This is a genomic window from Rhizobium sp. CFBP 13726 (assembly GCF_014841925.1).
Taxonomy (GTDB): domain Bacteria; phylum Pseudomonadota; class Alphaproteobacteria; order Rhizobiales; family Rhizobiaceae; genus Neorhizobium; species Neorhizobium soli.
In genome coordinates this window covers 1-57141 of the sequence record NZ_JACYUU010000001.1, presented here as the reverse complement: position 1 = coordinate 57141, position 57141 = coordinate 1, and the positions used below count along the sequence as shown (strand labels likewise).

Sequence of the window (57141 nt, the reverse complement as noted above, 5' to 3'; positions counted from 1 at the left end):
TGAGGAAGATGCGGCGGCGAAGATCCTCGCCGGCCATGTCGAGAAAGGGTGCTGCCGGCTGGATCACCGGCGTATCGATGCGGGCCGCACCGCGACCGGCAAATTCATCGAGCAGGCGGCCGGAGAATTCGGGCATGTTGATCAGCGGCATGGGACGGCTCCTGCGGTAGGGGAGAAAGTCCCCCTCTGGGCTGCCGCCCATCTCCCCCACGGGGGGGGAGAAGACCCGCGGCAATCGCCGATCTCACCAGCGAGGCGCAGCAGGAGATCCGACGCCGGCGTCACGCACCAACGCGCTCCCTCCCCCTTGTGGGGAGGGTTGGGGAGGGGAAAAGCCACCGGCACAGACATCATACGCCCTTCGCCCGCCTGCGATCTTCGGCCTGGGCTGCCAGGATTTCCTGCACCTTGGCGACGAGATCGGCTTCTGCGACCGTATCCTGCGCGACGCGGGCTTCGCGCCATTCGGCATTGTCAGTGATCTCGCCGGAGAGGCGCTTGCCCTCGAACAGGTCCTTCAGCTGCACGACACCCTCGGCGCGCTCGTCGCCGCCCTGGATGATGGCGATCGGGCAGCCTCTGCGGTCGGCATATTTCAGCTGGTTGCCGAATTTCTTCCAGTTGCCCTGGTACATTTCAGCGCGAATGCCGGCTTGGCGGAGATCCTGCGTGAATTTCTGGTAGCGTCCCATGCTCTCGACATCACCATCCATGACGGTGACGAGGACGGGTGCGACCACCTCATCCTGGCCGAGCTTGCCAAGGTTCTTCAGCGCCGTCAGCAGCCGCGAGACGCCGATGGAGAAACCGGTGGCCGGCACCGGCTGGCCCATGAAGCGCGACACGAGACCATCGTAACGACCACCGCCGCCGACCGAACCGAAGACGACTTTTTCGCCCTTTTCGTTGGTGACGTCGAAGGTGAGTTCGGCTTCGAAGACCGGGCCGGTGTAGTATTCGAGGCCGCGGACGACGGATGGGTCGATTTTGATGCGATCAACTACATAGCCCGAGGCGGCAAAGATGCCATTCATCATTCGCAACTCTTCGAGGCCTTGCTGGAACAGATTGCTTTCCGTGAAAAGACCTTGAAGCTTCTCGAGCGTCAGGCCATTGCCGACCCTGGGATGATAAGTCGCATCATCGAACTTAACCGTCAAAGTGACGTCATCCTCACGGAAAGTTCGATCCTCCTCTTGTGCAAGGCCTTGGGATGACATGACGTATCCGAGGATGCCATTCTGCTGCTCCTCGTTGAGACCCGCGCCCTTGGTGAAGTCGCCACTCTCATCCTTGCGGCCGGCGCCTAGAAGTAGCCGCACGCCTTCAACACCAAACTTGTCGAGCTTGTCGATTGCGCGCAGCACGTTCAGCCGCTGGCCGGCCTTGTCGTCGCCACCGAGGCCGATCGCCTCCATGACGCCATCCAGAACCTTGCGGTTGTTTACCCGGATCACGTAATCGCCGCGCTTGATGCCCAGCGCTTCCATCGTATCGGCCATCATCATGCACATTTCGGCATCGGCCTGGACGCCGGGTGCGCCGACCGTATCGGCGTCGAACTGCATGAACTGGCGGAAGCGGCCGGGGCCTGGCTTTTCGTTGCGGAACACGTAGCCGGCGCGGTAGGTGCGGAACGGCAGCTGGATCTCGTTGAAGTTTTCCGCGACGTGGCGGGCGAGCGGCGCGGTCAGATCGTAGCGCAGCGACATCCACTGTTCGTCGTCGTCCTGCAGCGAGAAGACGCCCTCGTTGGGGCGGTCGCTGTCGGGCAGGAACTTGCCGAGCGCATCGGTATATTCGAACAGCGGCGTCTCGAGCGGATCGAAGCCGTAGCGTTCGTAGACCTCGCGGATTTTTCCGACCATTTCGTTGGTGGCGTGGATATCGGCGCTCGAACGATCGACAAAGCCCCGCGGCAGGCGGGCCTTCAGTTTCTGGGGCTTTTTTTGTTTGTCGCTCATGATCGATATTCCATTGCCTTCGGGCCTTCGGGAAAGGCCGGATTAGTGTGCGGTTTCTTAGAGGATGACAGCCGGAGCGGCAAGGGCGGCGGCTGGCGATCAGGCCAGAGCAGTGGTATATATTGCGCCACCACAGGGGTTACGGCCATGGACAAGCGCGTCACGATCGAAATCCCGCAACCGATGCATCGCCTCTTGAGGCGCTATGCCGATCTGCATGGCTTTGATACCGACGCATATATTGCTCAGGTTCTCCACAAGCATCTCGAAGATCTCCACGATGCTGCCGTCGCTGAAGCGTATCTTGAAGAAGTCCGAAATGGCAAATCAGGCACGTATTCGATGGAACAACTCGAACGCGAGCTTGGCCTGAATGGTTGACAGAACTGGCAGCCAGGCCTCTATCGCTCACCCATGATCCTCGAAGCGCTTCATTACACCGCGACCCTGCCGGTCACGTCATCCGAATTTCGGCCATTCATCCGATCCTCGGTCAATCTCTGGTCGCGTGCCAGACGTTGCGCCGACGCCTGGGCACCGCATGAGGAGAATTGCAAGACGTTCATTCGCGAGACTATTGCGGACATGAAGCAGCGGCGGACCGTCGTCGTGCTTGGCTCCGGTCTGTTGCGCGACGTGCCGATCAATGATCTTGCGAAGGGTTTCGATACGGTCGTGCTGGTCGATCTGGTGCATCTCGCCTCCGTGCGGCTGCGGATGCTTGCGCGCAGATACCGGAATGTGCGGCTGATTTCGCGCAATCTCTCCGATCTCGACAAGGCACTTGCCGGCGACGTGCCGGAGCCTTTGGCGTTTCTGCGGCAGGTGCCGTATCTCGATCTGGTCGTCTCGGCCAACATCCTGTCTCAGATCGGCGTCGGTGCGAGGCGGCAGCTCGAGGAGATGAGGCACCCGGAGCCGGATGCCATCGTTGCCAAGCTTGTCAGCGCGCATCTGGACGGGATCTCCGCCCTGCCCTGCCGCCAGATCCTGTTGACCGATACCGCCTATAGAATTGTCGATCGGCAGGGAGAGGTTCTGGAGACAACGGATCTTCTGGCCGGCGTTACGCCGCCGCAGGCGGTCCGAGCCTGGTCCTGGCCGGTCGCGCCCTATGGCGAACTTGGCCGTGAGTATCAGGCTGTCCATGATGTGATCGCGCGGTAGCTTGATTTGCGCGAACCCGCGTTTTAGCTTCGGTGCATGATGACACGCACGCTCCCCATCGCCGCCGCCGTTCTTGCCCTTTCCTTCAGCCTGGCCGTTGCGCAGGACATGAAGGGGCATGACCATTCCTCGACAAAGCCGCAGGGACAGACGGACACAAGCCCGTCTACGAAGGCCTACAAGGATGCGGCTGCAAAAATGCACAGCGACATGTCGCTGAACTATTCCGGCGATGCAGATGTCGATTTCGCGCGCGGCATGATCGCTCACCACCAAGGCGCGATCGACATGGCCAAGGTCGAGCTGGAACACGGCAAGGCCCCTGACCTGCGCAAGCTGGCTGAAGAGATCATCAAGGCGCAGGAAAAGGAAATTGCCGAGATGCAGGCATGGCTGAAGGCGAAGGGACAGTAAGCTTCGAAGCTTGTCCAACGTCGCATCCTTCCGTATCTTGACGGTCTGGAGGCTAGTGACATGCGCCCGATTACCGCAATCGGTTTTGATGCCGACGACACGCTCTGGCAGAACGAACAATACTACCGCCTGACGGAACGGCACTTCCAAAAGCTGCTTGGCGATTTTGGCGATGGCGCGGATATTTCCGCGCGACTGCTGGAGGCCGAGAAGCGCAATCTCGGATATTATGGTTTCGGCATCAAGGGCTTTACCCTGTCGATGATCGAAACCGCGATCGAAGTGACGGACGGCAACGTACCATCCCGCACCATCGGCGAAATCCTCGATATCGGCCGGGAGCTGCTGCGCCACCCGGTCGAGGCGCTGCCGCATGTGGAAGAAACGCTAAGATCGCTGAACGGCCATTATCTGCTGGTGCTGATTACCAAGGGCGACCTGTTCGACCAGGAACGCAAGCTGGCACAATCGGGCCTCGGCGATTTCTTCGACGCGGTGGAGATCGTTTCGGACAAGACTGCCACCACCTATCGGCGCATTTTCCAAAAATTGGCCGACGGGCCTGAACGGGCGATGATGGTGGGCAACTCGCTCAAGTCGGATATCGTGCCGGCCATCGCCGCGGGATCCTGGGGCGTTTACGTGCCGCATGCCCTGACCTGGGTCCTGGAACATGTGGACGCGCCGACCGAAGCGCCGCGTTTCCGCAAGATCGAGAACCTTGGCGAGTTGCAGCGGGTCCTTACCGAAGTCATGGCCGTTTGAAATTCAGCCGTGCCTGCGCGACCTCCGGCTGGCAGAAACAGCCCTCGAAATGATCGTTGACGAGGCCCATGGCCTGCATGAAGGCATAGACGGTTGTCGGGCCAACGAAGGTCCAGCCGCGCTTCTTGAGCACCTTGGACAGTGTGACGGAGACTGGCGTCGTGGGGTTGGCGCACAGCGTGGCGAGATCCATGATCGCGGGTCGGTCTTCCTCGCGAGGTTCGAAACTCCAGAAGAATTTGGCGAGGGTGCCAAACTCATCGCGCATCTCGACGGCGCGCTTGGCATTGTTGATGGTGGACACGATCTTGCCGCGATGGCGGATGATGCCCGCATCGAGCACCAGTCGTTCGACATCGTCTGGACCGAACTGCGCCACGGTGTCGAAATCGAAGCCTGCGAAGGCTGCGCGGAAATTCTCGCGCTTGCGCAGGATCGTCAGCCACGAGAGACCGGACTGGAAGCCTTCGAGGCAGATCTTTTCGAACAGCCTGATATCGTCGGCCATCGGCCGGCCCCATTCCTCGTCATGATAGCGGCGGTAGTCTTCGAGACCGCCGTGCCAGAAGCAGCGGCCCTTCCCATCTTCGCTCGTGATGATGCCCGCCACTTGCTTCTCCCAAACCATGACAATCCAATCCTTAACGTCAGTCTGACAGGTCTTCAGCTTGCGGCAACCATGTTTACACACGGGCCGGTAACCCTGCCAAAAGCTTTATGCGAATTCCAGCGCCGAACACCCCACCCGTTTACCAAACGCTTTGACGTGCCATTCACCATGGCCGCCAGATCCGTAAACGAGTGGACGTGGAACCGATGACGACGAAGACCCTGCTTCTGGCCCTAGGCCTGACGACCGCGCTTTGCAACACAGCTTTGGCAAACGACCGCTACGGCGACCGCCCGCCGGTCATCGTCAGCCCGGATCTTGCCGCTCCGTGGGTGATGCAGCTTGCCGGACCGAATGGACGATCGGCAGCAACCATGCGCCAATATCGCCAGCCGCAGAACGACCGGCAGCAGACCGCACAGCCGCGGGTGATATACCGCGAGCAGGCCCAGCCGCGGCCGGTGCGCCGTGGCATATTCGATCGCGGTCAGCCGAGAGCGCAACAGGTCGCCATGAGGCCCAACGCGCCGGTCCGCAGCCGCATCGATCCGCAGTTCCTGCCGCAGATGGTGGCCTATGACACCAAGGAAAAGCCGGGCACGCTCGTCATCGATACGAACAGCCGCTTCCTCTATCTCGTGATGGCGGACGGCCAGGCCCGGCGCTACGGCGTCGGCGTCGGCAAGCCGGGCTTCGAATGGGCCGGCGAACACAAGGTGACCCGCAAGGCCGAATGGCCGAGCTGGATCCCGCCGCAGGAAATGATCAGCCGCGAGGCCGCCAAGGGCCACTACCTTCCCGCCCGCATGGATGGCGGACCGGAAAACCCGCTCGGCGCCCGCGCCATGTATCTCGGCTCGACGCTCTACCGTATCCACGGCACGAATGCGCCCTGGACGATCGGCAGCGCCGTCTCCTCCGGCTGTATCCGCATGCGCAACGAGGACGTGACAGACCTCTACGGTCGTGTTGATGTCGGCACCAAAGTCATCGTGATGTAAGCGCCATCGCGGCTGCTGTGGCCATATGGCCACGGTGGCTTCGGCGATCGTTGAGCGCCCGTGTATATTCACCTCGTCTCATCTTGCCGCGGGCGATGGGTCGGGACATGTTTTCCTGCAGTTCAAGACGAAAATACCAGGGGGTAAGGATGAAATCGGGTAAAATGCTGTTTGCCGTGGCCGGCATGATGGTTTCGATTCTGGCAGTGGATGCTTCGACCCACGCAGCCTCAGCGCAGAGCTCCAGTTCGGCGCGGCCGCAGACGACCGCCAGCGACGTGGCGCCTTCGGTGCGCAACCGCACGGTGCCGGAGAAATTCCAGCGCCGGAAGGTTCGGTTCGCCACCAATGAAGCGCCGGGCACGATCATCGTCGATACGAACAACAAGTTTCTCTACTACGTCGAGGGCAACAACCGCGCTACCCGCTACGGGATCGGCGTCGGTCGCGAAGGCTTCGGCTGGTCGGGCTTGGTTTCGATCGGCCGCAAGTCGGAATGGCCGACCTGGACGCCCCCTGCCGAAATGCGCGCCCGTGAGGCCCGCCGCGGCATCAAGCTGCCCGTCGTCATGCAGGGCGGCCCGGAAAACCCGCTCGGCGCCCGCGCCATGTATCTCTACAAGGGCGGCCGTGACACGATCTTCCGCATCCACGGCACCAACCAGCCCTGGACGATCGGCCTCAACCTCTCGTCCGGCTGCATCCGCATGATGAACAAGGATGTGGAGCATCTTTACGCGCGCGCTGCTGTCGGCTCCAAGGTGGTCGTCATCGGCCCCGGCAGCAAACCGGGCGACGTCGCCTTCGAAGACCGCGGCCTCGACATTTTCCGCACCATCTTCGGCGGCTGATTGTTAGGCATCTCTTCTCGCATTCCTGTGCGCGTCACAGGAATGCGGTCGGTCTAGGTTAACGGACAAAAAGACTCTTCCGCATCGCGGACGCGACGCTGCTCAATCCCTGTGACAAGCACAGGGATGAGGGTGGAGAGTGGGCGGTGCCGGCGGCAATCAGACGACCATGTCGCCTTTTAGGGTAAGATCGGCCAGCCTCGCCTAGACGAGTGCCTTTGCCTTTCTCGCGAGCTTTGCCGGTTCGGGCCCGCCATAGGCCCAGTCCAGCAGTTCCACCGTGTGGACGATCGGGATGGCTGTTCCAGACGCGATCTGGGTGATGCAGCCGATATTGCCGGTCGCGATCACATCCGGCTTCGTCGCCTCAATATTCCTGACCTTGCGCGCCTTCAACTGGCCTGAAATTTCCGGCTGCAAGATATTGTAGGTCCCGGCCGATCCGCAGCAGAGGTGGCCTTCTGCGGGATCGCGGACGGTAAAGCCTGCTGCCTTCAGAAGCTGCTTCGGGGCTGCGACGATCTTCTGGCCGTGCTGCATTGAACAGGCGGAATGATAGGTGACGGTGAGCTTTTTCGGCTCCAGCTTGGCAAGATCAAGCGTGAACAGGTATTCGGTGATGTCCTTTGCGAGCGCCGAGACTGTTGCTGCCTTCTCCGCATAGGCCTGGTCCAGCCGCAGCATGTGGCCGTAATCCTTGATCGTGGTGCCGCAGCCGGAGGTGGTGATGATGATCGCATCGAGACCGCCCTTCTCGATTTCGCGGGTCCAGACATCGACATTACCGCGGGCGAAATCCAGCGCCTGTTCCTCGCGCCCCATGTGATGCACAAGAGCGCCGCAGCAGCCTTCGCCTTGCGGGCTGACGACCTCGACGCCGAGGCGCGACAGCAGCCGGTGTGTCGCGGCATTGATGCCGGGATCGAGCACCGGCTGGGCGCAACCGGAGAGGATTGCGACACGCCCGCGGTGTTGCGCTTGCGGCATCTGCGATACCGCGGGGGCTGATCCGGCCGGTGGGGCGGCTCTCGGCGCAAGTTCCAGCATGGCTGCGAGGGGCCGAAGCGGCTTGATGCGTTTCAACAACGGCGCAAATGGCCGGCCGAGCCTTGCCAGCGCCAGTGCTGTCCTGAACCGTGCGGGATAGGGAAGGACCGCGGCCAGCAGGCTGCGGATCAGCCGATCGGCAAGCGGCCGGCGATAGGTGTTTTCGATATGGATGCGGGCGTGATCGACCAGATGCATATAGTCGACGCCGGAGGGACAGGTGGTGACGCAGGAGAGGCAGGACAGACAGCGATCGATATGGGTGACGACTTGCTCATCGGCTGCCCGATCGTTTTCCAGCATGTCCTTGATGAGATAGATCCGGCCGCGCGGGCTGTCGAGCTCATCGCCCAGCGTCACATAGGTGGGACAGGTGGCGGTGCAAAAGCCGCAATGAACGCAGCGGCGCAGGATCTTTTCGGACTCCGCCACATGCGGGTCGAGCAGTTGTTCGGGGGTGAAGGAGGTCTGCATCAGTGCGCTTCTTCCCTGTCAACTTGGCCCCGCCTGCCGCAGGCGGCGCAGGACCTCGATACCGATGATGGTCTCATGATCACCACCCCATCTTGCCCGGCGAGAAGATCCCGGCCGGGTCGAGTTTCTGTTTTACCCGCGCCGAGAGTGCAGCCACGGCATCGGGGACCGGCTCGAACGACGGGGTCGCGGCCCTTGTAGCGTTCGGAGCGCGGATGAGGGTCGCGTGGCCTCCCCCAAGAGCGCGGATGTAGCCGCGCAGGAAGTCGGCTTCGGGATCTGCCTCCATCTGTATCCAGACCAGCCCGCCCTGCCAGTCGTAATAGGCATCGACGGCTGCCTCCATGCGAAGGGCGGCCACCAGCTGACAGCCGGCCATCGGCGCCATCGAGACGCGCCAGAGGGGCCGACCGGCGCCGTCGGCATAGGGGTGGACGTCGCGGATCTCGCGCCAGAGCGGCAGGCTTTGTTCCATGCCGAGCCTTGTGACCGGACCGAAGGCCTGCATCACGGCGACCAGCTTTTCGGCGCGCACCGCGACGGAGGCCGCGAGACCTTCGAGACGCAGGACGGTTGCTTCGTTCTCGGGCAAGGCACCATCGATAAACCGGGCCCGCACGGTCTGCGGCAGATGCGCGGCGCCGGAGACCTCGACCGGCAGCGCCATGGCCGCCGCCATCGCCTTTGCGGCCGTCTCGTCGTCGAGGCCTGATATGACGATGGTTTCAACCGTCTGCGGCACCGGAAGCACGCGAAACGTCACTTCCGTCAGAAAGCCCAGCGTGCCGTGCGAACCGGCGAGAAGCTTGACCAGATCGAGGCCGGTGACGTTTTTCATCACCCGCCCGCCGGCGCGCAGCAGTTCGCCGTTGCCGTTGACGAACCGGATGCCGAGAAGACTGTCCCTCGCCGCCCCTGCCACGAAGCGGCGCGGACCTGAGGCGTTGGCGGCAAACACGCCGCCGATCGTCGGCTCTCCTGATGTACCCATGATGCCGCGGTGATCCATGGGCTCGAAGGCCATCATCTGGCGGTTTGCGGCAAGGGCCGCTTCCACCTCGGCGACCGGTGTGCCGGCTTTGACGGTCATCACCATTTCGGCCGGATCATAGTCGACGATGCCGGTCAGGCCGCGCGACGACAGGGGCTCGGCGCCCTCGGTGGCATTGCCGAAGCCCGAGCGGGTGTTGCCACCGCACAGGTTGAATTTCCGGCCGTCGGCCAGGGCGCTGCGGATGACATAGGCGGCATCGGTTTCGGAATGGGGTATCAGCAAGGGAAACCCACTTCACGCACGGTGTTGGAGATCATGACATTCACCTCCGCCCCTCGAGCGGAAACACCTTGGACGGGTTCAGTATCCATTGCTCGTCGAAGGCTGAGCGGATTGCCATCTGCTGGTCGAGTTCAGCTTGCGTGAACTGATGCCGCATCAGGTCGCGCTTTTCGATGCCGACACCATGTTCGCCGGTGAGGCAGCCGCCGGCATCGACGCAGAGTTTCAGGATCTCGTTGCCGGCTTCCTCCGCCTTCATCGCTTCATCAGGGTCGTTGGCATTGAACAGGATCAGCGGATGCATGTTGCCGTCGCCGGCATGAAACACGTTTGCCACGCGCAGGCCGAAGCGTTCGACGATTTCGGCGGTCTTTTCGAGCACATAGGAGAGTTTGCCGAGCGGCACCGTGCCATCCATGCAGATATAGTCGGCGATGCGGCCGGTTGCGCCGAAGGCCGATTTGCGGCCTTTCCAGATCAGCGCCGCCTCGGTGGCCGACTGGCATTCGCGCACGGTCTTGACCTGATGCCTTCGGGCGATCTCGACGATATCTTTGAGCGTCGCGTCCATCTCCGCTTCCGACCCCTCCACCTCGACGATCAGGAGCGCTGCGACATCCAGCGGATAGCCGGCCTTGGCGAACGCCTCGCAGATCTCGATCGCCGGTTTGTCCATGAACTCGATCGCCACCGGAATGATGCCGGAGCCGATGATATCGGCGACGCAGGCTCCCGCCTCTTCCGAGCTATCGAACCCGAACAGGACCGGGCGCGCGCCCTCCGGTTTGGCAATCAGGCGCACCGTCGCCTCGGTGACGATGCCGAGCTGGCCTTCCGAGCCGCAGACGAGGCCGAGAAGATCGTAACCTGCGGCATCCAGATGCTTGCCGCCAAGCTCGATCACCGTGCCATCGACAAGCACCATCCGGACGCCGAGCAGGTTGTTGGTGGTGACGCCGTATTTCAGGCAGTGGGCGCCGCCGGAATTCATGCCGATATTGCCGCCGATCGTGCAGGCGAGCTGCGAACTCGGGTCCGGCGCATAGAAAAACCCGTCGATGCCGACCGTCTCCGAAATGCTGAGATTGGTGACGCCGGCCTGCACGGTGGCGGTGCGATTGCTGTAGTCCACTTCCAGCACCCGCGACATCTTGGAAAGGCCTAGAACGACCGCATCCTCCTGCGGAATGGCCCCACCCGAAAGCGAGGTTCCCGCCCCCCTTGCAACGACCGGAATGGCGTGGCGATGGCAGTATTTCATCACAGCCGCAATCTGCGCCGTGGTGCGTGGAAGGACGACGGCAAGCGGGACGCGCCGATAGGAGATGAAGGCGTCGGTCTCGAACGGTGCGAGTTCGCGTTCTTCGTGGATGAGACAGTCCGCCGGTACGAGACGGGCAAGATCGGTCACGATGTTATCCCGCCGCGACAGGACGGACGCGCGTGGCGGCAGGAATGCGATTGCCTCGGCCATGGCCTCCTCCTCAGAACGCGTGGCTTTCTCTATCTCGTTACAGCGTATGCCATGACGGTGTCGCACATCAACTCGAATGCGGGTTGCCCACGCATAAACCACAGATCCGCTCTCGACATTATCAGCGTACAAAGCGCGGTCCGCGCAAAATAGACGTTGACGCAACAGTAGCCGGCTTCAGAATGGAGAATGCGCCTTTAGAGATGATTCTCCTAAAATAATCCTCTTTTGCTCGTTAAGCCCGGCGCAAGCATTATATTAGCAACATACATTTTTTGGAGGCGTTTCGAAATTGGGCTTGATGGACCGACTGACCGGCAATCTTCGTTTGATGCTGCAGCGCCCTGCGCGACAGCAGTATGCCGCGTTGTGCTATCGCCTGACGAAGAAGCGGACGCAGCTGGAAGTTCTGGTCGCCACAAGCCGCGATACGGGGCGTTGGGTCATTCCCAAGGGATGGCCGATGAAGGACAAGAAGGCGCATCAGGTAGCCGAACGCGAGGCTTACGAGGAAGTGGGCGTCAAGGGTAAGGTCGAGAAGGACGCGCTTGGCTTCTTCCACTACCGCAAGACCCTCGACAGCGGCCTGAAAGTGCTGGTGCGCGTGCAGGTTCACGCACTGGAAGTTGCCGATTGCCTGAAGAATTTTCCGGAAAAAGGATCCCGGAAGCTGGAATGGGTCTCCTGCGAGGAAGCGGCCAACCGCGTCAACGAGCCGGAACTGAAAATTCTCTTCCTGCGGTTTGCCGAAAAAATGGATCCGCTTCGTTCAACGGTGCCGATCAAGGCCGCAGGCTGACAGTCCGCTCGACCAACCAAAATCGTATACTGGAATAAATGATGGGCCAAACGCGGCCGCGTCTGGCCAAGCCGACGCTCGACAAGGATCTTGAAAAGCTCTCCTCGGTGGAAGATGCCGCGCGGCAGACGTCGCGCGGGCTTGCAGCACCCGGTGCAGCGCTGTTGTTCATCGTGCTGGTGGCGATCTTTGCCGCTTCCTATGTGACCGGACATCCGGGTGCTGTGGTGGTGATCGCGGCCTCTGCGCTTGCGGCCTACATGGCGATGAATATCGGCGCCAACGACGTTACCAACAATATCGGTGCCGCGGTCGGCGCGCGCGCGATGACGATGGCGTTCGGCCTGGCGTTGGCGGCAGTGTTCGAAATCGCCGGCGCGGTGATTGCCGGCGGCAGCGTTGCCGGTACGATCGCCAACAACATCATGCGTGCCGGCGTAATCACCGATCCGAACGTGATGATCTGGGCGATGATGGCGGCACTGCTTTCCGCCGCCGTGCTGATCAATATCGCCACATGGCTCGGTGCGCCGATCTCTACCACCCATTCGATCGTCGGCAGCGTGATGGGTGCAGGCATCGCGGCGGCTGGTTTCTCGGCCATCGACTGGGCGACCGTCGGCGGTATTACCGCAAGCTGGGTCCTGTCACCGCTGCTTGGCGCCACGATTGCCGCCGGCCTGCTGTTCCTGATCAAGGAAACCATCATCTACCGCGAGGACAAGATCGCCTCTGCGCGGACATGGGTGCCGATCCTGATCGGCCTGATGGCCGGTGCCTTCGCGGGTTATCTGTCGCTTGTCGGTCTCGGGCAGCTGATGGCTGTTTCGAAGTTAACCGCGACCGCCATCACGCTGGTCACGGGTCTTGCCGTCTGGCGACTGGTCATCCCTGTCATCGCCAGACAGTCGCGCGGACTGGAGAACCGCAACCAGTCGCTGCGCAAGCTGTTTCGCATTCCGCTGGTGTTCGCGGCGGCGCTGATGTCGTTCGCGCATGGTGCCAATGACGTGTCGAACGCGATCGGTCCGCTGGCGGCGATCGTCGCGGCAGCGCAGCGCGGCGGCGTGTCCGCACCTGTCGGCATACCGCTGTGGGAACTGGTGATCGGCGGCCTTGGTATCTCGCTCGGCCTTTTGCTCTACGGGCCGAAACTCGTGCGGCTGGTGGGTGCCGAGATCACCAAGCTCAATCCGATGCGCGCCTATTGCGTCTCGTCTTCGACGGCGCTGACGGTGATCGTCGCGTCCTGGGTCGGTCTGCCTGTGTCTTCCACGCATATTGCGGTCGGCGCCGTGTTCGGCGTCGGGTTTTTCCGCGAATGGTACACGCGCCATTCACGCCGCCGTTACGAGTATATGCGGGTCAGGGCCGGCAAGGATCCGGATGTCGGTCAGGAGTACGAGCACGACGAGAACGAGGTGAAACGCCGTTTTCTGGTGCGCCGCTCGCATTTCCTGTCGATCATCGCCGCCTGGATGATTACGCTGCCCGCATCGGCTGCGCTTTCCGCGCTGGTCGCGACGGTTATCTTCGCGCTGTTCGTCTGAGTTTTGAGAGTTTTCCATGCGTGCCAATTTCCGGATACAGCGCCTGTTCATCGACGCACCGCTTGCCAAGGCAGAGCACCAGGAGGTGGGAGCGGAGCATTTCAACTATCTCGCCAATGTGCTGCGCCTGACTGAGGGTGCCGAGATCCTGGCGTTCAACGGGCGCGACGGCGAATGGCTGGCGAAACTCATCTTTCCGAGCCGCAAGAAGATCGCGCTTGAGCCGATCGAGCAGGTGCGCCCGCAGCCGCCGGCACCGGACCTGCATTACCTGTTTGCGCCGCTGAAGGTGGGACGGCTGGACTATCTGGTGCAGAAGGCGGTCGAAATGGGCGCCGGCACGCTTCAGCCTGTCATGACGCAGCATGTGCAGGGCAAGATCACCAGCATGGAACGGCTGCAGGCGAACGTGATCGAAGCTGCCGAACAGTGCGGCATATTGTCAGTCCCGCAGGTGCTTCCGCCGAAGAAACTCGGCGATGTCCTCGACCACTGGCCCTCCGACCGGCGCATCATCTTTTGCGACGAGGGCGATGAGGGACAGAACCCGCTGATGATCCTGTCGAAGATCGAGGAGACCAAGCTGGCGCTGCTGGTTGGCCCGGAAGGCGGGTTTTCCGAAGAAGAACGGGCGCGTCTGCGGTCGCTGCCATTCGTCAGTGCCATTCCGCTCGGACCGCGTATCCTGAGGGCCGATACCGCAGCGGTTGCAGCACTTGCCGTGGTCCAGGCTTCGATCGGCGACTGGCGTTAGACACCCCTTCAACCGGCGCGACAGATTTGACACACAGCTGCCTGTTTTTCTAAACCAGCGTTGAAAGAAATTCACTTGCACCGCACATCATTCCGGTCCAATCAGCCGGACGTTCGCTCTCTAAATACGGCACTCCGAACAAGGTAGTTTTCATGGCCCGCGACACCACCGACCAGACCCCGCTTTCTTCGGTGGCCGAGCTTTCCAGCTACATGGCCGAGGGACCGCGTCCGAAGGAAAAATTCCGGATCGGGACCGAGCACGAAAAGTTCGTCTTCTTCAAAGCCGATCATTCGCCCGTGCCCTATGCGGGCGAGGCCAGCATTTCCGCGCTGCTGAATGGCATGCAGGAACGGCTTGGCTGGGAGCCGATCACCGATGGCGGCAACATCATCGGGCTTGGCGAACAATCTGGCATGGGCGCGATCTCGATCGAGCCCGGCGGCCAATTCGAGCTTTCGGGCGCGCCCCTTGAAACACTGCATGAGGTGGCGGAAGAGGCCGAGCAGCATATCGCGCTCGTCAAGGAAATTGCCGAGCCGATGGGCATCGGTTTTCTCGGCATCGGCGGCAGCCCCAAATGGACGCGCGAAGAAACGCCGCGCATGCCGAAATCCCGTTACGACATCATGACCCGCTTCATGCCGAAGGTCGGCAGCAAGGGTCTGGACATGATGTACCGCACCTGCACGATCCAGGTGAACCTCGACTTCTCGTCCGAGGAAGACATGGCCGCGAAGATGCGGGTGTCGATGAAGCTGCAGTCGATCGCGACCGCGCTGTTTGCGGCATCGCCGTTTACCGAGGGAAAGCCGAACGGACTATCCTCCTGGCGCGGCGACATCTGGCGTGACACCGACAACAGCCGCTCCGGCGTGCTGCCCTTCGTGTTCAACTCCGATTTCGGCTATGCCGATTATGCAGAGTGGGCACTCGATGTGCCGATGTATTTCATCGTGCGCAACGGCAAGTATCACGACTGTACCAACATCACCTTCCGGCAGTTCATGGACGGCGCGCTGAAGGGCATGGTCGACGACTGGCAGCCGACGATGGGCGACTGGATCAACCATCTCTCCACCCTCTTCCCAGACGTGCGGCTGAAGCGGTTCCTGGAAATGCGCGGCGCCGATGGCGGTCCGCTCGATCGTATTTCCGCCCTGCCCGCCTTCTGGGTGGGTCTGCTCTATGACGACACGGCGCTTGCGGATGCGCAGGAACTGACGAAGGACTGGACCTTCGAAGATGTCGTCCAGATGCGCGACACCGTTCCATCAAAGGGTCTTTCAGCCGAGATCCGTGGCGTGTCGGTTCTCGATATCGCCCGCGAGAGCGTGCTGATCTCCAAGGCCGGCCTCAAGGCCCGTGCCCGCAAGAACGCCGAGGGCGACGACGAGACGATCTATCTTCGTCCGCTCGAAGAAATCCTGGTGAAGAAGGCAACGCTTGCCGACGAAATGCTGGCGCTGTTCAATGGTCGCTGGGAAGGCTCGGTCGAGCCGGCGTTCAAGGACTACGCTTACTGAGACGAGCATCCGAGCGGCGCTATAATCCGCTTTGAGGCTCTGCCTTTCCGGCTATAATGGGTCAGTCACCCGTGCCGGAAGGGATGCCCATGCTGCCATTGTTCGACATGATGATGAAGGCCGGAGGGGGCCAGGGCGGCGGCGCATCCATGGAGGCCTTCGCCAAGCAGTTCAATCTTGCCCAGGAACAGGTTTCTGAAGCAATGGCGGCGTTGATGCCCGCCTTTTCCTCCGGCTTCAAGCGCAAGGCTGCAAACCCTTACGACCTCTCGGAGCTGATGAGCACCGTGTTTTCCGGCGCCTATGGCAAATATTTCGAGGATATGGGCAAGGCTTTCACGCCGCAGGGCACAGCCGACGGCAATGCCGTTCTGGAGAAGGTGTTCGGCTCAAAAGAGGTGTCCCGTGCAGTCGCCGCGCAGGTGGAGCAGTTTACCGGCATCGGCAAGGACATCATCGAGAAGATGATGCCTGGCATGGCCAATACGCTGATGGGCGGCTTCTTCAAACAGTTTACCGGGCAGATGGGCGCGCCTTTCGCGACCCAGTTTCCGGCCGGCGGCGATACGTTCGGCCCGGCGCTGGAGACGATGCAGAAGCAGTGGATGACCGCGATGGGTTTTGACAAGGCGGCACCGAATCCGGACGCGACGAGCAATCCCTTGGACAATCCCTTTGCACAGGCGATGCGGGCGATGTGGGGCCTGGAAAAGCCAGAGCAGCCGCAGCCTTCCGCCACCGCTCCGGGCGCTGCCCAAACCTATGCGGATCTCGTCAACCGGATGTTCGACAGCGGCGTCGAGGCGAATAAAGGCTACCAGAAGAGCCTGGAGACGATGTTCGACGGTTACTTCGGCACTGGAAAAGCGGCCAAGCGCTGAACGAAAAAGTCACTTGAACGAAAAAGTCACTTGAACGAAAAAGCCCGGCGCGGATAAACCGGCCGGGCAAAGGCAGGGCTATTGGCAATCGCCCTGCGGGGAAACTTGAGGCTCGCTAGAGCCGCTTGAAGCGGTTGCGCGCATGCTCGCGGGCGGCACGCGTCAGAAGCCGCGACGGGTCATCCAGAACGCCCGAACGATCGAGCGCCTTCACCACATCGTGGCGGGTAATACCGATATCTTCGAGCTGGTAATCATCGAGGTCGTGAAGGGAATTGGCCTCGAAGCGATTTCGAAGAGCGCGCCATACGGATTTCGTTCGAAGCATGATCTGCGCTGCAAAGCGGGTCTTCGCTGCTGCAGGGTAAAGCTTCAGTTCGGTTCCGTAGTTGGTCGTGCTCATCGGATCATCCTTTCGTAAGGCACGGAGAGGCTCACCCCTTCCACAACGGCTTTGCGGAAAGGTTGCCCTTTGTGAAGGCATCCGGGAGGAGGCCTTCGCTGGTTCTGATTTTGCATCGTGTTTATGCGGGAAAATCTATTGATCAGTCCAACGAATGTTTCTAATGATATGCATCAATCGCTCTTATGAATGACGTTCATCTGGAGGCCTGCATGTCCGCACCGCTCGACATCGATCAGCTACACACGTTCATCGCCATCATCGACACCGGCAGTTTCACCAAGGCGGCCGATCGGGTGTTCAAGACCCAGTCGGCGGTGTCCATGCAGATGCGCCGGCTGGAAGAACGGATCGGCAAGCAGCTGTTTGCCAAGGACGGGCGCGGCAACCGGGTGACGGCCGAGGGCGAGAAGCTGATGAATTACGCAAGGCGGATCATCAGGCTTAACAACGAGGCGATTGCCGCCTTCGACGACAACCGCCTGGAAGGCTCGATCCGGATCGGCACGCCGGACGACTATGCCGACCGCTACATGCCCGAAATCATCGGACGGTTTGCGAAGACGCATCCCAATGTGGAGCTCTACATCGTCTGCGAACCCTCGGTCAGCCTTGCCGAGAAGATGGCGCGCGGAGAGCTGGATATCGCGCTCGTGACGCACAACCCACGGCAGCGGATATCAGATGTCGTTCGCACCGAGCCTCTGTGCTGGGTGGGTTCGGCCAACCACACGCTGAAGGACGACGCGCCGGTGCCGCTTGCGGTCGGTCGGCGCGACTGCCTCTGGCGCCAGCTTTCCTGTTCGGCGCTGGATGCGTCAGGCCGCGAATATCAGGTCCTGTTTACGAGCTGGTCGTCGACCGTCGTTGCGGCGGCCGTGCTTGCCGGCATGGCTGTCTCCGTCCTGCCGGAATCGGCGCTGCGGCCCGGCATGAAGGTTCTGACGGCTGCCGACGGTTTTCCGCCGCTGCCACCCGTGCAGATCGGCCTGATGAAGCGGCCGGGGGTCTCACCGTCGCTGATGAACGCCATCACCGACCATATCACCGCCTGCCTCGACAATATCTCGCCGGCCGTGGTGCCTGACGATCTCGATGCCGACACCAAGGCGTTTCCGCGCATGGTGCGGTCGCGCGGTTCGGTGATGCCCGGCTGGTAATGCAGACAAGAACGTCGCCTGCCTTCAGTTGAGGGCAAGCCACACGGCCTGCCAGACCCAGAGCGCGACCAGCGTGAAGAAGCCGAGCATGAACAGCGGCCGGCGATAGCGCAGGCGATTGCTGGTCACATGCACATAGGCATGGGCATAGCGGGAGGCGACGAAGAGCCAGGAGAGCGCCACCGTGCCCCAATTGTCTGCGGTCGATGCATAAAGCACCAGGCAGACGACGTGAAACAGCACCGGCAGTTCAAACTGGTTCTTGATGTTGTTGTGAACCAGCAGGCTTTCCGCCGGTTCCTGCAGGTTCTCGCGAAACTGCGCTACCTCGACGCGGCCCGACCTGACGGCGGCAACGCGTTTCTTCGACAGCATCCAGTAGAGACAGAAGACGAGCGCGACATGCGCGATCATCGGCCAGAGCGTTGCATTGGTGGAAAGCATTGATCCTCCTGTCGTCATAAGAATGCATAGACGAAGCAAAGGCCGCCGACAACGGGCCGACGGCCCTCCTTACACAGACTTGGACTACCGCGGCGTCAGGGTTTCGGTGCCGGATCCGTCCTGGCCGGAAATCGTCCAGGCACCTTCCAGCACGCCATCATCGCGCACCTCATAGACGACGAGGCCAACTTCGCCATCCAGCACGTAGCCTGCGGCAAAAGCGTTCTCATAGAGCATGCAGATGCCGTTCGACGTGGCCTTCTTGCCCGAACCCGTCTTCCAGACGATGGCACAGGTCGTCTCGCTGGTCAGCTTGATGGTGGCGGTGCCGTCATAGGCGGATCCGTCGAGATTGGTGCCCTCAACCGTGTACGCGCCGGCCTTGACGGTCTGCGCCTGGGCAGGCGCAATGAAAGCGGCGCCCAGAAGCACCGCAGCAAGAACTGTTCTCTTCACGAAAGTCTCCCCTTAAGTCGATCTCTATCGACGACGAGAAGATATCAAAATTTGTGCTGGCGGATACTGGGGGCACGAAATAAAAAGGGCCGGGCTACTATGCCCGGCCCTGTTGTTTTGGACGTCGCTACGTTCAGGCGCCGGAGCCCGGATAGTTCGGGCTTTCGCGGGTGATCGTCACGTCATGCGGATGGCTTTCGCGCAGGCCAGCACCGGAGATGCGAACGAAGGTCGCCTTCTCCTGGAAGTCCTTGATGTCCTTGCCGCCGACATAGCCCATGGCAGCTTTCAGGCCGCCTGCGAGCTGATGGATGACGCCGGAAACCGGACCCTTGTAGGGCACCTGGCCTTCGATGCCTTCCGGCACCAGCTTCAGGGTGTCGCGGACTTCCGCCTGGAAGTAACGGTCGGCGGAACCGCGGGCCATGGCACCGACGGAACCCATGCCGCGATAGGCTTTGAACGAGCGGCCCTGGTAGAGATAGACTTCGCCGGGGCTTTCATCGGTGCCGGCGAGCAGCGAGCCGATCATCACGGCCGACGCGCCGGATGCGATCGCCTTGGCGACGTCTCCGGAGAACTTGATGCCGCCATCGGCAATGACCGGAATGTCCTGCGCCTGTGCTGCCTCGACCGCCGACATGATGGCGGCAAGCTGGGGGACGCCGACGCCGGCGACGATACGCGTGGTGCAGATCGAACCCGGGCCGATACCGACCTTGACGGCGTCTGCGCCCGCATCGATCAGCGCCTTGGTGCCGCTTGCGGTGGCAACGTTGCCGGCCATGACGCGGACGTGGTTGGACAGTTTCTTGACGCGGGTGACGGCTTCGAGAACGCGGGCCGAATGGCCATGCGCGGTATCGACGACGAGAAGGTCGACGCCGGCTTCGATCAGCCGCTCGGCACGCTCGAAACCATCGTCACCGACGCCGATCGCGGCAGCGGCGCGCAGGCGGCCCTGCATGTCCTTGGAGGCGTTCGGGTTGAGCTGCGACTTTTCGATGTCCTTGACGGTGATCAGACCAACGCAGCGGCCTTCGCCATCGATAACCAGCAGCTTTTCGATGCGGTTGGTATGCAGCAGGCGCTTGGCCTCCTGCTGATCGACGTTTTCCTTGACGGTGATGAGACCCTGATGGGTCATCAGCTCGTGGATCTTCTGGGCCGGATCCGAGGCAAAGCGCACATCGCGGTTGGTCAGGATGCCGACCAGACGGCCCGAGGCTTCGACAACAGGAATGCCGGAAATGTGAAACGTCTTCATCAGGGCCAGCGCATCGGCGAGCGTCGCGTCGGGGCCGATCGTGACCGGATTGACGACCATGCCGCTTTCGAACTTCTTGACCTGGCGGACCTGTTCAGCCTGCTCGACCGGGGTCAGGTTCTTGTGGATGACGCCAAGACCACCGGCCTGCGCCATCGCGATGGCGAGACGGCTTTCGGTGACGGTGTCCATCGCCGACGAGATGATCGGAATGTTCAGCTCGAAATCAGTGGCAATGCGCGTGGCGACGCTGGTCTGGCCCGGCAGGACTTCGGAATGCCCCGGCTGCAGCAGGACGTCATCGAATGTGAGGGCGTCGAGACCGGTCGGCGTTTCTATAATACGAGCCATTGCCAATTCCTTCGATCTTAAAAATGCGGGACCGCTCAGGACCGTGAATACGTCCCGACGTTCCGGCAACAATTGCTTGGAAGTTGGCGAGGGCTGGTAACACGATAATGACAGGAAGGGAACATTTAAAACCCGGAGGCAGGCCCTCCGGGTTTGCATAGCTGTGAATTTCCCGCGTCAATATTCGTCAGATATCGAACTGGTAGCTCTTCGGCACGAAGCGGTAGCCGGTTTCCTGCTTTTCGGCGTAGCCGACGGCGGGGAACGGCATGTGGTAGCCGAGGAAGGCGACCTTGTCGGTGGCGATCATGTCGAACACGCGCTTGCGGGTTGCGGCCGCCTTTGCCTTGTCCATGTCGAACTTGACCTCCCAGTCCGGGCGCTGCAGCGACAGGACGAAGTGGTTGGCGGTATCGGCCGTGAGGATCAGGCGCTTGCCCTGCGATTCCACGTTGAAGATCATCATGCCGGGCGTGTGGCCGGCTGCGAGCATGCCGGTGATGCCGGGTGCGACTTCGCCGCCCTCTCCGATAAAGGTCATCTTGTCCGCCAGAGGCTTCACATTGGCGAGCACTGCCTTCTGATTGCCTTCAGCGGGCGTTCCGGCGCGGGCGCCGTCGACCCAGAAATCATATTCCGTCTGACCGGTGATATAGGTCGCCTTGGGGAAAGCCGGCTTGCCGTCTTCCATCAGGCCGCCGATATGGTCGCCGTGAAGATGGGTCAGGACCACTTTCGTGACATCGCCCGGCATATAGCCGGCAGACGCCATGCCTTCGACCAGACGGCCGGCACCCATGGCATGACCCGACTGGCCGAAGCCCGTATCGAACAGGATGACGTCGCTGCCGGTATCAATGAGCGTCGGGGAAAAGCCGTTGACGAACTGATCGGTCGGCAGAAAGTTGTCTGCGAGAAGCGCGCTGACGGTCTCGGCCGACTGGTTGGTTCCAAACGTCTCGTTCGGAGTGCCGGAGGCGCGGGAACCATCCTTCACCACGAGAACATCGAAGCTACCGAGCTTGAATTTGTGAATGTCGGGAGGGGTTACGCGATCGATTGCCAATTTCTTCTCCTGTGCCAGCGCTTTGCTGCTCATCAGCGCCTGGCCACTCCATATAGCCGGCGCCGCGAGGACGGCCAGTCCGGCACTTCCCAGCAGCGTGCGGCGTTCCATGCCCTTTGGTTCGTCCTTGAACGTCATGATCTCATCCCTCCGTTTGAAAGCTTTCGGGGGTGCACCGAAAATGCCCAAGCCCCGCACACGAATAGATAACAGGCGACAGGCAAAGGGAAACAAGCCTCACGCAGACGTGACATGGTCTCCCGGAAATTGACATCGTGCAATTGGCTTCATGCCGGAACAGGTCTAGAGCGGGGACGTTGAAGTGCGTCGCGTATCGCAGGCCCTCCCCATGAACCGCATCATTCCGCTTATTCTGGCCGTCGCTCTGTTCATGGAGCAGATGGATTCGACCGTCATCGCCACCGCACTTCCCACCATCGCCGCCGATCTCGGGGTCAGCCCGATCACGCTGAAACTGGCGCTGACATCCTACATGGTGGCTCTTGCAATGTTCATTCCGCTGAGCGGCTGGATGTCCGACAAATTCGGGGCAAAGAAGATCTTTCGCCTGGCAATCTGCGTCTTCATTGTGGGCTCGATCCTCTGCGCAATCTCCGAGTCACTGCTGCAGTTCGTGATGTCGCGCTTTCTGCAGGGCATGGGCGGTGCAATGATGACGCCGGTCGGCCGTCTCGTGCTGCTGCGGACGACGAAGCGAAGCGAACTTGTTTCCGCCATGGCGCTTCTGACGATTCCGGCGCTGGTCGGGCCTTTGACCGGGCCGCCGATCGGCGGTTTCATCACCACCTATTTTTCCTGGCACTGGATCTTCATCATCAACGTGCCGATCGGCATCGCCGGCGTGATCCTGACCGGCATCTACCTGCCGCACGTGCCGCCGGTGGAGACGCCTCGAATGGACTGGTTTGGCTTTCTGCTGACCTCGGTCGCGGCCTCCGGTGTCGTCTTCGGCCTGTCGGTGATCGGCCTGCCGGCGCTGCCGCCGGTCGTCGGCATCACGGCCACGTTTGCCGGCTTTGCCGCCTGCATTCTCTATTATTTCCATGCCAAGCGGCATCCGTTTCCGGTGCTAAACCTCACGATCTTCAACGACCGGGCTTTCCGTGCCTCCACCACCGGCGGCACGATGTTTCGCATCGCGACCGGGGCGATCCCCTTCCTGATGCCGCTGATGCTGCAGCTGGGTTTCGGCCTCAATCCGTTTCAGTCCGGCCTCATCACCTTCGCCGGCGCGATCGGTGCGCTGACGGTCAAGTTCCTTGCAAGGCGGGTGTTTGCGATGACAGGCTTTCGAACCGCGCTGATCTTTGCAGGCATCCTTGGCGCAGCATCGACGGCGGTCAACGGGTTTTTCACCCCGGACACACCCCATATCGTGATCATCGGCGCGCTGCTCGCGGCGGGGCTATTCCGCTCCCTGTTTTTCACAGGTGCCAATGCTCTCGGCTATTCGGAGATTACGGACCAGCAGGCGAGCCAGGCGACGTCCATGGCCTCATTCCTGCAACAGGTGAGCCTGGCACTCGGCGTCGCGTTTGCAGCCTTCATTCTGGAGATGTCGTCGACGTTTTCCGGCAGCCAGCTGGCGCTCGCGGATTTCCATCTCGCGTTCTTTATCGTCGCCGCTGTTTCGGTGTTTGCGGTGATCCCGATCCTCAAGCTCGACCCGATGACCGGCGCCGACGTATCGGGACACCGGCGCGGAGTGCGCGTCGGACAGGTAGAGCCGACACCGGGAGCCGGCGAGTAAACTCAGTCCCGGCCGAAACCCTCGTCGCCCGCCTGTTCCCGCGGATCATCCTGTGCTTCGTCCGCTGCATCATCGCCGGGATGGTCGCCGGCCGCTTCGTTGGCGAGCCTGTGGGCCTGGCCTTTGAAGTGTTTTGCAAGCAGGAACATTTCCACCGATTCCTGGCGCGACGAGCCGGGCTTGATGTGGATGACCTGCTTGAAATTCTTCTTCAGCATGTCGAGAAGATCCTTCTCGGTGCCGCCCTGGAAGGTCTTCGCCAGGAAATGTCCGCCCTCGCCCAGAACCGAGACGGCAAAATGCGCGGCGACTTCACACAGATGCATGGTGCGCAGATGGTCTGTACGGTGGTGGCCGGTGGTCGGTGCCGCCATATCGGACAGGACGACATCCGGCGTGCCGCCGATCGCTTCCATCAGCTGGCGCGGAGCATCGTCATCCAGAAAGTCGAGCTGCAGGATCTTGACGCCGGCAAGCGGCGCCATTTCAAGAAAATCGATCGCCGCGACGCGCATATCGTCATCGCTGGATTCGGTGACCTTGGCGGCGATCTGCGACCAACTGCCGGGGGCTGCACCCAGATCGATGATGCGGCGCGCGCCCTTGAGCAACTGGTGCTTCTCGTCGATCTCCAGAAGCTTGAACGCCGCACGGGCGCGATAACCCTCGAGTTTGGCGCGCTGGACATAGGGATCGTTGATATGGCGCTCCAGCCAGCGGCGCGAAGACGCCTTCAGCTTGCCCTTCTTGACCTTCTGGCCAAGCTTGCGACCGGTGCGGTTGCCGCCAACGGATGGTTTCGTCATTGCTTGCGTCCCGTTTCCTGCGTCTGCCCGTGGCCTGAATTATTCGTCTGATGGTGGCCCTGGCCTGAACCGTTGCCTGACCCCTGGCCGAACCTTCGTCCCCTGCCGCGGCGCCAGACACCGTCATCAGCCATCATATCCGTCAAAAGACCTTCGCGCAGCCCGCGATCGGCAACCCGCATGCGCTGGCTCGGCCAGCGGCGGCGGATCGCTTCGAGGATGGCGCAGCCGGCAAGAACCAGATCGGCCCTGTCAGGACCGATGCAGGCATTGGCGGCACGGCCGGCGAAATCCCATGAGAGGAGCTTTGCCTGCATGGCGGAAACCTCGGAATCCGACAGCCAGAGACCATCGACCTTGCGGCGATCGTAGCGTGGCAGATCGAGATGGACGCCGGCAAGCGTGGTGACCGTGCCGGATGTGCCGATCAGATGAAAGTCCTCGGCACCCTGCTGGTGCGGGGAACCGATCGGCGGGCAATCGAACTTCGACAGCATGCCCTCGACCTCATCGACCATGCCGGCAAAGACGGCCGGCGTGACATCACGGCCGCCATGGCGTTCCGACAGCGTCACGACGCCGACCGGCAGCGAGGTCCAGTGGGTAATGTGGTTGGCGAGCCGCGACGAGCGGCTGTCGCCGATGCGGATGACCGCGATTTCAGACGAACCGCCGCCGATATCAAACAGCACGACGGAGCGGGCCTCGCGACCGACCAGCGACGAGCAGCCGGACACGGCAAGCCGCGCCTCGGTTTCGCGATCGATGATTTCGAGCTCGAGCCCGGTTTCCTCAGTGACCCGCGCCAGAAATGCCTCGCCGTTTTCGGCAGCGCGGCAGGCTTCGGTGGCAATCAGCCGCATGCGGCGGATCGGCCGGTGCGCAAGTTTCGACGCGCACACGCGCAAGGCATCGACGGCGCGATCCATCGCTTCCGTCGACAGGCGACCGCTTGCAGCCAGCCCCTCGCCCAGACGGACAATGCGCGAAAACGCGTCGATGACCCGGAACTGGCCCGGCCGCGTCGGCTGGGCGATCAGGAGACGGCAATTGTTGGTGCCGAGATCAAGGGCTGCATAGAGTTCGTCGCGGAAGCCTGCGAACTTGTCGGCGCCGGGAGAACCATGGCTTTCATGCCCGAGCGCCGCATAACCGGCATGGCCTGCGGCCGAAACCGTCTTGGCGGTGACCAGCGGTCCCTGCTTGGCCTGCGTCAGCGGCCGACCCTGCGGGCCCCGACCGGCACGCTTCTTCTTGCGGCTCTGATTGCGATCCTGCTGCGGGCCCTGCTGGCGCGGCTGCTTTCCGACCGGCTTCGCGTCACCGCGCAAGCCTTCGCCCGCCGACGCATCAGCACCAATCGGTCGATCGCCACTCTCCGCAGATGGATTCGGCGCATGTGCGGAATTCTCCGTGACCGCGGAGCGCGAACGGGAGCGACGGCGCTTGCGCTTGCGCGGATGCGGTGAGCCCGGCTCTGGCCGCCCGCCGTCGGACGTGCCGCCATCCGGTTTCATGCCGTGCGGGCGTCCGGGCTGGCCGGCCTTTTCAGCCGGGTTTGCGTGCGCCATCGACGCCGCGTCACGGTCTTTGCCGTTTCGCTTCGCCTTGCGGCGCCGGGAGTTCTTGACATCCCTGCGCAGTTCCGCCGACGCCCCGCCTTCCGGCGGCTTTCCGCCGCTATCGGGGTTCATCACTTTATAAGTCCATCTCGCCGCGCAACACTTTGAAGCATGCAGCTGGCGTCTGATCGTTTCGTTGACCTGAAGATAACAGCCTCAGGCGCATTCGCCAACGGCTTTTTAGGGCGCGGCAAGCAGGACCAAAAATGATGTCGATTTTTTTCACAAAGGGTATTTGCAAGCGCCAAGTGTTTGGTTATAAGCGCCGCACACCGATGAGCCACAAGGCTTTTCCTGCTGGGGAATAGTTCAACGGTAGAACGACGGACTCTGACTCCGTTAATCTTGGTTCGAATCCAGGTTCCCCAGCCAATCTCCTTTTATTTCCATACGGGTTAGCGCTTTCCGCCAAATGGCGACGTAATTTCAGCGGGTTGTACGCGTGCTGAAATCCGAGAGACTGCCGTGGGCACTCATTCGGCGCCATCTTGGACCTCCAGTCTCTGGTCGCCTTGTCGAGACTTACAGGTTGAGAACGTCGCATCGGCTCCTGATCGCCCGTTCGATGTGGATGTGATTTGCGCTCAGAGCGCAGCGACGATCTGGCGCTGAGCGTGCCAGTCGGATGGCATCGGATTGCCGGACAGCCATTTCGTCGTGAAGCCCAGCGGCTGGTCGCCTGCTACAACCGACTGAACGATTGCCGGTGCCAGGAAGGCGAGATCGATGATCTGCATCACCCGACGCGTCGAAAGGCTTTCGGACTTGGCGATGTCCTCGAAGCTCTGCCCCTGTTTGACCGCTTCGTAGAACTGCTGCGCCTTGGCAATGTTGCGGGTCAGAACCTCGTCGCGGGATGTGGCGGCAGCGGCGCCGATGATCAGTTTCGTCTCGACGCCACGTTTGCGATTCTGGAAGCTGGTGCTGAAGGCAAGAACGGCCGGGTTGATTGAGTCCAGTGGAATCGAGATCAGTTCGGCGACGCACTGGTCGATGAGCACTAGATCGATCTGCCCCTGCATGATGGTCGCTTGAGCCAGGCACTTCAGGATCAGGGTCAGATGCTTGTCGGTCTCGGCAGCCAGCGCTTCCAGCCGATGGTGGACTTGGGCGATCTCTGTAACCGACTTGGTTAAGAAGAGATCGGTCGGCAATCTATCTATGAGATGGCGCACGATGGCCTGGGCAATCTGGCTTTCGAGCATCTTAGCCGGAAGTCTCCAACCCCGATCCATCGGGGCCTTGCTCATCTGCTTCTTGCTGATCACCCGGTTGGAGACGTAGTAGCTGAGGCGTTCACCATTCTTCTTCGTATGGCTGGGTGTGAAGTAGTCGCCGGTGTCGTCATAGAGCTTGCCAGCCAGTGGTGCGAACTTGGCGATTTTGCTGACGCCACGCTGGCGCGAGGCAAATTCTGTCAGCTTTTCCTGAACCAGATCCCATACTACCGGCTCGATGATCGCCGAGTGATTGCCGTCATGGATCTGCGCCCGATGGCGGATGCGCCCGGCATAAACCGGGTTGGTCAAGATGTAGTAGATGTTGGTCACCCCAAACGGCGCCAGCCCGATGACGGTAGCTGGGACAGCGTTATCGACGGTTGCGAACTTGCTGCTATCGGCGGGATTGGGTTTGTCGCTTCGGAGCGACCGAATGCTGGTATCGCTGGTTGCCGTTTGGTGGCCCTGCTTGTACTTCTTGGCGCCCGCCCTCGGACGTCCTTTGGTGCGCAAGCCCAGATCGTTTGCGGCCACCCTGACCTCGTAGATCGAGCCCAGCTCGAGATAGAGCTGGTAGATCTTTCTGACCGTCTCGGCGTCCTCCTCGACGATCTTGAGAGACCGCCCATCCGCCTCATAGCCGAGAGGCACCCGGCCTCCCATCCACAGCCCCTTTCGCTTGGAGGCGGCGATCTTGTCGCGGATCCGTTCGGCCGTCACTTCCCGCTCGAATTGTGCGAAGGACAGCAGGACGTTCAAGGTCAGCCGCCCCATGCTGGTGGCCGTGTTAAAGGACTGCGTCACAGAGACAAAGGAGGCATTCGCGTTATCGAGACGCTCCACCAGTTTGGCGAAGTCTGCCAGCGACCGCGTCAACCGGTCGATCTTGTAGACGACGATCTGATCGACCAGGTCCGCTTCGATATCCTTCAACAGCCGTTTGAGTGCCGCCCGCTCCAGGGTCCCGCCAGAGATGCCGCCATCGTCGTAGTAGTCCGGGATGAGTACCCAGCCCTCATGCTTTTGACTGGCGATATAGGATGCGCAGGCCTCTCGCTGCGCATCCAGTGAGTTGAACTCCTGGCCTAAGCCTTCTTCTGAGGATTTGCGGGTGTAGATAGCGCAGCGGACGGACTTCATATTCGTGCCAAACCGAAGAAGCGAGGGCCGGACCAGGCTGTCCCGGTGATCTTGCGAGCGATGGCGCTCAGCGAGCCAAATTGCTTGCCATCCATCTGGAAGCCGTCTGCGGTGACCTCGACCTGGTACACCCTGCCGTTCCACTCTCGCACCAGATGGGTTCCGGGTCGCAAGGTTGCAGGAGAAGGTACAGCCGTCGCTCCGGCTTTCGGTTTCCCGCCTTGCTCCCCGTCCTTCAAACAGGCCTTGAGGACATTGCGAACGGCCTTTGAATGACCCCCAAAGGCCGCTACCTGCGCCTCATAGGCAAACACCTTGCGCATGAATTCGACCGAGACGTAGCGCGGTGGTTGATGATCGAACTGCTTGCGCCAACGTTTCAGGCATGCCTCGCGATCAAGAGCGCCAAACGACGCCGCACATGGCGGCGTTGGGATCCTTGCAGCTATGTTCATACGGCGTCTCCCTCGGGCGAGGTGACCGCAGCCTGCTCAGTTTGCTCGGTCGTTGCCGTAGATTCCGCAGGCTCTGTCGGCGTCACGATCTGGTAAACCGCCTCCCCCGTCTTAGGTGCTTTAGTGGCAAGGATTTGATGCCCCTGCTTGCGCAGCCCCGACAGCGCTGCCCGCACTGTATGCGCCTGCCAGCCAAGCCGCTCGGTTAGCACCGAGATCCGCGTGCCGCCCGGCCTTGCGACCAGCGCGAGCAGTTGTTCCTTCTTGCGTTTGTGGGCTTTAGGTCGAGGGCTTGCGGACAATGCGGTCACTGTCTGGGGAAGGCTTTCACTCGTTGGCGATGTCATTCTAGACTCCACTCTGTTGAGGCCGGGGATATCCCGCCTTGCACTGAGTGAAGCCCGAGGTCGGATCGGGCTCAGGCATCTGCCAATCGTGGGCTTCGCCTGAGAGGGAGTACTGCTTCCTTTGCACCGCAAGTCCAGCCGGATTGGACGATTGGTCAAAGACGCCGCAGTCTATAAACTACTCGCAGCAGCCCTTCGTTTCCGGATGATCATCTCGAATGGCGTCGAGTGAGAAGCAGTCGAACGGGAAATCTCCTGCCGTCGACTGAATGGTGAAAGTTGTTGGCTTCGCGAAAGCGCTAAATAGCGGCCTCGAAAGACCGGGCTAGCCTTGGCGTGTGCTTCCGCCAGCAGCTGACCTGATGTTGTTTCAAAGGTCCCGCCGTCAACGTTCTTAACCACAGCGACCGTCGGAATATATTGCGTTATAAGCATTTCTCTGTCACGAATCTCCCTTGAACACCACTCAAATAAATCACGCAGATGCTCAGTAAGTCTGCACAATGCAAATCACCGGATCGGACGTGCTATTATTGAATTAAATCAAATATCATATTGTTTTACTAATCGTATGAATTCAAAAACGTAATCCTGGATGCTTTCGCGACTTGTTAGTTCGGCATGATGCACGTAGTTATATTCTTGCTTACTCGAAATAATCTCGAAATCCCCTTTTCCGTCTTGATAGACAGTTATCCTTGCAGATGCGGTGAAGCCAAAAATATCAACAAAGGCTGATAAGCCATTAGCTGCCCTGTCTAGAGTGATATCTATATTTTTAGAATCTGGAGACGCTAAAGCCGACTCGTAAGCCTCCTCTAGGAATTCTATGGGACTATTCATGTTCGTTTGCTCCAATGCCATCCGGCGACGTAGGCTTCGAGGCTTCAGCATCGGTACCACCAGAAGCATTTGCCTCCTTCCGAGCAACCTCAGCAATATTAGTTGCATCCGGCAGCTCTAGGCGCGGGCACCAAACGTTGGAATCAATCCACTAAAAACGGAGCCTGAACACGCCTTCCATGAAAAACCACAATATAACCGCAATAAAAAACACCATCTTCCAAACATCGATTGAGTATTCCCCTGGAAACTGCCCCGAAAAGGGAAACGAGTTTCCCCACATAACCACAAGTGGAGCGATTACCACGAGCCACTTGATCTCCGTACGGTATTCCTCTTCACTCATATTTCGTTTGATTGGCCGAACCTTCACCTTTACCAACTTAAGGTGGAAATAACCGACCGCAGCGACAGACAGCAATCCAAAAACGGCGAACGCTGCTCCGAACCCAAATAGTCGAGAGCTTAGCATTAATATTTCCAATGTTATGATTGCCGCAAGAAAGCTTTTTTTGAGTCCCGGTATAAACATATCACCTTCTAATTATTGTTCTTTGTCTATTTCATGAGTATCTATCGATGATTTGCTATCCTTTTCTCCATCATTTTTTTGCTTTCGGCTAAAGCTTTCTGTTGCGCATCAATTTTACTCAAAATGTTTTCGACTCTGCGTTTTGCTTGATATGCCGCCAAATCCTTTAAAGCACCTCTAATGGAGAATGATCCCTCGGCTTGCACGGATACGGATACTCCGGCACGAATATCAAGGGGAGTGACATAATAATCTTTCGCTAGGCCGAGTCCCCCCAAAGTCACGCCAACTTCGGCTCCGACATTGCCTGAGACGGCCGTCGTAATACCAGCATCCCAGACCTCACCCAGAGCCTGCGGGACACTGATGTAGCCGGATAGAGCGCCACCTACACCTATTCCTGGCACTACATTTCCCCCCGAGTGACACTATAAGTCAGTTGCCCGTTCGGTCCTTTGCCTCTTCGACCATGCCGACGATGAAGTACTCGTGGGCATCAAGGCGCGAGCCACCGCGTCGGCCTTGTTTCCCAGGCGTCAGCCGACCAACCCGCGCACTCGCAATCCAGGCGATGGCTGTTGCATTCCCAATCCCAAATCGGGCCGCTGCTGACCGCGCCGACATGCCACCCCGTGACGCAGCCAGCACGCGGCTACGCAGACATCGCTGAGAGCTCGGGTCATATTGCTTCGACCAAATCACCAGTCGGAGCGATGGAATGAGCATTCGGCAGCAAGGGGAATCCTCAAAACGATTCCGCGTTCAACGGACACGCTCTAGGTTGCCTTCGCTGCGTAGCGGGTTTCGAAGCGGCGGTTGTTCTCAAATCTAACGAGGTTCCAGCAATAGCGTTTCTAAGCAACATGAACCGATCAAACTGCGATCCCAAATCCAATGATGTTACGCGCTGGAAATATTCTAAACGCCTTCAACTTTTATTACGATGTCTCGATAGGTGAATTGGAAATCCATTTGAAACACCCCATCGCCGGTGCGATAAATTTTATGTGAACCAACTCTGTTATTAGACGGAACCAAGCTTTTAAAAAAAACGAAATAGTCGCCCCACTGCACATCATCAATTATGTAAATTTCACTATCAATGAAGTCGCACCCGTAGACAAGTAGGGATTTACCAGTGGAAATAATATTGTACTCCGATCGGAAATCTTCTTCGTCATCCCGCCACGACCCTATGAGATGCCATGGGACTTCAATTCCGCCTGTTGTTTTAGAGGTGACGTTACTTTTTCTATTATCACTGCGGAATATGGGAGTACTGCCATTTATAGTGAACAGCATTTGAATTGTGCGCGTCTCGAAGCCCCGTCTAAATTGATACACAACTTCTCGCCTAGTCGAGTCCCAATTTCCGCCGATCTTTATGCAATCGAATTCAACATCAACAGATTTTACTTGAAAAATATCTCCATCAAATGGTCGATAAACTCTGAATTTAAGGAAACCGTCATTAATACTTACATGGTACCTATTCTCAAAATCACCAACGCCAGATCTCCAGGTCCCCAGCGCCCAATCGTACGTTTCATCGTGTGTCATAAACTTGACCTACTTGTTATCCCAATAATTTAAAAATTCATCTGTTATGGGCTTTACAGTTTTCCTCCCGGTGTGAGGATCCTTAACAATCATTCTATTTGGATTTGAGGGGTCGGGTTTCACATGTTTAAATCCATCATTTGATCCACTTGCACTCCCCGCCCAGCCTCGTTCACCTCGAACTGCTTTGGGAATTTCCCGTGGCGCTCGGCATGGCCTTGGTTGGGGAAAGCGTTGCTTCCTTTCTCAACGTTGGCCCAACGACAGCAACGGGCCTAATCGCCGCCCTCGCCTATCTCGGACCGCGTGGAATGGAGTTGCTTGTGCAGAAGTGGGTTGCTCGCAAGGCCGCGAGCTAACGAGATCGCCGGCGCTTAGTTGAGTTTCTGGAGCTGGCCTAATATTGCGTCCAGCTCTTCATCTTCGCCAGAGCCAAGGGCAAGGTTTCAGCGATCGCGATAATGGCGGCCATTGCCTCGGGCGGTGTCCAGCCGGCTATTGCGGCGTTCGCGATGACCTCTTGCACCGAAGCTTCCAACGCTTCTTGGCAGTCAATGAAGCGAATCACCGATTGCGCTTTTGGTGGGATGATTGTTGCCATCGTTTTTAGATATGTCGCGACCTGAAAAATGAAAGCCGCCCTGGGTTAGCCGGGCGGCTTTTTGCGTTTCGGCACTGCCATCAGGCGGTGATGGCGGGGTTTTTGATCTGCTCTGCGCTTAATCTTTATCGATGGTCCGAGCGAGTCGCCGGGCCGTGGTGTGAAGGACATAGCTAAGGCAAAGTCCTAAGATCGACAGCAGAACCCAGAGAATTTGAGGCTTGTCGTGAGGAGATGAGGCTATCATTGCGACCGTTGGACCTAGCGCCGCGATCGCGGAGGCGGTGACTGCCATGCCGTTGAAGTATGCCGCTCGAATCTTGATCTCTTCCTTGCGTCCTTCAGTCATTGGATGACTGCACCTCTTTCGGCGCTTCGTCCTTCAGCTCGATGCGCCAACGGCGAAGTCTAGCTTCATCGTCACGGCTAAGAGATTTGCGTGTTTCGAGCGCATGCTCAAGCATCATTACGCCGGCCCGCTTCTGCCAGATATCCCCGTGAATAGGGTGCGAAAACGCTACAAGCTTCAACGCCGCCACTACGTCATCGTTTCCTGCGGGCTTCAAATCGGACAAGCCTCGGTTAACTCGATCGACCGAAGCTGTTACCGTGCCGACGATTACCAGTGCGATCCCCGTAAGAATGAGCATGGCGCTGATCGCAAGTAAGTGGATATTCGTGACCTCCATCCGGAGGCCGGCCGTCTCAACGCCGGTGAAGAATAAAAGCATTATCCAGCCGACGACAAACGTCAGCATTCCGCAGATTGACATTCCATTAGATGGCATTGGTTTTCCTACCCCGCTAAAGGTCACAACCTTTATTTCGAGGCTGTGGCATGTCAACCCGTAGTTGCCGCGTCTGATCGAGGCGCTTCTAATACCTATGAGGCTTCTCGCCGGGATAGGAATAATTGGCGCTGCGGTGGCTCACTATCTTCGAACCCGGCCGGCCGCATTGGCTCCAACGGAACGCCGCATCGCTCGGCTTGTTCTAGAATCACTTTGCGGTGAGTATATAGTTCGCCGAGCGTGAGTGGCGATGTGCCGAATGGACAATGATATGCTTAAGGGATTCTGGCTTCTTAGTAATTCAGATGAAATAATGGATCGACATAATATCTTAGTTCTTCAAGATCGAGAGAGGTCCGATTTCAAAGCTACCAAATTGTGGGAGCCCGGATCGCAAATCGATGAGTCCTTAGAGCTTGTATATTGGCTGGAAACGGGGACGATAGATAAGCTTTGGACCTTTGACTATCTACCCGGAACTGCGTCCTGTCCTGTCGTTACAGAAAGGATGAAAAATGCTTTAGAAGAATGCATTCCAGCTTCTGATGTCGGTTTCCGTAAGTGTGATGTATTCGACCGGCAAGGGAATTCGATGGAAGCGTACACCACTTTTCCAAAAAATTGTCGCCGGTGTGTTGACCGGGATGCCTCGGACGCGGACTGGTTTATCCCGTCGCTTAAGCCCGATCGAATTATGATAACAAAATCTCGGCATATAATTTGGGCGGAGGAAAATTTTAGCGAACTAAATATAGTGCGTGTTCGCGAGTACATGCCTTCTATTATAGTTTCAAATATCGTTAAAGAAACATTCGAAAGAATTAATTCAAAAGGATTGAGTTTTTCCCGAAAGGGTAAAATTCCCCTTTAATTTGTTGAATGTTGCATTTGGCTCCCTTCCCTCTCTGCCCGCGCTGTCCAAAAACGAACGTTTGTGGACACCTCGAAAGTAGTGTCCGAAATCTACGTTGACAGCCTTTACGACAGGCAGGATATTCCGAACAGCTTTTTGGACGGATCTGCCTCGATGCCTCGCACCTTCGCCTACGCCCGCGTCTCTACAACCGGACAAAGCCCGGAAAATCAAATCAGGGAGATCGAGGCCGCCGGCTTCCATGTTGAGCCGCGCCGGATCATCACCGAAAAGATTTCAGGCAGCACCTTCATAAGGCAGCGTCGAGAGTTTTCACGGCTCGTAGACAAGTTGGAGGCCGGCGACATTCTGATCGTCACGAAGCTCGATCGGCTCGGCCGTGATGCGACCGATGTCAGCACGACCGTTAAGGCTTTGGCCGAAATTGGTGTGCGGGTTTATTGCCTCGCTCTTGGCAGTGTTGACCTTGCCAGCTCGGCCGGAACGATGACCATGAACGTCATCAACGCGGTCGCTCAATTCGAGCGCGATCTTTTGATCGAGCGGACACAGTCCGGCCTCGCCCGCGTCAAGTCTGAAGGTAAGGTTCTTGGACGGCCGCAGAAGCTTAGTTTGAAACAGAAGGCCGAAGCCCGAAAGGATCTCGCGGCCGGGATGAGCATTTCAGCGGTCGCGAGAAAGTTCGATACAAGCCGGCAAACGATCATGCGGGTTCGTGACAATGTCTGAAGATGCGCCGTGGAATCGCCACCTCTATGCACCTTAGAGTTATGGACGTGTGTTGTGGTTGAGGGGGATCATACCGGCCCATGTTATGGGTCCTGCAAACTCCCCTTTCTGCTAGGTCGTTGGGAGCAAGTGAATTATGACCCCGAATAACTTGGACGCGCTCTAACTTCCAGTTCTGACCCGCCTGTAGACAACGAAGCCGAAAATTAAATCAATTACGCCACATGATAGAAAAAGTGAGCCCCATAAAATTTTGTATTTTGTGGTATCGATTCCAACAGCTTGGAATATCGCATTGTAGGACAAAAGAATATAAAACACAGCTGGCAAAGCGATGAAATATGATCCGGGGGATGACCTCTGTACCCTGGAATTGAGTTTGTCACGGAGATGAGGCACCACAAGACTTCCATACATTGTTACCGACCCGGAAACAATATACTCTCGATAGTAAAAATAAATATGCATTACTTGAAATACTATAACAGTCGCAATATACCTCGCGAAATTTTCTTCGTTGGTCACTGTCAATAGTGATGCGCACAGCACGCAGTAATACAATAGAAATCGCAAGGTAATTTTTATTGACATAAGTTTAGGAGTTATCATGGCGCACCTTTGCTTTTTGGCGAACCGTCGGCTTTTTGGTTACTTTCCGATGCGCGCGAGCTCTCCCCGCCGCTACTAAGAGCACTTTTAGAAGCCTCCTGTTTGCAGCCTCGGCCTGTTGCCGCTGATGGTCTTTACCGCCATTCGGGGCCTCTTTAATGGAATTATTGCTGTATAAGCGTCTAACTCTCAAGTGAAAGCTAGTTGGATAAGGTCCCCGAGATAGGGTGAGCTCTTGCTACTGCTCATCGCGTGCGTAGAGTTTTGTATCTGTCTCTTTGTAATGCTGAGTGTGAGCTTCGGCTATGCCAGTTAGCCGACTCGAAGATGGCCTTATCAATCGAGCGCTAATGTTGTATTTCGGATAAGAGCCAGTAATCTCAGGGTGCATATGAGCAGCTACCTCGACGTCGGATTGCGAAACGTAGCGCCCAGCCCAGTTCTCGATAACATGCTTTAGAGCCCAGCGTTTCGCGGTTGGACCTTTGGTTTTCGTCTGCGCATCAAGCCACTCGTATGCTATCCGAATGCGGTCATCATGCTCATGATGATGATCGTTATCACTGTAAGATGCTGATTTCTTCGCATCCGCGATTTGTTGATTGGTAAACATTGAGTTCTCCAGTGTTGAACTACTCAAGTTAAACACTATAAAGCGTTGATGTCACTCTATTTTTATTATATTTATATTCGTTTTTGCATTTACCGTTAGCGGCGGGATTTGTAAAGTTCCCACGCTTCCTCAATGATTACGCCCTGGACGACGCCGCGCCGAACCGCTTCGTTCGCGATCTCTTCCGAAACGTTGGGCATTACCTTGGCGTGGACCTGTCCAGTTCGCTCGCTCTTTTTGCGGCCGGGTTTCCCGCGTGGCGCTCGATCAACGAACCCGTGCACTTCGCCGGCCGCGTCGGCTTTTGCAATGTCGGCTTCAGCTGCCGGCTTTGGCTGGCGGCGAAGCGAGGAAAGATCGACTCTAAAATCACTCATTGCAGTGCCTCCGTAAGACGCTTGTAGACAGCCATGGCGAACGCCTCGGCGTTCTCGATCGCCGTTGCCATGTTTCCTTGCTTGCTTTCCATCGTGTGCAGATCGCCGCCGAACTCGAACAGCGCGGAATATGCAGTTCGTTGTGTGAGCGGCGGTTCAATGATGTCTATGCCGCCTTCCCTAAGCGATGCCTCGATGTTCTTGTGCTGATTGGTCCGAATGTTTCCTGTCATCGTGAAAACGACGGCGTGAGCGATCTTGCGATCAATCGCTTCCTCTTCCTCGGCAATAAGCTGAAGAGACTGCGCGCCGATCGTCGCATCGAGGATGGTTGCGCGCATCGGAATGATTACGAGATCCGCTTGGCTTATCGCTCGCGATACCATGCGTGAGGCAACGCCTTCCAGATCGACGATGACGACAGCGCCGTCAACATCATGTTGCTTGATCGTCTTAACGATGCTCGACTCGGTCACGTCGCTAAGCGCGGTGATGCCGGCCGGTAGCCTCCCCTTCCCTGCCCATATGCTCAAAGAATGGTTGGGGTCACAGTCCAGCATGGTTACCGGCACGCCCTTATGGGCAAGTTCCGTTCCGAGCAAAACCGCCGTGGTTGATTTTCCCGCGCCGCCCTGTCGGTTTGCGAAACCTGCGGGTGAGCCTTCGCACCGCGGCGTCCCAGATATAAAACCAGTTCGCTACAAATCAGCAACTAGCTGATCGATGCACGATGTTCGAGCGACTTACCCGGTATCGCCGCCAGCAGAAGCTGCGTGTAGGAATTCTGTGGATTGCCCAGCAATTCTCGCGCTGGTCGCATTTCCACAATCTCTCCACGCTGCATGACTGCGATTCTGTCACACACCTGCGCCGCGACATGCAGGTCGTGGGTGATGAACAGCATCGCCAGATCCAGCTTGCCCTTCAGTTCCTCGAGAAGCTCCAGAACCTGTTTCTGGATCGTGACATCCAGTGCCGAGACGGATTCGTCTGCGATCAGCACGTCCGGCTTGAGCGCAAGCGCTCTTGCCAACCCGATACGCTGCCGCTGGCCGCCTGAAAATTCGTGCGGAAGGCGATCGATGGCACGGGCATCGAGCCCAACGAGTTTCAGCAGATCAACTGCCTGCTGCAGCGCTTCGCCTTTCGGCACGCCATGGGCAATCGGACCATCAGCGATGCTGAGGCCCACCTTGCGACGCGGATTGAGCGAGGCAAAGGGATCCTGGAACACCATCTGGATGCGTTTGCGCGCATGGCGCAGGCCACGTGCCGGAAGCGCACCGAAATCGTCACCTCCCAGCATGATCTTGCCACTGTCCGGTTCGACAAGTCTTGTGACGAGCCTCGCCACCGTCGATTTTCCCGAACCGGATTCACCGATGATGCCAAGTGTCTCGCCGCGCCGGATCTCGAAGCTGACATCCTTCACCGCGTGCACAATGCGCTTCGGTTTGAACAGGCTGCCGCCTGTCACGTAGGTCTTGCGCAGGTTGGCAACCGAGATCGCGATGGTCTTGTCATCCACCTCGGCACGAACCGACGGAACGCCGTTCGGAACGGCCGCAAGAAGGGCTTTCGTGTATTCGTGGGTTGGTCGGCGCAGCACGCCTTCTGCTGTGCCCTGCTCTACGACGATGCCCTTTTGGAGAACCAGCACTTCGTCTGCAATATCGGCCACGACCCCGAAATCGTGGGTGATGAAGATCACCGACATTCCGCGCCGTTGCTGGATGTCTCGGATCAACCGGAGAATTTGCGCCTGCGTGGTGACGTCGAGAGCAGTCGTCGGCTCGTCCGCGATCAAGACGACAGGCTCGAGCGCCAGGGCCATGGCGATCATCGCACGCTGACGCTGACCGCCGGAAAGCTGGTGCGGAAAGCTCTGGATGATACGCTCGGGATCAGGCAGGCCGACTTCTGTTGCGAGTTTTACCGCCTGCGCACGGCGCTCCTCGGGTGTCAGCAGCCCATGGGCCTCGAACACTTCTGCGATTTGGTCGACGATCCGCATCGACGGATTGAGCGCCGTCATCGGTTCCTGGAAGATCATGCCGATCTGGCTGCCGCGCAGCGCACGCAGGCTCTCTTTGTCGACCTTCAGAAGATCGCGGCCACCGAACAGGATCTCTCCGCCGGCAACGCGGATTGCCTTCGGCAGAAGGCCCATCACGGTCTGGGCACAAAGCGATTTCCCCGAGCCGGATTCCCCGACAATGCAGAGAATTTTCCGTTCATCGAGATGGAAGGTCAAATCGTCGAGCGCATATTCGCGATCTCCGCCTTCCGGAAGCGCGAGCCGGAGATTTTTGACCGTCAGGATTGGAGATGACATGCTGATTACCTCAATAGCCGAGTGCCATGCCGTCCTTGCGGTGGTCGGATGCCCCCAGAAGAACGCCGCGCTTGTAGTCGATCATGATTGCCTGGCACCCTCCGATGGGTTCGTCCGCCCATTCGGTGACGTGACCACGCCGTTCTAGATCCGCTTTCACGTCCGGCGAAATCGTCGGCTCCAGGCTCAGCTTGCCGTTGTGACAAAAGCTGCGCGGCTGATCGCTCGCCTGCTGCGGATCGAGATCGCGGTCGAGGATCTGGCTGAGAAGGTGGGCGTGTCCCGTCGCCTGATACTGGCCGCCCATCACTCCGAAGGCCATGCGGGTGCGTCCGTTTTCGGCAAGTTGCGCCGGAATGATCGTATGGAAGGGTAGCTTGCCGGGGCCGATCGCGTTCGGATGGCCTTGCCTGACGACGAAGCCGGCACCGCGGTTCTGCAAAAGCACACCCGATTTCGGTGCATAGATGCCGCTGCCGAAGGCAAAGAACACAGAGTTGATCAGTGACATGGCATTGCCGTCGCGATCGACCACGGAGACGTAGACGGTGTCCTTGTGCTCGGGACCTTCCCATATGCCGGGTGCTGTGGCCTGTTCCATGCTGATCTTCGCCCGCATCGTCTCGATCGACCGGTCGGACAGAAGTGCCGCGATATCGAAGGTGATATGCTGCGGATCCGCGATCAGCTCGTCGCGCCTCGCATAAGCAGCCTTGGTGGCTTCCGCGAGAAGATGAATGCGGTCCGCTTCCGATAGGGTGGGATCGCGAAGATCGAAGCCGTCGAGAATGCGGGCGATCAGAAGCGCTGCCAGTCCCTGGCCATTCGGCGGGCATTCGAGAAGATCCATGCCCCGATAAGAAGCGCTGATCGGAGTGGTCTCGAAAGCACGGTAGGTTGAAAAGTCGCCCTCCTCGTGCAGTCCGCCCAGGGACGCCAGCAGCGTGGTGACCTCCTCGGCGACCGGCCCGGCATAGAAAGCGTCGCGACCTTCACTGGCAATGCGCCGCAACGTGGCTGCAAGCGCCGGGTTGGTCATCCGCTCGCCGGTCCTTGGTGCCCGGCCACTCGGAAGGAAATAGGCGGCGGCATCCGGATATTTCTGCACCCGGTTGGCGTAGCGTACCCAGTCGAGTTCGACGCGCGGCGTGATGCAATAGCCTTTTTCCGCAGCCTCGATAGCCGGGGCGAGCACCCTGCCCATGTCCCGCCCGCCATAGGTCGCAACGAGATGGCACCAGGCATCAACGGCGCCCGGCACGGTCACCGCGTGGGGGCTGTCATCGGCAATGCTCGTGATGCCTTTTTCGAAAAAGTAATCGAGTGTGGCTGCCATCGGCGCACGACCTGAGCCGTTGAGCGCAATCGGCTTGCCACCAGCCGGTGTATAGAGCGCGAAGCAATCGCCACCAATCCCCGTCATATGGGGGTCGATCACCGATTGTAGGGCGATAGCGGCCACCGCCGCATCGACGGCATTGCCGCCGGCGCGCAGAATGTCCACCGCAGCAAGGGTTGCCTGCGGATGCGAGGTTGCCGCCATACCGCGATCGGAAATTGCCACCGACCGGCCCGGCCTAAAGAAATCACGTTGCTGCATGGACATTCCCCGTCATCTTCAATTGCTCGATGTCCAGCTGGGCGGCGGCTGCTTCGTCGCAGAATACAGTGACTGCAGCATGCCGTTGCAGGGACGAAGCCGGACAATCGAGGCTGACCTGGCCCTGCAGCGCTGCCGCCAGGGCTTCGGCTTTCGCCGCCCCCGTCGCAAGCAGCACGATCTCACGTGCCTCGAGAATGGTGCCGATGCCCATCGTCAGCGCGGTTTCCGGCGGATCTTCGCCGTCTGGAAAATCCGGACGGTTGGCATCGATGGTCGATTGCGCAAGCCGAACCATTCGCGTCCGGCTGTCATGTGCCGAGCCCGGCTCGTTGAAACCGATATGACCGTTGCGGCCGATGCCGAGCAACTGCAAATCGATCCCGCCATTGTTTGAGATCATCTGTTCGTAGGCCTTCGCGGCCGCGTCGAGATCAGACGCGGTGCCATCGGGAATGTGCGTTCGGGTCACGTCGACATCGACATGATCGAAGAACAGCTCGCGCATGTAATAGGCAAAGCTCGCAGAATGATCCCGGCCAAGACCGGTATATTCGTCGAGATTGAAGCAGCGCGTCTCACGCCATGAAACCGTCTCGGTTTGACCGATCAACGTCTTGTACACCGTTCGTGGCGTTGAACCCGTCGCAAGCCCAAGCGTCAGGGCAGGCATCGCAGCAATCCGCTCCAGTATCAGAGAAGCCACAGCCACGGACGCAAGCTCGGGGGTCTGATAGATCCGGATTGTGGGGCGGTGAAGGTCCCGTGGCATCGAGTTCATAGTGCACCTTCCAGGGGCTTCGGAGTAACCGGCTCGACCCCGCGCAGAGGGAGGCCGAACAGGGCTTGGTAAAACCCCTCCTGCGCAATTGCGACGGCGCCAAGAATGCCAGCCCGGTTTCCGAGCGAGCTGATGACGCAGGCGGGCGGCACGGGCATGCAACGCGTGAGATGGTACTCCACCCGATCGATCAATTCCGCACGGGAGCCAACGCTGCCTCCAAAAATCACCCGCTGCGGATCCAGCACGGCGGCAATCGCCGCAATGGCAACGGCAACGGTGCGGCCCACTTCGTCTATGACTGTCTGGGAAGCGCCGTCTTGTCGCGAAAAGATTTCGCGAACCGTCAAACCTTCGACGCCACTGTTTCCGGCATACCGCGACCGGATCGCGGCGCTGCCGACAGATGTTTCAAGCACGCCGGAACCGAACGCAGAGGAATTGAAGGGGTCGCCGCCGATCGGCAGGGTCGAGATCTCGCCAGCTGCGCCACGGGCACCACGAATGAGCCGCTTCTCGCTGATGATACCCATCCCGATCCCGGTTCCGAGCGCCACGAAGACGAAATTATCGATATCCTGCCCTTCGCCGAGGACCTGCTCGCCCTTGGCCGCGACATTGACATCGTTTTCGAGAACCATCGGAAAGCCGAGGCGCCCGGTCAGCGCCGCCTCGAAATCGAAATCGGTCATGCCGGCGATATTCGGCATCATGGTGATACGACGGGTCTTTGGGTCCACCGCACCAGGAATGCCGACCGCGCCCATCCGCACGAGCTGCGGCTCGATCCCGATCTTGGCCGTCATAGTGTCCAGCAGCACTGCCAGCTGTTCGACGAGATGCATTCCGCCACGGGTGTCTGTCGCCTCCAGGATTTCTTCCACGACTTTACCGGAAAGGTCCGCAATCGACGCATGGACCTTGGTCCCGCCGATGTCGACGCCGAAGAGGAAAGCCTTGCCGGGATCGAGCTCGTAGTTGACTGCGCTGCGCCCGACGCCACCTTGTGTGCGTCCCGTCTCACGAACCCAACCGTCGACCTCGAGATCGCGCACGATCTCCGACATCGCCTGCTTCGACAGTCCGGTGACGCGGGCAAGCTCGGCGCGTGAAATCGGTGAACTATCTATGATCGTACGGAGCACGGTACGCGAGGTGATTTGTCGCGTGAGGGGCGCCAATCCAGAAATATCGGTCATGATCTCATTCAATTCGTCATCTTTGCGGACTAAGTTAGCTGGCGGGGTATGTCTGTCAATCGAAATAAGGCTAAGATCGATTGAAATTCATGCGATTTGTGAAGAAATGAATTTATTTAGTCAGCCTTCTTTACAATAGGGATGTTCCTGTGCATCACTGATCGACGTACAAAAACTGGGCAAAACGCGCTCTTCTGCGCGGGTTTGAGGAAAAATAATGGGAACGAGCATCAAACTGGCGATGATGGCGACTGCCATCGCGATGACTTTCACAACCGCGCAGGCGGCAACTTTACGCGTCGGCATGCAGGACGATCCGGATGCGCTGGATCCCGCGACCTCCGGCACCTATGCCGGCCGTATCGTATTTTCGGCAATGTGCGACAAGCTCGTCGATATCGACGCCAAGCTCGAGATCGTACCGCAGCTGGCAACCGCCTGGGTCTGGAACGCCGAGGGTACGGAGGTGACGTTCACCCTTCGTGACGGCGTCAAATTCCAGGACGGAACACCCTTCGACGCAGCCGCGGTGAAGTTCAATATCGAACGCATGAAGTCCCTGAAGGATTCCAAGCGCAAGGGTGAGCTCTCGCCCGTCGAAACCGTCACCGTTATTGATGCGACACATGTTTCATTCAAGCTGAAATCGGCCTTCGCCCCGCTTCTCGCCGTCCTGTCCGACCGCGCGGGCATGATGGTGTCTCCAGCGGCTGCCGCGGAAGGCAAGGAATTTTCCGCCAACCCAGTTTGCGCGGGCCCCTTCAAGTTCAAGGAACGCCGTGCGCGCGACGTGATCTCACTCGAAAAATTCGACGGCTACTGGAATGCCGCAGCGATCGGTTACGACGACGTCCAGTACCTCTATATTCCGGATTCGACCGTCCGCCTTTCGCGTTTACAGGCCGGTGATCTCGAAATCGCCGAGCGCATTGCGCCGACCGACCTCGGCACCGTTCGGGGCAACAAGGCGCTCGCGCTCCACACGTCGCCCGGCCTTGCCGTGTCGCATCTGATGATCAATGTCGGCAACGGCGAAAAGGGCGGCGCGCTTGGCAAGGAGCCACGGCTTCGCCAGGCACTCGAGCTCTCGATCGACCGCAACGTCATCAACAAGGTTGCCTTCGCCGGCGAGTTTTCTGCCGACAACCAGATGATCCCGCCATCCAGCGTTTTCTATGACAAGGCGCATCCGGCTCCCGCCCGCGACATCGAAAAGGCCAAGGCTCTTATTGAAGAAATCGGCGGCGATGCACCCGTGGTCGAAATCACCTACGAAAACTCGCTCGCCGATGGTCGCGTTGCTCAGATCATCCAGTCAATGGCGGGCGAAGCTGGCTTCCAGATCGAACTGGTTCCGCTCGAAACGGCATCCGCCGTCGAACGCTACCTCGCTGGTAACTTTCAGGCCTATATCGGCAACTGGAGCGGCCGCGCCGATCCGGACCCGACACTGATCTCCTTCTTCGGCAAGGAAGGCAGCCAGAACGTCAACAAGTATAGCAACCCGGAAATGGATAAGGCCCTCGGAGAGGCGCGCGCGACCTCTGACGTCGAGAAGCGTAAGGCGCTCTACGGGACGGCGACAGGCATCTACCTCGCCGACCTGCCAACGATCCCTCTCTACCATCCGAACTGGTTCTATGCGGCACGCACGGATGTCGGCGGCATCACGGTCTATCCAGACGGTCTCCTGCGTCTGACCGACGTAAAGCCCGCGAAGTAAGCCAAAGCCCGTCAGGGCACTGTGTAAATCATCCCGCCAGCCGGACCGTGGTGCTGGCGGGACCACACGAGAAAGCTCATGCTCTCCTACGTCCTGCGTCGCCTGGCAATCGCCATACCCACACTTCTGCTCGTCTCGATCCTGGTCTTCAGCCTGCTGAAGTTCCTGCCCGGTGATCCGGCGATCGCGCTGGCCGGTGAGGAACGCGATCCTGCCGTCATCGAGTATCTGCGGCAAAAGTACAGCCTCGATCAGCCGCTATACGTCCAATACGGCAAGTGGCTCGCCGGGATCGTCCAAGGCGATTTCGGCCTGTCGATCCGTACCCGACTTCCGATCGGCGAAATGATTGCGCAAAAGCTGCCGGTCACGATCCAGCTGTCGGTCATGGCAATGATCCTTGCGACCCTTATCGGCATTCCGGCCGGTATCATCGCAGCGCTGAAGCGGGGAACGGCGGCGGATTACGGCGTCAGCATCATCGGCCTTGCCGGGCTTTCAGTGCCAAGCTTCTGGCTGGGCATCATGCTGATCCTGCTATTTGCCGTAACGCTCGGATGGTTTCCGTCCGGCGGCTACGTCGCCTTCTTCGATAGTCCCCTCGACAATCTGCGCCACACGCTTCTCCCCAGCCTGGTGCTGGGAACTGCCGCCGCGGCAATCGTGATGCGCCATACGAGAAGCGCAATGCTGCAGGTTCTGAAGCAGGATTATGTCCGCACCGCCCGCGCAAAGGGCTTGAAGGAGCGCATCGTCGTCGTGCGGCACGTCCTGCGCAACAGCCTTGTCCCCGTCGTCACGATGAGCACGCTGCACTTGGGCGAACTCCTGTCTGGTGCCGTATTGACCGAACAGGTGTTCGGCATACCGGGATTTGGTAAGATGATCGTCGATGGTGTTTTCAGCCGCGATTATGCCGTGGTCCAGGCTGTGGTTCTCTGCTCGGCAGCACTCTTCCTGCTGATGAACCTTCTTGCCGATATCGCCTATGTCATTCTAAGCCCGAGGTTGCGCGGATGAACACGTTGAACGCCACGCTTCAGTTACCGAGCACGTCAGGGGCAAGAAAGTCCGTGCTTTCACGGTGCATGCGCCAGCCCGGCGTGATGATCGGCGGAACGATCATCCTGTTCTTCGTGCTGGTCGCGATTGCGGCGCCTCTGATCGCGCCCTACCAGCCCAATACGTCCGACTGGATGGCAATCCGACAGGGACCGACAGTTGCTCACTGGTTCGGCACGGACGACCTTGGCCGCGATATCCTGACGCGCATCATCTATGGCACGCGGGCTTCATTGCTTGTCGGCATCGTGTCCGTCGCCATCGCCATCGCCATAGGCGTCCCGCTCGGCATGATCGCCGGCTATTTCGGCGGAATCATCGACATGGTGATTTCGCGCATCACCGACGCTCTTCTTGCATGCCCCTTTCTGGTGCTGGCGATCGCGTTTGCCGCCTTTCTCGGTGCGAGCCTCGAAAACGCGATGATCGCGATCGGGATATCGGCCATGCCGATTTTTGTGCGCCTGACGCGCGGACAGGTCATGACGGTCAAGGCCGAAGACTATGTCGACGCCGCCCGCCTGCTAGGAGTGACGCACAGGAAGATCATGCTGACCTACATCCTGCCGAACGCGATGGCACCTATCATCGTCCAGGCGACGATCACCATGGCAACATCAGTTCTTGCAGAGGCAAGCCTCGCCTTTCTTGGCCTTGGCCAACGTCCGCCGTCTCCGTCATGGGGAACCATGCTCGATGTCGCCCGCCAGTTCCTGACGGAATCACCTTGGATGGCGATCTGGCCGGGTGTCGCGATCATCCTGCTCGTCATGGGCTTCAATCTGCTGGGAGACGGACTGAACGACGCGCTCGATCCGAGACGCGACGACTGATCTGATCACCGAAGGCGCAATAGCAACTAAAGCCTTGAATGGCGGAAAACGGGCAAAACAACCGAAACGTTATTGCCGACGAAACGACTATAGAAATGAGGCCTTGGTCACGTGGGCGAGCGGTTGTTCGCTATGCGCCAATGACTGAGCCGGTTCTTTTCCACGCCGTGTAACGCTATGAGATTACACGATATGCTGAGGGAGGTGAACCTTTGTAGCTCGAGGAGCCGGCGGCGCCCACGAAACTTAATGGCTAACGCTAGGTATCGGCACACCTCTTCACAGGTTTCGTATGCGGCGAGAGCATTTGTGAGCTTGGCGATTCCCGCCGTCTCTGGATTCAGGTTTTATGGATGTCCCGTCGGCGACATCGCAAGTGACGAAAGCTTGCCCCATGTCTACCGGGTCGCGACGCTAGCGGGCTTGTTCAGTCGGCACCACTGCCGTGTGAACGTATTGCGGACCCACAGAGGTCTTAAATCTTACCGCGGCAATTTCTCTCCATCGTGCCGGTTGACCTGAGCCCCTGATAGCCGTCCGGTAAGGTGAGCAAGGATAAGATGTCTTCAGGGACTAAGGCAGCAAATGTTGCCGTGGAGCCACCAAAGTGAGCAACTTTTCGCCGCTGGAATTAGCGATAGGATCTGCATTCCAGCGCAATGACCAACTGGTTTTCACCGTCAACCCCGCACTTTCCCACGCTCGGCGAGAAAATCCAGGAGCGCGCTCACCCGCGAAGGGAGCAGTCCACCTTGGCCCGTATGAGTAGCATGGAAGGCCTCGCGACGCCGGGATTGAACCCCTCCCCAACGGGTATGAGACGCCCGGCATCGATGTCGTCTTGCACCGTGAACCGGGCAAGGCGTACAAGCCCGACACCGCAAAGCGCCAGACGGCGCAGCGCTACGCCGTCGCCCGCCTGAACCCGCCCGACGGCCGGAATGACGACAGTTCCGGCAGGCGTCTTCATCGGCCAACCATCCACATTACGGAATAGGAGAAGCCAAGACAGTTGTGGTGAGAGGGAGACAGAGCCGTCGACAACATGCAGTTGCATGAACGTCGACTTCCATTACTATGATTTTCATGTGTTGTGGGGGTATTTCAGTGCGTCGAGTTACAGTATTCAGCTGCTGCGCCTTGCTTTTGAATGGATTGATCGGGGAGGACGCAAAAGCGACCCCTGACGGCCGCGCCGGCGCTAAGGCAACGATGAATTCACCGGCTATACAGACCGTCGCGCTGGCCGCTCCGCAGGCTACCATGATCTGGGTGGTGGTCTCCAGTCGACCTACTCTCGAGCAGGCTGGCGCAGTCGCGCAATCTTTTGCTGCTACTCTTGGGCCGGCCTTGATAACGCAGTCACGTAACGGCTCCTTTGCTATCGTGACGGGGACATTGTTCAAGGACAAAGCCAAACCCAATTTAAATACCCTCAAGGAACTCAGGCTCGTCCCGCGCGACGCATTTCTAAGCAATGGCGAAGGCTTTGGGTCTATCGTGTCTCACAGCTACTCAGCAGGTACGTCAACCGATCTGATGACTCAGACCTCGCTGATTTCTTCAGTAAGACGTCTGCAGATCGCATTGACGCGACTGAAGCTCTATTCAGGGCTGACCGATGGCCTTATCGGACCCGGGACGGTAAAGGCATTTACGGCCTATCTCGCCGCATTCGGACCGCCTCCAGGAGACTTTCTAGATGAATACGCACTCAATATAATTGAGCAAATTGCGCAGGACGGCTTTCGATCGATGGCGGAACGCCAAACGGCGCAAGGCATGGGTTTCGACGACGGAGAAACCTATGCACAGGCAGTTAAGGGAGGTTTCACTTCTCAACAGGTGATGTTTCAGGCGAAACAGCGAGGCTTCCAGACGAACCAGGATTTTGAGGCGGCTTCAAGATCCGGCTTCGAGACGGCGGAGGAGTTTGAGAAAGGGAGAGCTGGCGGCTTCCTAACTGCAGACGAATACCGCGCGGCTTCACGCTTTAGGTTTGGCACGCGCACGGACTACGTCGCTTTCCGATCATCAGGATTTGCCGACAAGGACAGCTTTACCACCGCGCAGGAAAGAGGCTTTAGCGACAAGGCTTCATATGAGCGCGCCGTCGCAGTAGATCTGAAGGCTGCTCGTGTAAAGGCTGAAATCCTGCTTGAGGACGCGCAGGTTTTCATCCGGTTAAACCCACAGATACCGAACCTCATCGCTGTTGCTGACAAAGCAGCTATTCTGGGAGTGACTTTGCCAACAGGCACCGCGTCCAACCTCGAACAGGCATCGTCTCAACTCCAGGCGCTTCTCACGCCGTTAAGCGGCTACAGCGATTTCGTCGTGGCAAGAGATAAGGAGCGGACGGATGATCGCCGGAAACAAGTTTTAGCCTATCAGCAGGAGCTTGAGACCGCTCGCGTAGCGCTTACGAATTGGGTCGCGGCCAATATCTCCTCCTCGAAACTTCCGCAGGTCGTCCAGGAACTGAAGTCTCTCGCCGACGCTGCCGTCTCGGATGACCTCGATGACCTGCAAGGAGCAAGACAGTCGCTCGGTATCTTGATCGCAAAGAATGGGCTGGCAGGGGAACTCGCCGGTCTTCAGGCCGCTGGCGCGGACAATGCATACACTAATCCAGGGGAAGGGAACGCACCATTTGCCGTAACACCGGCAAATGCCGTTCTCCTGAGCGGAGCAGGAGGCGACGTCGTTTCGCTTTTCAACGCGTCCGCCGAGGCGCCGTCACTTGTGCGGACCTTAAACGGCGGTCTGTCCTTCTCGAATGACATTGCAACCGTATGCCTGTTCGGAATTAACGAAACGCCCTCCATCAGGAGGGGATTGCGCGCAACCCTCTCGCCTATGGGTGCGACCGTCGTGAAGACAAGTTCTTGCACAAGCAGCAGTCCAAAGCATGCGGATCTGATCATTATGCGGCGAAAGGCGTTTCTTGAGGCGCCGCCGAGTTTCGCGGTGGCATTCATTGACGCGCTCGAGGCCAAGAGGCTTCGCAGGTTTGATGCGATCGATTACGCGAAGCTCGCAGACAACGAGCAAAAGGAAATTGCGCTCGTCGCTGCAATAACAACAGGCGTCGAGACTGGTTCTCGAACTGGGTTTGGTGCTTTCGAAGTCGCGATTGAAAAGGGTGGGCTTTGCGTCGTTGTCACAGAGGATACAGATGTTCATGGAGACATGCTGGCGGCAGTCAAAGAAATGGTCGAGGCGTCCACACCTATGACTGTAGTAAGCGACCGGACCTTAGAACAACTGTATCCCATGATACTGCGCGATGAATGCAGAGTGGTGTATGGATCTGCGGGTACGTTACAACAGCTGATCCAGGCACTGAAGCGGGATGAAAAGCCCATCGCTTTCCTGCCGATCTGGATCGAAACTGATGAGGTTCTCAGCTCTGCCGCCAAGCTGGCAGCCGTAAAGCTGGAAAGAACAAAACAGCAGGAAGCTCAGAGGCTCGCCGCACAAGAATCCGAACGGTTGGCGGCGATCCGTCGACAGGATGAGCAGTCACGGTTGGTAGTAGTGGAAGCCGAGCTCCGAAAGGTGAATGGGCCAGATGCAAACGCGCGACTAACGAAGTTTACTGACTTCCTCAAAGCTTCGACCTTGGTCGCCGACGGCCGGACGTCTGGGGCAAAAACAATGGCGCCTGTATATCGGGATTTCATAGACTGGCTCGAAGCGCAGAAAACTGAGGGCTGGGAGTTGGGGAATGTCGATACGGCAATCAGTGATTTCGGAGCGGTGAATTGGAAAGACCGTAAACTCGATGCGCTTGTGACTCGAGTGGAGTTGAAATTCAAAAGCCGGGAACGTGGTGAATATCGAACAGAATGTATTTTATTTGGTGTTGTGCTCGATGACGAGTTCGAAATGGAGCGGGATCCTTTGCAAACGCTTTGCGCGGACGAGGTCGTGAAACTCGATCCGTGGAAGTCGGGTCATGGTTTTGAAAGTCGTTGGAGAGCGGTATCGTCGGGGATTGCGACTCCGTAGCTGTTCGTCCCCAAGGATGATGGCTTTCGTACTTCCTTATTTTTAAAACCGTGGTCTACCGGCGGTATCGCCTATGACGCCGCTCGACGTCGGTGAAGGCAGCACAGTTCTCTGTATTATTCATCCACCCCCACGGTAGACACTTGGAGCTGCAACTCCCGCAGATGGGTAACCGCGGCCGCTAAAGCCTCTCGCGCAGCAGGGTCATTCATCTTGCACCCCCACCCGGCCACCATTTCCGTTGCCTTGTCGAAACCGGATTGGTAGCCCCGCACGTAGTCGGACTGGCTGGTCGAGACGGCAACCATCTGCTCCCGAACCTCCTTGTCCAACGCTGCGATCCCGATTGCTCTTATTTGCCTAAGCGGCACCGATAGGCCGTCCGCTGCGGCCGATACCGCAGACCGGCTGGAACAGCCGCCAAGGACATTCTCCGCATGCAGCACTACGGAGCGCTGGACGTCTCTCAGTGCCCGGCGATAGCCTCTAAGAAATGGGGTTATTTGCGACATGATAGACCTGGCAACGCAGCTTCCTCAAAGTGTACCCTAAGCCGTTGCGTGACACTGCGTCGACATTGGGTCTTTCGATCGGCCCCACGGGTAAGGTGTGCGGCCGATCGAGGAATGAGGTTGTGTCGTACAAGTGCCTGATCATCCGATCGGTTCAGAACCACTCATCCGCTGCAGCTTGATCGCAATCGCCTCCACCGACAGTTTGCCACTTTTTACCTCGGGATAAAGGGCGATCATCGCAGGGAGGACCCGCTGCAATGTCGATATCACGGTCTCGACCGGGGGAAGCCGCCAACCTCTCGGCTTTGGCTTGCCAAGCGCCGCCCACTGCTGATGGCTACGTTTCAGCAGCTCTCGCTTCGTCACCCCATTGTACTGCATCAAGTCCATTGCAATTTGCAGGTCAGTCTTTCGGAAACGCTTAGGCAGGGCGTCGTTCAAGACCTGGACGACCAAAAGGGCGGACGCATCCGCTGGATGGTTCGACGGCTCCTGGCTAATCCCAGGAGCCAAAGGTCCGAGTCGCTTTTCCAATGCCGCCTGCAGGATGGCTGCATCTCGTCTCTCGCAGTCCCTTTTCACCCGGCGCAGTTCCGTCTCATCGATTGGGCCGATCAAAGCGTAACCCACCCCCTCCTCCACGATGATGTCGTCGGGATGCGGAAGCACGGTGGCGAGATCCTGACCGCGCTTACGAGCCGCATCCAGAAGATGCTGCTGATGGGTCTTGAACTGATGTCCGAAGGCTACGTCTTCGTCGGCCTTCTTCTGTCTAAGCCGCTGCGCCATGTTGATTTGGTAGATGGCATTGCTAATCGAATGCTGCCCGCCATTGGCGGCCATCTGCATCATTTTGCGGGTGACGACTTCGTCCATGCGGACAGTGTCTGTACGGCCGTTCGAAGCTATAGTGATTTCTCGTGCCGCCTCCCTTAACAGGGCCTCCTGCAACGAGGTAAGCTTGTCCCAATCATCAGCGCCGTCGTGACGACCATCGCGCTTGCGCGACCTATTCCGTTTGATAGCCATTAAGCCGCTCCCTTCATTGCTTTGGACGTCTTCCGGCTTGCCGCATCGGCGGTTCGGCAAACGTCGAGGGTATCGCCCGACCGTTCGATGCTGATCTGCGAGAAGGTCGATCCACTCCCTTCCAGCCGGGTAGGCTCGCCAGTGACCCGCTCGAACCTACGGATGATCGTGTCGCAGTACAGCGGATCGATTTCGAGCAGCCTGGCAACGCGACCACATTGGTCGGCCGCGATCAAAGTCGATCCAGAACCGCCAAAGATGTCGAGCACGCTATCGCCACGGTTCGTGCAGTCCCGGATCGCGTCCGCAACCAGTGCCACCGGTTTAACGGTGGGGTGCATAGCGAGCTCTTCGTTGCGTGCGGCTCCAAGAGAACTGATGCCAGGATAGTCCCAGACATTGGTGCGATAGCGTCCGGTGTCGCCAAGCCCAAAATTGTTGATGTGCGGGGCACTACCGTTCTTGAAGACAAAGACCAGTTCATGCTTCGACCGGTAGAACGACCCCATGCCGCCGTTGGTCTTGTTCCAAACACACAGGTTCTTGAACTCATCGAAGACAGCGCGACCGGCCTGCAGCAGTTCGCCCATATGCCGCCAGTCCATGCACACGAAGGCGATGGCACCATCCTTCAGCTGGCTTGCCGCCACGCCAAGCGTGTCGCGAAGAAAGGCAGTGAACGCTTCCTCGTCCATCTCGCCTGATGCCACCGCGAACTCACGGTGCTTGACCTGACCAAGGCCGCTGACATGCCCGGCGATCCGAACGTTGTAAGGTGGATCGGTGAAGAGCAGTGCTACGGGGGCACCTTGGCAAAGCCTGGAAACGTCTTCGCTCGAGCGAGCATCCCCGCAGAGAAGCCGATGCGGTCCAAGCTGCCAGAGGTCCCCTGCCCGATTGACAGGTGGTCCAGGTGCCAGTGGCTCGACCGCGTCCAACGGGTCGTCCTTGGCAGATGTAGGTTTCTGCTCACCTTCGATGGTGAAGTCGATCTCGGTGGTGGAAAAGCCAAGCAGTCCGAGATCGAAGTCGAGATCGATAAGTCCCTGCATTTCGATGGCCAGGACATCGCGATCCCAGCCAGCATTCTCGGCAAGCTTGTTGTCGGCAAGGATGTAGGCCCGAACTTCATCGCGCGAGAGATGCGAGAGCTTTCGAACCGGCACCTCGGACATGCCCAGCAGTTTCGCAGCCTGCACACGGCCGTGGCCTGCAATGATGGTATCGTCTTCAGCGATGAGCACCGGATTGCAAAAGCCGAAGCGTTTGATGCTTTCGGCAATCTGGTTGATCTGCTTCTTTGAATGCGTGCGGGCGTTGTTGGCGTAGGGAACAAGCCTCTCGATCGGGCACGACTGTTCGTTTGGCGGATGCATATGCATTCTCCATGAGGGTTGGACTGGGTATCGGTGAACGTCGATGCGGCGCCGCTGAAGATAGGTTAACCGCCCGCACCTACCCGCCGCAACCGTCTCGGGTGAGAAAGCAAAACTGTTTCTAGTCGTTCCGATGGCGTAACGAACGTCTTCAACTGACCTTCGAGATGTCTTTGAAACGACGTTGAAGGCTTCGAAACGGGTCAGAAATGGGGTTCTTTTCGAAGAGGCTTCGAAGACTCAGATTTGTAGAATATTTTTCTATAATCAAACTGCTATCAGCTTAAAACAACGAACCCCGTTACAGTCGAGCTGTCGAATCGGGTCGGTCCCTCCCAAATCGAAGAACTCGGTCTCCAATAATTATACGTGAGGTGTGATGGGCTCAGTACTATTTGAGGCTTATAGACAGGAGATGGTCGGGCTCCCCCTGTCATCAATTTGGCAGGGACACGGATCAGCGATCTTCCTCGAACTTGGCCAGCTTCACCCGCTACGACGAAGAGACGGGGCGGATGGCAGGTTGGTTGGCGATTTCACTGTCATGATGGAGTGGAGTTGGCGGATCGAGGATCGATCGTCAATTCTTGGTGGCAGCTGGAGTGATGAGGCTCAATGGACATCCCTCTTCGGCTCGCTGTTGGGCCGGACCGTGCAAGACGTCACCTTGTTCGGTCGCCTACCTGAGCTGTCTGTCACTCTGAGTGACGACAGATACGTGCTGTCCTTCATGACGGCCGATAGCCAGCCAGCTTGGAGCTTGTTCAGGCGTTCTGAAGCACCGGTGCCATACATATCAGTTGCCAACGGAGTGGTCCTTGCGCAACTTTAGTTAGGCACAAGGGAGTGCGCCTTGGCCGAAGTCAACATAATGCGAGTACCTTCTTTGACTAGCATGACGTGACTACCAATCATCCTGGATCGCCAGATCCCGTGTACGCTTGATGCAACAGTTGATATTGTAGGGGCCGTGATGCTATCGTAAGCTATCGTCACATATGCGGCACACGGTGCCTGCTTTCCTCATGGCAATTGATTTTAGCTTTCGAGCTGGTCCGCGTAGCGGCCTCAGCTTTAGTTTCATTCCTTGCGATCCCGACTTGTTCAGTCAATCCGGATTCGACCTCTCAAACACGGGCGTATTCAGCATTCGAGAAGAGGCGTTCTTGTTAGTTGAAGGATTGATAGCCCGTTCCTTCCCTGACTGGTCGGCTACCTATCGGCACTGGGGTACGACGTGGATAGGACGAGCGACTTGGCTTGAAATCTTCGCTCGGTTCGACGAACTTCGGCGTGACGTCACGGGGAATATGCCTTGGAGGGCAATAGTCACCAAGTACGTCCTCTACGTCGAATTGATGCCCCGCAAAAACAAACTTCATCGAAAGGCTTTGCTTACGTTCCTTGACCGGCTTGAGAAACGGGTACGCTCATTGATCCGACTCCATTCTTACGTGCTGATAAGTGGCATTTAAACTCTTGCATGCTTGATTGACGTAACAAACCAACGTGGATCCCCTGAGGCAGCCTGTGAGTGCTTCGGGTCGGCGCAGACGTCGGCCGCCGATAAATACTCTAACACCCCAATAAGCATTATTTCTCTGAACGTTAATGGCCCGATGGCGTGAGCTGGAGAGGATCGATGATTGAAGTGAACATACAGCTGCACTGGGGTCCGAGGGCTGAGGAGCTTGAGGCGCTCGTCCAGAAGTCAGTTGAGTACCTCGCTGTGGTGACAGGGCTCGGGCCCTCGTTCGACACTTGGGTCCAGCCTGGTAAATCCAGGAAGAGTACACTCGCAAGCCCGGTTATCGACCCTACCGATTCTGAGGAAATTCGAAAGCTCTTGTTGAAGGGGCGGAATTGGACAGATCTTGCGCCGAAGACCGTAATCCCAGAGCTCGGGTATCACTTCAGGCTTTGGAACCGAACTGCCGGGAACGTGGATTCAACGCTCTCGATACGGTGCGGGGCCTACTCCGAGTTCTTGTCTCGGGACGCGCAGAACCTGCTGAATTTCAGTGCCAGTGTGACTGCAGGCGAAACGCTCCTGTTGGATGATGGCGCAATCGAGCGAGCTTTTCTTGTCTCGGCAGCGATATGGGCCCCGCACGGCGGACGTTCATGGACACGTCGGGGCGACGCCGAATACACTATCGCAGCGATATAGCGTAGGAGCGTTTGGACGAAGCGCTTTAGCGGCTTAGTGCTGGTGGCGAACAAGGTGGAAATCCCGGATCCTAACATATTGTGGATGGACGTAGCAGACGAGGTCCTCTAATTACGCTTGCCCCCACCGAGCGAACCTTACAGCATGCGTCTTGAGGCCGTGCGCGATCTCATAGAGGTGCGAGACACGCTCTCGAATTGCCGAAGCCGGCTGCTAAAGTTCCCGTGGAACTTTGAAGGCTAGGCCACAGTGATCACTAGGCTAGATTTAGAAACCGTTCCTTCGCCATCCTTCAAGACAAGATCAGCTCGAAAGATTTGGAAGACTGGGCCGACTTGCTCGAACTCAGAGATGATGTTGCGTATGACGCCGATCACAGAGACTGGCTCAGCTTTGCTTTCGTTAAGTTGTCTGACCAACACTTGAACGGAGCCATATCTGCGCGAGCGTATCGGAGTTGCTTTCTTTGGATGAAGAAACAGTTCTGCATAACGGCCTTTTCGGGGCGATAGCGGATGCGTTTTAGCAGTTTTGTGCCGACAGGCGTCATTAAGCCCAGCAGAGGCTTCCCGGAAATCCCCATGAAAAACGAAAGCGTCGACTACGAACTTGTTCTAGGAACGCTAAGCGATGTCCTCATCGAAATCAGGTCATGCGACAATCTACGTGAAGCGCAGACGCTTGCAGACGTATTTCACAATGTGCCGGCCGGATCGCATCTGGGATACCCGCGGACGAGATACGAAAAAGATTGGACCAAACGGCCGCAAGGCTTGGGTTTTAACGCTATGTCGACGCGCTTTTCTACGATGACTCGCGGAACATGAGGCAATAATGTCTGCATGGAGGCTCAAGTCAACTTCGGCAGCGTCGCGCCAAAAGGAACATTTGATTTTGATATTGACTACGGCGCACGCAGGATGCAATTTTTGTCTGCTTCAATCTCCTAGCCCGGTCGCCGGGTATTTCCGTGAAAAAGCTTTCAGAATCCGAAAGGCTCCGGCGAGCAGTTTGCGTTGAGTACGGCTTCTGTGGAAGCCTGCAGGACGGGGGCTCGCTCCATGTGATCGACTTCATTCCGGAGCGAGGGAAAGTCTCGGTCGAGCAGTTTATTGACTGGCTTTACATGGCTGAAGGCGAGAAGCGGTGTCGCAGCCCAACCCAGATGATCCTGCAAGAAAAGCTTAGAAGCTGTTTCATCGGCTATATGGGCTCGGACATCGTCTCGGCTTACAAGCTGAGACGAACATGCCATGCCAGGACAAAGAGTGGCCGGTGATATCACCGCCGATGGCGGTCAAAACAACAGATCGGGAGTGGCACGATGGCCTCAGAGGTTACCGATTATAAGCTGGTTCTTGCGGTGCTGCATTATGCTCTCATCGAGATCAGGGCGACCAAGAACCTGCGAATGGCGCAATCTCTGGCCGACGTGTTCCATAATGTACCCAATGGAGTTGCGGCAGGCCGTACGCCGGACGATATCCGTAAGCAACTCGATCAAACTGCGGCTCGGCTCGGGTGCCAGGACTATATCAACAGCCTGTTCGACAGCGCAGTGAAAAACATGAACAGATAGGCATTTATGTCACCTTCGCCGAACGCCGCCCCCCGCAGCTTCGCGCCAGGAGCGGACGTTGTCGCTTACAGCGGAGTTTGCTATCCAAGCAAGATGATCAGGAAGCGTTCGCTGCAGCCATTTTCGATTCTCGCTCTGCTCAAGAGATCGCCCTCTCAAGTAGTTCGCCCCGGCGTTCCATTTTTTACCGTAGGACGTGCACTAGGACCGCCGAATCGGTGGTACTTTAGTGGAGACTCTGTGACCTTCGACTGTCTCCTGGACTATCACGGCAACATCCAAGTGGAGATTGGGGTTCTGGGGGAGCAGGTAGTCGTTCGTCGAGTCGGGGTCCG

General features: G+C 58.5%; 53 protein-coding genes, 1 tRNA gene and 2 pseudogenes (1 of these 56 only partly in view). 23 read left to right on the top strand and 33 right to left on the bottom strand.

All coding sequences use genetic code 11. The features are described from left to right. Together IFT66_RS00280 and hisS are read right to left on the bottom strand one after the other, a co-directional pair. On the bottom strand, positions 1 to 151 hold the start of the coding sequence (locus tag IFT66_RS00280; RefSeq protein WP_192076479.1) for an ATP phosphoribosyltransferase regulatory subunit. It extends 965 nt beyond the left edge of the window; 151 of the gene's 1116 nt are visible here — the first part of the coding sequence; it begins with the start codon at positions 149 to 151; its stop codon lies beyond the left edge, outside the window. Positions 152 to 350: 199 nt separating this feature from the next. Beyond that, positions 351 to 1964 (bottom strand): histidine--tRNA ligase, encoded by a 1614-nt coding sequence (gene hisS / locus IFT66_RS00275; protein WP_192076478.1) that lies wholly within the window; start codon positions 1962 to 1964, stop codon positions 351 to 353. A gap of 147 nt (positions 1965 to 2111) precedes the next feature. On the opposite strand from hisS, the gene relB reads away from it, so the two are divergent. From relB to IFT66_RS00255, 4 genes are read left to right on the top strand one after another with little or no spacing between them, the layout of a single operon-like run. Continuing rightward, on the top strand, positions 2112 to 2345 hold the full coding sequence (gene relB / locus IFT66_RS00270) for a type II toxin-antitoxin system RelB family antitoxin (RefSeq protein ID WP_192076477.1): 234 nt from the start codon (positions 2112 to 2114) through the stop codon (positions 2343 to 2345). Positions 2346 to 2378: 33 nt separating this feature from the next. Beyond that, a complete protein-coding gene (locus IFT66_RS00265) occupies positions 2379 to 3131 on the top strand; it encodes a hypothetical protein (RefSeq protein ID WP_192076476.1) in 753 nt (250 codons plus the stop codon). A gap of 39 nt (positions 3132 to 3170) precedes the next feature. Continuing rightward, complete coding sequence (gene copM / locus IFT66_RS00260; RefSeq protein ID WP_425503198.1) at positions 3171 to 3545, top strand: CopM family metallochaperone; 375 nt, start codon at positions 3171 to 3173, stop codon at positions 3543 to 3545. A 60-nt stretch (positions 3546 to 3605) separates the two neighbouring features. Continuing rightward, a complete protein-coding gene (locus tag IFT66_RS00255; RefSeq protein WP_062453728.1) occupies positions 3606 to 4310 on the top strand; it encodes an HAD family hydrolase in 705 nt (234 codons plus the stop codon). Here IFT66_RS00255 and IFT66_RS00250 read toward each other — a convergent pair. Continuing rightward, on the bottom strand, positions 4297 to 4938 hold the full coding sequence (locus IFT66_RS00250) for a DNA-3-methyladenine glycosylase I (RefSeq protein ID WP_062453729.1): 642 nt from the start codon (positions 4936 to 4938) through the stop codon (positions 4297 to 4299). The genes IFT66_RS00255 and IFT66_RS00250 overlap by 14 nt on opposite strands. 188 nt (positions 4939 to 5126) lie before the next feature. Between IFT66_RS00250 and IFT66_RS00245 the strand changes: the two genes are divergently transcribed. Both IFT66_RS00245 and IFT66_RS00240 read left to right on the top strand, forming a co-directional pair. Further along, positions 5127 to 5921, top strand: a complete 795-nt coding sequence (locus tag IFT66_RS00245; protein WP_192076475.1) for a L,D-transpeptidase — start codon at positions 5127 to 5129, stop codon at positions 5919 to 5921. Positions 5922 to 6070: 149 nt separating this feature from the next. Beyond that, entirely contained in the window at positions 6071 to 6772 is a 702-nt protein-coding gene (locus tag IFT66_RS00240) for a L,D-transpeptidase (RefSeq protein ID WP_249406315.1), read from the top strand. Positions 6773 to 6976: 204 nt separating this feature from the next. Here the strand turns inward: IFT66_RS00240 and glcF are convergent, their stop codons facing one another. The 3 genes from glcF to IFT66_RS00225 all read right to left on the bottom strand — a co-directional run bounded on the left by glcF (position 6977) and on the right by IFT66_RS00225 (position 11043). Further along, complete coding sequence (gene glcF / locus IFT66_RS00235) at positions 6977 to 8293, bottom strand: glycolate oxidase subunit GlcF (RefSeq protein WP_192076474.1); 1317 nt, start codon at positions 8291 to 8293, stop codon at positions 6977 to 6979. 79 nt (positions 8294 to 8372) lie between these two features. Next, on the bottom strand, positions 8373 to 9569 hold the full coding sequence (locus tag IFT66_RS00230) for an FAD-binding protein (protein WP_192076473.1): 1197 nt from the start codon (positions 9567 to 9569) through the stop codon (positions 8373 to 8375). A 40-nt stretch (positions 9570 to 9609) separates the two neighbouring features. Then, positions 9610 to 11043: an FAD-linked oxidase C-terminal domain-containing protein gene (locus tag IFT66_RS00225; protein WP_192076472.1), complete on the bottom strand. Its 1434-nt coding sequence runs from the start codon at positions 11041 to 11043 to the stop codon at positions 9610 to 9612. 292 nt (positions 11044 to 11335) lie between these two features. Here IFT66_RS00225 and IFT66_RS00220 point away from each other — a divergent pair, with 292 nt between their 5' ends. The 5 genes from IFT66_RS00220 to IFT66_RS00200 all read left to right on the top strand — a co-directional run bounded on the left by IFT66_RS00220 (position 11336) and on the right by IFT66_RS00200 (position 16553). Then, a complete protein-coding gene (locus IFT66_RS00220; RefSeq protein WP_174195683.1) occupies positions 11336 to 11842 on the top strand; it encodes an NUDIX hydrolase in 507 nt (168 codons plus the stop codon). Between the two features lie 41 nt (positions 11843 to 11883). Next, a complete protein-coding gene (locus IFT66_RS00215; RefSeq protein WP_192077096.1) occupies positions 11884 to 13392 on the top strand; it encodes an inorganic phosphate transporter in 1509 nt (502 codons plus the stop codon). A 16-nt stretch (positions 13393 to 13408) separates the two neighbouring features. Next, positions 13409 to 14146: a 16S rRNA (uracil(1498)-N(3))-methyltransferase gene (locus IFT66_RS00210; protein ID WP_192076471.1), complete on the top strand. Its 738-nt coding sequence runs from the start codon at positions 13409 to 13411 to the stop codon at positions 14144 to 14146. A 152-nt stretch (positions 14147 to 14298) separates the two neighbouring features. Next, entirely contained in the window at positions 14299 to 15672 is a 1374-nt protein-coding gene (locus IFT66_RS00205; protein WP_192076470.1) for a glutamate--cysteine ligase, read from the top strand. Positions 15673 to 15761: 89 nt separating this feature from the next. After that, complete coding sequence (locus tag IFT66_RS00200) at positions 15762 to 16553, top strand: DUF937 domain-containing protein (protein WP_192076469.1); 792 nt, start codon at positions 15762 to 15764, stop codon at positions 16551 to 16553. Positions 16554 to 16668: 115 nt separating this feature from the next. Here IFT66_RS00200 and IFT66_RS00195 read toward each other — a convergent pair whose 3' ends face one another. Beyond that, entirely contained in the window at positions 16669 to 16956 is a 288-nt protein-coding gene (locus tag IFT66_RS00195) for a DUF1127 domain-containing protein (RefSeq protein WP_062579265.1), read from the bottom strand. A 212-nt stretch (positions 16957 to 17168) separates the two neighbouring features. Between IFT66_RS00195 and IFT66_RS00190 the strand changes: the two genes are divergently transcribed. After that, positions 17169 to 18116 (top strand): LysR substrate-binding domain-containing protein, encoded by a 948-nt coding sequence (locus tag IFT66_RS00190; protein WP_062580164.1) that lies wholly within the window; start codon positions 17169 to 17171, stop codon positions 18114 to 18116. Positions 18117 to 18140: 24 nt separating this feature from the next. On the opposite strand, the gene IFT66_RS00185 is transcribed toward IFT66_RS00190, so the two are convergent. From IFT66_RS00185 to IFT66_RS00170, 4 genes are all read right to left on the bottom strand, one after another. Then, positions 18141 to 18560 (bottom strand): MAPEG family protein, encoded by a 420-nt coding sequence (locus IFT66_RS00185; RefSeq protein ID WP_192076468.1) that lies wholly within the window; start codon positions 18558 to 18560, stop codon positions 18141 to 18143. Positions 18561 to 18644: 84 nt separating this feature from the next. Next, positions 18645 to 19016 (bottom strand): hypothetical protein, encoded by a 372-nt coding sequence (locus tag IFT66_RS00180; protein WP_062453741.1) that lies wholly within the window; start codon positions 19014 to 19016, stop codon positions 18645 to 18647. A gap of 133 nt (positions 19017 to 19149) precedes the next feature. Then, positions 19150 to 20634, bottom strand: coding sequence for an IMP dehydrogenase (guaB, locus tag IFT66_RS00175; protein ID WP_113109532.1), 1485 nt, complete (start codon positions 20632 to 20634; stop codon positions 19150 to 19152). A gap of 187 nt (positions 20635 to 20821) precedes the next feature. Next, positions 20822 to 21838 carry an MBL fold metallo-hydrolase gene (locus tag IFT66_RS00170; protein ID WP_446737858.1) on the bottom strand — a complete coding sequence of 339 codons (1017 nt, stop codon included), beginning with the start codon at positions 21836 to 21838 and terminating at the stop codon, positions 20822 to 20824. Positions 21839 to 22049: 211 nt separating this feature from the next. On the opposite strand from IFT66_RS00170, the gene IFT66_RS00165 reads away from it, so the two are divergent. Then, positions 22050 to 23471: an MFS transporter gene (locus IFT66_RS00165; RefSeq protein ID WP_192076467.1), complete on the top strand. Its 1422-nt coding sequence runs from the start codon at positions 22050 to 22052 to the stop codon at positions 23469 to 23471. A 2-nt stretch (positions 23472 to 23473) separates the two neighbouring features. Here IFT66_RS00165 and IFT66_RS00160 read toward each other — a convergent pair whose 3' ends face one another. After that, entirely contained in the window at positions 23474 to 24277 is an 804-nt protein-coding gene (locus IFT66_RS00160) for an RlmE family RNA methyltransferase (protein WP_062579257.1), read from the bottom strand. Beyond that, positions 24274 to 25974, bottom strand: coding sequence for a Ppx/GppA phosphatase family protein (locus tag IFT66_RS00155; protein ID WP_184654037.1), 1701 nt, complete (start codon positions 25972 to 25974; stop codon positions 24274 to 24276). The genes IFT66_RS00160 and IFT66_RS00155 overlap by 4 nt, the downstream gene beginning before the upstream one ends. A 223-nt stretch (positions 25975 to 26197) precedes the next feature. Here IFT66_RS00155 and IFT66_RS00150 point away from each other — a divergent pair. Further along, positions 26198 to 26271 (top strand) — tRNA-Gln (locus IFT66_RS00150). Positions 26272 to 26483: 212 nt separating this feature from the next. Here IFT66_RS00150 and IFT66_RS00145 read toward each other — a convergent pair. The 7 genes and pseudogenes from IFT66_RS00145 to IFT66_RS00115 all read right to left on the bottom strand — a co-directional run bounded on the left by IFT66_RS00145 (position 26484) and on the right by IFT66_RS00115 (position 31996). Next, on the bottom strand, positions 26484 to 28259 hold the full coding sequence (locus IFT66_RS00145; protein WP_192076466.1) for a recombinase family protein: 1776 nt from the start codon (positions 28257 to 28259) through the stop codon (positions 26484 to 26486). Continuing rightward, on the bottom strand, positions 28256 to 28714 hold the full coding sequence (locus IFT66_RS00140; RefSeq protein ID WP_192076465.1) for a DUF2924 domain-containing protein: 459 nt from the start codon (positions 28712 to 28714) through the stop codon (positions 28256 to 28258). The genes IFT66_RS00145 and IFT66_RS00140 overlap by 4 nt, the downstream gene beginning before the upstream one ends. Then, positions 28711 to 29061 carry a DUF3489 domain-containing protein gene (locus IFT66_RS00135; protein ID WP_192076464.1) on the bottom strand — a complete coding sequence of 117 codons (351 nt, stop codon included), beginning with the start codon at positions 29059 to 29061 and terminating at the stop codon, positions 28711 to 28713. Before IFT66_RS00135 ends, IFT66_RS00140 begins: the two co-directional genes overlap by 4 nt. Positions 29062 to 29604: 543 nt before the next feature. After that, positions 29605 to 29973, bottom strand: a complete 369-nt coding sequence (locus tag IFT66_RS00130; protein WP_192076463.1) for a hypothetical protein — start codon at positions 29971 to 29973, stop codon at positions 29605 to 29607. Between the two features lie 504 nt (positions 29974 to 30477). Next, positions 30478 to 30843 carry a hypothetical protein gene (locus IFT66_RS00125; protein ID WP_192076462.1) on the bottom strand — a complete coding sequence of 122 codons (366 nt, stop codon included), beginning with the start codon at positions 30841 to 30843 and terminating at the stop codon, positions 30478 to 30480. 37 nt (positions 30844 to 30880) lie between these two features. Further along, positions 30881 to 31119: pseudogene (locus tag IFT66_RS23870) on the bottom strand (IS630 family transposase); the annotation flags it as partial. 235 nt (positions 31120 to 31354) lie between these two features. Then, a complete protein-coding gene (locus IFT66_RS00115; RefSeq protein ID WP_192076461.1) occupies positions 31355 to 31996 on the bottom strand; it encodes a hypothetical protein in 642 nt (213 codons plus the stop codon). A gap of 179 nt (positions 31997 to 32175) precedes the next feature. Between IFT66_RS00115 and IFT66_RS23800 the strand changes: the two are divergent. Then, a pseudogene (locus tag IFT66_RS23800) lies at positions 32176 to 32355 on the top strand (phage holin family protein); the annotation flags it as partial. 38 nt (positions 32356 to 32393) lie between these two features. On the opposite strand, the gene IFT66_RS00110 reads toward IFT66_RS23800, so the two are convergent. Together IFT66_RS00110 and IFT66_RS00105 are read right to left on the bottom strand one after the other, a co-directional pair. Beyond that, entirely contained in the window at positions 32394 to 32597 is a 204-nt protein-coding gene (locus tag IFT66_RS00110) for a hypothetical protein (protein WP_192076460.1), read from the bottom strand. A 341-nt stretch (positions 32598 to 32938) separates the two neighbouring features. Next, entirely contained in the window at positions 32939 to 33385 is a 447-nt protein-coding gene (locus IFT66_RS00105; RefSeq protein ID WP_207105876.1) for a hypothetical protein, read from the bottom strand. Positions 33386 to 33647: 262 nt separating this feature from the next. Here IFT66_RS00105 and IFT66_RS00100 point away from each other — a divergent pair, with 262 nt between their 5' ends. Together IFT66_RS00100 and IFT66_RS00095 are read left to right on the top strand one after the other, a co-directional pair. After that, on the top strand, positions 33648 to 34259 hold the full coding sequence (locus IFT66_RS00100; RefSeq protein ID WP_192076458.1) for an imm11 family protein: 612 nt from the start codon (positions 33648 to 33650) through the stop codon (positions 34257 to 34259). A gap of 156 nt (positions 34260 to 34415) precedes the next feature. Beyond that, a complete protein-coding gene (locus tag IFT66_RS00095; RefSeq protein ID WP_192077094.1) occupies positions 34416 to 34991 on the top strand; it encodes a recombinase family protein in 576 nt (191 codons plus the stop codon). A gap of 847 nt (positions 34992 to 35838) precedes the next feature. Here the strand turns inward: IFT66_RS00095 and IFT66_RS00090 are convergent. The 7 genes from IFT66_RS00090 to IFT66_RS00060 all read right to left on the bottom strand — a co-directional run bounded on the left by IFT66_RS00090 (position 35839) and on the right by IFT66_RS00060 (position 42505). After that, the gene (locus IFT66_RS00090) at positions 35839 to 36213 is read right to left on the bottom strand and encodes a hypothetical protein (protein ID WP_192076457.1); all 375 of its coding nucleotides are present in this window, start codon (positions 36211 to 36213) and stop codon (positions 35839 to 35841) included. A 95-nt stretch (positions 36214 to 36308) separates the two neighbouring features. Further along, entirely contained in the window at positions 36309 to 36590 is a 282-nt protein-coding gene (locus IFT66_RS00085) for a chromosome partitioning protein ParB (protein ID WP_192076456.1), read from the bottom strand. Beyond that, positions 36587 to 37276, bottom strand: coding sequence for an AAA family ATPase (locus IFT66_RS00080; RefSeq protein WP_192077093.1), 690 nt, complete (start codon positions 37274 to 37276; stop codon positions 36587 to 36589). Before IFT66_RS00080 ends, IFT66_RS00085 begins: the two co-directional genes overlap by 4 nt. Before the next feature lie 26 nt (positions 37277 to 37302). Further along, positions 37303 to 38925: a dipeptide ABC transporter ATP-binding protein gene (locus IFT66_RS00075; protein ID WP_192076455.1), complete on the bottom strand. Its 1623-nt coding sequence runs from the start codon at positions 38923 to 38925 to the stop codon at positions 37303 to 37305. Positions 38926 to 38935: 10 nt separating this feature from the next. Beyond that, on the bottom strand, positions 38936 to 40525 hold the full coding sequence (gene ggt / locus IFT66_RS00070) for a gamma-glutamyltransferase (RefSeq protein ID WP_192076454.1): 1590 nt from the start codon (positions 40523 to 40525) through the stop codon (positions 38936 to 38938). Beyond that, positions 40512 to 41306 carry a glucosamine-6-phosphate deaminase gene (gene nagB, locus IFT66_RS00065; protein ID WP_249406314.1) on the bottom strand — a complete coding sequence of 265 codons (795 nt, stop codon included), beginning with the start codon at positions 41304 to 41306 and terminating at the stop codon, positions 40512 to 40514. Before nagB ends, ggt begins: the two co-directional genes overlap by 14 nt. After that, positions 41303 to 42505 (bottom strand): ROK family transcriptional regulator, encoded by a 1203-nt coding sequence (locus IFT66_RS00060; protein ID WP_192076453.1) that lies wholly within the window; start codon positions 42503 to 42505, stop codon positions 41303 to 41305. The genes nagB and IFT66_RS00060 overlap by 4 nt, the downstream gene beginning before the upstream one ends. A 217-nt stretch (positions 42506 to 42722) precedes the next feature. Here IFT66_RS00060 and IFT66_RS00055 point away from each other — a divergent pair, with 217 nt between their 5' ends. From IFT66_RS00055 to IFT66_RS00045, 3 genes are all read left to right on the top strand, one after another. Beyond that, positions 42723 to 44228: an ABC transporter substrate-binding protein gene (locus IFT66_RS00055; RefSeq protein WP_192076452.1), complete on the top strand. Its 1506-nt coding sequence runs from the start codon at positions 42723 to 42725 to the stop codon at positions 44226 to 44228. A 78-nt stretch (positions 44229 to 44306) separates the two neighbouring features. Further along, the gene (locus tag IFT66_RS00050; protein ID WP_062459243.1) at positions 44307 to 45248 is read left to right on the top strand and encodes an ABC transporter permease; all 942 of its coding nucleotides are present in this window, start codon (positions 44307 to 44309) and stop codon (positions 45246 to 45248) included. Continuing rightward, the gene (locus tag IFT66_RS00045; protein ID WP_192076451.1) at positions 45245 to 46123 is read left to right on the top strand and encodes an ABC transporter permease; all 879 of its coding nucleotides are present in this window, start codon (positions 45245 to 45247) and stop codon (positions 46121 to 46123) included. The genes IFT66_RS00050 and IFT66_RS00045 overlap by 4 nt, the downstream gene beginning before the upstream one ends. A 727-nt stretch (positions 46124 to 46850) precedes the next feature. Here IFT66_RS00045 and IFT66_RS00040 read toward each other — a convergent pair. Beyond that, positions 46851 to 47093, bottom strand: a complete 243-nt coding sequence (locus IFT66_RS00040; RefSeq protein ID WP_192076450.1) for a hypothetical protein — start codon at positions 47091 to 47093, stop codon at positions 46851 to 46853. Between the two features lie 137 nt (positions 47094 to 47230). Between IFT66_RS00040 and IFT66_RS00035 the strand changes: the two genes are divergently transcribed. Then, entirely contained in the window at positions 47231 to 50137 is a 2907-nt protein-coding gene (locus tag IFT66_RS00035; RefSeq protein ID WP_192076449.1) for a hypothetical protein, read from the top strand. Between the two features lie 116 nt (positions 50138 to 50253). Here IFT66_RS00035 and IFT66_RS00030 read toward each other — a convergent pair whose 3' ends face one another. The 3 genes from IFT66_RS00030 to IFT66_RS00020 form a co-directional block, all read right to left on the bottom strand. After that, positions 50254 to 50469, bottom strand: coding sequence for a hypothetical protein (locus tag IFT66_RS00030; RefSeq protein WP_192076448.1), 216 nt, complete (start codon positions 50467 to 50469; stop codon positions 50254 to 50256). Positions 50470 to 50790: 321 nt separating this feature from the next. Then, the gene (locus IFT66_RS00025) at positions 50791 to 51681 is read right to left on the bottom strand and encodes a hypothetical protein (protein WP_192076447.1); all 891 of its coding nucleotides are present in this window, start codon (positions 51679 to 51681) and stop codon (positions 50791 to 50793) included. After that, entirely contained in the window at positions 51681 to 53057 is a 1377-nt protein-coding gene (locus tag IFT66_RS00020; RefSeq protein ID WP_192076446.1) for a site-specific DNA-methyltransferase, read from the bottom strand. Before IFT66_RS00020 ends, IFT66_RS00025 begins: the two co-directional genes overlap by 1 nt. Positions 53058 to 54699: 1642 nt before the next feature. Here IFT66_RS00020 and IFT66_RS00015 point away from each other — a divergent pair. Then, positions 54700 to 55227, top strand: coding sequence for an Imm52 family immunity protein (locus tag IFT66_RS00015; RefSeq protein ID WP_192076445.1), 528 nt, complete (start codon positions 54700 to 54702; stop codon positions 55225 to 55227). 1324 nt (positions 55228 to 56551) lie between these two features. Then, on the top strand, positions 56552 to 56806 hold the full coding sequence (locus IFT66_RS00005; protein WP_192076443.1) for a hypothetical protein: 255 nt from the start codon (positions 56552 to 56554) through the stop codon (positions 56804 to 56806). Positions 56807 to 57141: the final 335 nt, after the last annotated feature.

Coding starts and splice junctions, on each gene's coding strand:
- IFT66_RS00145 (WP_192076466.1), bottom strand. CDS start 28,259: ATGAAGTCCGTCCGCTGCGCTATCTACACCCGCAAATCCTCAGAAGAA.
- IFT66_RS00255 (WP_062453728.1), top strand. CDS start 3,606: ATGCGCCCGATTACCGCAATCGGTTTTGATGCCGACGACACGCTCTGG.
- IFT66_RS00020 (WP_192076446.1), bottom strand. CDS start 53,057: ATGCATCCGCCAAACGAACAGTCGTGCCCGATCGAGAGGCTTGTTCCC.
- IFT66_RS00100 (WP_192076458.1), top strand. CDS start 33,648: ATGGACAATGATATGCTTAAGGGATTCTGGCTTCTTAGTAATTCAGAT.
- nagB (WP_249406314.1), bottom strand. CDS start 41,306: ATGAACTCGATGCCACGGGACCTTCACCGCCCCACAATCCGGATCTAT.
- IFT66_RS00045 (WP_192076451.1), top strand. CDS start 45,245: ATGAACACGTTGAACGCCACGCTTCAGTTACCGAGCACGTCAGGGGCA.
- IFT66_RS00265 (WP_192076476.1), top strand. CDS start 2,379: ATGATCCTCGAAGCGCTTCATTACACCGCGACCCTGCCGGTCACGTCA.
- IFT66_RS00130 (WP_192076463.1), bottom strand. CDS start 29,973: ATGCTTCTGGTGGTACCGATGCTGAAGCCTCGAAGCCTACGTCGCCGG.
- IFT66_RS00165 (WP_192076467.1), top strand. CDS start 22,050: ATGAACCGCATCATTCCGCTTATTCTGGCCGTCGCTCTGTTCATGGAG.
- relB (WP_192076477.1), top strand. CDS start 2,112: ATGGACAAGCGCGTCACGATCGAAATCCCGCAACCGATGCATCGCCTC.
- guaB (WP_113109532.1), bottom strand. CDS start 20,634: ATGGCTCGTATTATAGAAACGCCGACCGGTCTCGACGCCCTCACATTC.
- IFT66_RS00060 (WP_192076453.1), bottom strand. CDS start 42,505: ATGACCGATATTTCTGGATTGGCGCCCCTCACGCGACAAATCACCTCG.
- IFT66_RS00190 (WP_062580164.1), top strand. CDS start 17,169: ATGTCCGCACCGCTCGACATCGATCAGCTACACACGTTCATCGCCATC.
- hisS (WP_192076478.1), bottom strand. CDS start 1,964: ATGAGCGACAAACAAAAAAAGCCCCAGAAACTGAAGGCCCGCCTGCCG.
- IFT66_RS00135 (WP_192076464.1), bottom strand. CDS start 29,061: ATGACATCGCCAACGAGTGAAAGCCTTCCCCAGACAGTGACCGCATTG.
- IFT66_RS00160 (WP_062579257.1), bottom strand. CDS start 24,277: ATGACGAAACCATCCGTTGGCGGCAACCGCACCGGTCGCAAGCTTGGC.
- IFT66_RS00075 (WP_192076455.1), bottom strand. CDS start 38,925: ATGTCATCTCCAATCCTGACGGTCAAAAATCTCCGGCTCGCGCTTCCG.
- IFT66_RS00040 (WP_192076450.1), bottom strand. CDS start 47,093: ATGAAGACGCCTGCCGGAACTGTCGTCATTCCGGCCGTCGGGCGGGTT.
- IFT66_RS00105 (WP_207105876.1), bottom strand. CDS start 33,385: ATGCCATCTAATGGAATGTCAATCTGCGGAATGCTGACGTTTGTCGTC.
- IFT66_RS00210 (WP_192076471.1), top strand. CDS start 13,409: ATGCGTGCCAATTTCCGGATACAGCGCCTGTTCATCGACGCACCGCTT.
- IFT66_RS00090 (WP_192076457.1), bottom strand. CDS start 36,213: ATGTTTACCAATCAACAAATCGCGGATGCGAAGAAATCAGCATCTTAC.
- IFT66_RS00140 (WP_192076465.1), bottom strand. CDS start 28,714: ATGAACATAGCTGCAAGGATCCCAACGCCGCCATGTGCGGCGTCGTTT.
- IFT66_RS00170 (WP_446737858.1), bottom strand. CDS start 21,838: ATGACGTTCAAGGACGAACCAAAGGGCATGGAACGCCGCACGCTGCTG.
- copM (WP_425503198.1), top strand. CDS start 3,171: ATGACACGCACGCTCCCCATCGCCGCCGCCGTTCTTGCCCTTTCCTTC.
- IFT66_RS00200 (WP_192076469.1), top strand. CDS start 15,762: ATGCTGCCATTGTTCGACATGATGATGAAGGCCGGAGGGGGCCAGGGC.
- IFT66_RS00110 (WP_192076460.1), bottom strand. CDS start 32,597: ATGGCAACAATCATCCCACCAAAAGCGCAATCGGTGATTCGCTTCATT.
- IFT66_RS00005 (WP_192076443.1), top strand. CDS start 56,552: ATGGCCTCAGAGGTTACCGATTATAAGCTGGTTCTTGCGGTGCTGCAT.
- IFT66_RS00095 (WP_192077094.1), top strand. CDS start 34,416: ATGCCTCGCACCTTCGCCTACGCCCGCGTCTCTACAACCGGACAAAGC.
- IFT66_RS00195 (WP_062579265.1), bottom strand. CDS start 16,956: ATGAGCACGACCAACTACGGAACCGAACTGAAGCTTTACCCTGCAGCA.
- IFT66_RS00225 (WP_192076472.1), bottom strand. CDS start 11,043: ATGGCCGAGGCAATCGCATTCCTGCCGCCACGCGCGTCCGTCCTGTCG.
- IFT66_RS00250 (WP_062453729.1), bottom strand. CDS start 4,938: ATGGTTTGGGAGAAGCAAGTGGCGGGCATCATCACGAGCGAAGATGGG.
- glcF (WP_192076474.1), bottom strand. CDS start 8,293: ATGCAGACCTCCTTCACCCCCGAACAACTGCTCGACCCGCATGTGGCG.
- IFT66_RS00115 (WP_192076461.1), bottom strand. CDS start 31,996: ATGACACACGATGAAACGTACGATTGGGCGCTGGGGACCTGGAGATCT.
- IFT66_RS00240 (WP_249406315.1), top strand. CDS start 6,071: ATGAAATCGGGTAAAATGCTGTTTGCCGTGGCCGGCATGATGGTTTCG.
- IFT66_RS00085 (WP_192076456.1), bottom strand. CDS start 36,590: ATGAGTGATTTTAGAGTCGATCTTTCCTCGCTTCGCCGCCAGCCAAAG.
- IFT66_RS00185 (WP_192076468.1), bottom strand. CDS start 18,560: ATGCTTTCCACCAATGCAACGCTCTGGCCGATGATCGCGCATGTCGCG.
- IFT66_RS00055 (WP_192076452.1), top strand. CDS start 42,723: ATGGGAACGAGCATCAAACTGGCGATGATGGCGACTGCCATCGCGATG.
- IFT66_RS00025 (WP_192076447.1), bottom strand. CDS start 51,681: ATGGCTATCAAACGGAATAGGTCGCGCAAGCGCGATGGTCGTCACGAC.
- IFT66_RS00015 (WP_192076445.1), top strand. CDS start 54,700: ATGATTGAAGTGAACATACAGCTGCACTGGGGTCCGAGGGCTGAGGAG.
- IFT66_RS00245 (WP_192076475.1), top strand. CDS start 5,127: ATGACGACGAAGACCCTGCTTCTGGCCCTAGGCCTGACGACCGCGCTT.
- IFT66_RS00215 (WP_192077096.1), top strand. CDS start 11,884: ATGGGCCAAACGCGGCCGCGTCTGGCCAAGCCGACGCTCGACAAGGAT.
- IFT66_RS00050 (WP_062459243.1), top strand. CDS start 44,307: ATGCTCTCCTACGTCCTGCGTCGCCTGGCAATCGCCATACCCACACTT.
- ggt (WP_192076454.1), bottom strand. CDS start 40,525: ATGCAGCAACGTGATTTCTTTAGGCCGGGCCGGTCGGTGGCAATTTCC.
- IFT66_RS00205 (WP_192076470.1), top strand. CDS start 14,299: ATGGCCCGCGACACCACCGACCAGACCCCGCTTTCTTCGGTGGCCGAG.